This is a genomic window from Pseudomonas gregormendelii, assembly GCF_017114825.1.
In the GTDB taxonomy this organism is placed as follows: Bacteria; Pseudomonadota; Gammaproteobacteria; order Pseudomonadales; family Pseudomonadaceae; genus Aquipseudomonas; species Aquipseudomonas gregormendelii.
In genome coordinates this window covers 1-56,679 of record NZ_JADEVO010000022.1, presented here as the reverse complement: position 1 = coordinate 56,679, position 56,679 = coordinate 1, and the positions used below count along the sequence as shown (strand labels likewise).

At 60.4% G+C, this 56,679-nt stretch carries 53 protein-coding genes (1 of these 53 only partly in view); 19 read left to right on the top strand and 34 right to left on the bottom strand.

What is annotated here, in order from left to right; all coding sequences use genetic code 11:
• The 16 genes from dnaE to rpsB all read right to left on the bottom strand — a co-directional run.
• Positions 1–456, bottom strand: partial view of a DNA polymerase III subunit alpha gene (dnaE, locus tag IMW75_RS16275; RefSeq protein ID WP_045060139.1) — the beginning only. The gene continues 3,066 nt to the left of window position 1, outside the view; the window shows 456 of its 3,522 coding nt (coding positions 1–456); the start codon lies at positions 454–456; the stop codon falls past the left edge of the window.
• A 76-nt stretch (positions 457–532) separates the two neighbouring features.
• Complete coding sequence (rnhB, locus tag IMW75_RS16270; RefSeq protein WP_045060138.1) at positions 533–1,159, bottom strand: ribonuclease HII; 627 nt, start codon at positions 1,157–1,159, stop codon at positions 533–535.
• A gap of 11 nt (positions 1,160–1,170) precedes the next feature.
• Entirely contained in the window at positions 1,171–2,301 is a 1,131-nt protein-coding gene (gene lpxB, locus IMW75_RS16265) for a lipid-A-disaccharide synthase (protein WP_045060137.1), read from the bottom strand.
• A gap of 2 nt (positions 2,302–2,303) precedes the next feature.
• Positions 2,304–3,080 carry an acyl-ACP--UDP-N-acetylglucosamine O-acyltransferase gene (gene lpxA, locus IMW75_RS16260; RefSeq protein WP_045060136.1) on the bottom strand — a complete coding sequence of 259 codons (777 nt, stop codon included), beginning with the start codon at positions 3,078–3,080 and terminating at the stop codon, positions 2,304–2,306.
• A complete protein-coding gene (fabZ, locus tag IMW75_RS16255) occupies positions 3,077–3,517 on the bottom strand; it encodes a 3-hydroxyacyl-ACP dehydratase FabZ (RefSeq protein ID WP_007907157.1) in 441 nt (146 codons plus the stop codon). The genes lpxA and fabZ overlap by 4 nt, the downstream gene beginning before the upstream one ends.
• Positions 3,518–3,626: 109 nt before the next feature.
• On the bottom strand, positions 3,627–4,682 hold the full coding sequence (gene lpxD, locus IMW75_RS16250) for a UDP-3-O-(3-hydroxymyristoyl)glucosamine N-acyltransferase (protein WP_122837696.1): 1,056 nt from the start codon (positions 4,680–4,682) through the stop codon (positions 3,627–3,629).
• Positions 4,683–4,685: 3 nt separating this feature from the next.
• Positions 4,686–5,189, bottom strand: a complete 504-nt coding sequence (locus IMW75_RS16245; protein ID WP_010462812.1) for an OmpH/Skp family outer membrane protein — start codon at positions 5,187–5,189, stop codon at positions 4,686–4,688.
• Between the two features lie 45 nt (positions 5,190–5,234).
• Positions 5,235–7,610: an outer membrane protein assembly factor BamA gene (gene bamA / locus IMW75_RS16240; protein ID WP_205893170.1), complete on the bottom strand. Its 2,376-nt coding sequence runs from the start codon at positions 7,608–7,610 to the stop codon at positions 5,235–5,237.
• Between the two features lie 74 nt (positions 7,611–7,684).
• The gene (gene rseP, locus IMW75_RS16235; RefSeq protein ID WP_122837694.1) at positions 7,685–9,037 is read right to left on the bottom strand and encodes a sigma E protease regulator RseP; all 1,353 of its coding nucleotides are present in this window, start codon (positions 9,035–9,037) and stop codon (positions 7,685–7,687) included.
• A gap of 56 nt (positions 9,038–9,093) precedes the next feature.
• Positions 9,094–10,284, bottom strand: coding sequence for a 1-deoxy-D-xylulose-5-phosphate reductoisomerase (gene ispC / locus IMW75_RS16230; RefSeq protein ID WP_045060153.1), 1,191 nt, complete (start codon positions 10,282–10,284; stop codon positions 9,094–9,096).
• On the bottom strand, positions 10,281–11,087 hold the full coding sequence (locus IMW75_RS16225) for a phosphatidate cytidylyltransferase (protein ID WP_205893169.1): 807 nt from the start codon (positions 11,085–11,087) through the stop codon (positions 10,281–10,283). The genes ispC and IMW75_RS16225 overlap by 4 nt, the downstream gene beginning before the upstream one ends.
• Positions 11,087–11,842: a polyprenyl diphosphate synthase gene (uppS, locus tag IMW75_RS16220; RefSeq protein ID WP_045060131.1), complete on the bottom strand. Its 756-nt coding sequence runs from the start codon at positions 11,840–11,842 to the stop codon at positions 11,087–11,089. The genes IMW75_RS16225 and uppS overlap by 1 nt, the downstream gene beginning before the upstream one ends.
• A 13-nt stretch (positions 11,843–11,855) precedes the next feature.
• A complete protein-coding gene (gene frr, locus IMW75_RS16215; protein ID WP_045060130.1) occupies positions 11,856–12,413 on the bottom strand; it encodes a ribosome recycling factor in 558 nt (185 codons plus the stop codon).
• Positions 12,410–13,153, bottom strand: coding sequence for a UMP kinase (pyrH, locus tag IMW75_RS16210; RefSeq protein WP_003172271.1), 744 nt, complete (start codon positions 13,151–13,153; stop codon positions 12,410–12,412). The genes frr and pyrH overlap by 4 nt, the downstream gene beginning before the upstream one ends.
• A gap of 210 nt (positions 13,154–13,363) precedes the next feature.
• Positions 13,364–14,227 (bottom strand): translation elongation factor Ts, encoded by an 864-nt coding sequence (tsf, locus tag IMW75_RS16205; protein WP_028622556.1) that lies wholly within the window; start codon positions 14,225–14,227, stop codon positions 13,364–13,366.
• A gap of 191 nt (positions 14,228–14,418) precedes the next feature.
• Positions 14,419–15,156, bottom strand: coding sequence for a 30S ribosomal protein S2 (gene rpsB, locus IMW75_RS16200; protein WP_205893168.1), 738 nt, complete (start codon positions 15,154–15,156; stop codon positions 14,419–14,421).
• Between the two features lie 374 nt (positions 15,157–15,530).
• On the opposite strand from rpsB, the gene map reads away from it, so the two are divergent.
• The 3 genes from map (at position 15,531) to dapC (ending at position 20,377) form a co-directional block, all read left to right on the top strand.
• Positions 15,531–16,313 (top strand): type I methionyl aminopeptidase, encoded by a 783-nt coding sequence (gene map / locus IMW75_RS16195; RefSeq protein ID WP_045060129.1) that lies wholly within the window; start codon positions 15,531–15,533, stop codon positions 16,311–16,313.
• A 44-nt stretch (positions 16,314–16,357) separates the two neighbouring features.
• Positions 16,358–19,060, top strand: coding sequence for a [protein-PII] uridylyltransferase (locus IMW75_RS16190; protein WP_205893167.1), 2,703 nt, complete (start codon positions 16,358–16,360; stop codon positions 19,058–19,060).
• A gap of 117 nt (positions 19,061–19,177) precedes the next feature.
• A complete protein-coding gene (gene dapC, locus IMW75_RS16185) occupies positions 19,178–20,377 on the top strand; it encodes a succinyldiaminopimelate transaminase (RefSeq protein ID WP_205893166.1) in 1,200 nt (399 codons plus the stop codon).
• A gap of 111 nt (positions 20,378–20,488) precedes the next feature.
• Here the strand turns inward: dapC and IMW75_RS16180 are convergent, their stop codons facing one another.
• Complete coding sequence (locus IMW75_RS16180) at positions 20,489–22,120, bottom strand: Na+/H+ antiporter (protein WP_205893165.1); 1,632 nt, start codon at positions 22,118–22,120, stop codon at positions 20,489–20,491.
• Positions 22,121–22,310: 190 nt separating this feature from the next.
• On the opposite strand from IMW75_RS16180, the gene IMW75_RS16175 reads away from it, so the two are divergent.
• The 4 genes from IMW75_RS16175 to IMW75_RS16160 all read left to right on the top strand — a co-directional run bounded on the left by IMW75_RS16175 (position 22,311) and on the right by IMW75_RS16160 (position 25,742).
• Complete coding sequence (locus IMW75_RS16175; RefSeq protein WP_045060125.1) at positions 22,311–22,673, top strand: ArsC family reductase; 363 nt, start codon at positions 22,311–22,313, stop codon at positions 22,671–22,673.
• A gap of 33 nt (positions 22,674–22,706) precedes the next feature.
• Positions 22,707–23,741, top strand: coding sequence for a 2,3,4,5-tetrahydropyridine-2,6-dicarboxylate N-succinyltransferase (gene dapD / locus IMW75_RS16170; protein WP_045060124.1), 1,035 nt, complete (start codon positions 22,707–22,709; stop codon positions 23,739–23,741).
• 394 nt (positions 23,742–24,135) lie between these two features.
• The gene (locus IMW75_RS16165; protein ID WP_205893164.1) at positions 24,136–25,341 is read left to right on the top strand and encodes an aminotransferase class V-fold PLP-dependent enzyme; all 1,206 of its coding nucleotides are present in this window, start codon (positions 24,136–24,138) and stop codon (positions 25,339–25,341) included.
• On the top strand, positions 25,338–25,742 hold the full coding sequence (locus tag IMW75_RS16160) for a SufE family protein (RefSeq protein ID WP_205893163.1): 405 nt from the start codon (positions 25,338–25,340) through the stop codon (positions 25,740–25,742). The genes IMW75_RS16165 and IMW75_RS16160 overlap by 4 nt, the downstream gene beginning before the upstream one ends.
• Positions 25,743–25,890: 148 nt before the next feature.
• Here IMW75_RS16160 and tcdA read toward each other — a convergent pair whose 3' ends face one another.
• Positions 25,891–26,703: a tRNA cyclic N6-threonylcarbamoyladenosine(37) synthase TcdA gene (gene tcdA / locus IMW75_RS16155; protein ID WP_205893162.1), complete on the bottom strand. Its 813-nt coding sequence runs from the start codon at positions 26,701–26,703 to the stop codon at positions 25,891–25,893.
• A gap of 223 nt (positions 26,704–26,926) precedes the next feature.
• Between tcdA and IMW75_RS16150 the strand changes: the two genes are divergently transcribed.
• From IMW75_RS16150 to IMW75_RS16135, 4 genes are all read left to right on the top strand, one after another.
• Positions 26,927–29,515: a glycosyltransferase gene (locus tag IMW75_RS16150; protein WP_205893161.1), complete on the top strand. Its 2,589-nt coding sequence runs from the start codon at positions 26,927–26,929 to the stop codon at positions 29,513–29,515.
• Between the two features lie 103 nt (positions 29,516–29,618).
• Complete coding sequence (gene dapE, locus IMW75_RS16145; RefSeq protein ID WP_045060119.1) at positions 29,619–30,770, top strand: succinyl-diaminopimelate desuccinylase; 1,152 nt, start codon at positions 29,619–29,621, stop codon at positions 30,768–30,770.
• Complete coding sequence (locus IMW75_RS16140; protein ID WP_045060118.1) at positions 30,770–31,579, top strand: putative RNA methyltransferase; 810 nt, start codon at positions 30,770–30,772, stop codon at positions 31,577–31,579. The genes dapE and IMW75_RS16140 overlap by 1 nt, the downstream gene beginning before the upstream one ends.
• A gap of 75 nt (positions 31,580–31,654) precedes the next feature.
• Positions 31,655–32,032: a hypothetical protein gene (locus IMW75_RS16135; protein ID WP_045060117.1), complete on the top strand. Its 378-nt coding sequence runs from the start codon at positions 31,655–31,657 to the stop codon at positions 32,030–32,032.
• 120 nt (positions 32,033–32,152) lie between these two features.
• On the opposite strand, the gene IMW75_RS16130 is transcribed toward IMW75_RS16135, so the two are convergent.
• Positions 32,153–32,362, bottom strand: coding sequence for a cold-shock protein (locus IMW75_RS16130; protein ID WP_010462862.1), 210 nt, complete (start codon positions 32,360–32,362; stop codon positions 32,153–32,155).
• Between the two features lie 164 nt (positions 32,363–32,526).
• On the opposite strand from IMW75_RS16130, the gene plsB reads away from it, so the two are divergent.
• The 3 genes from plsB to IMW75_RS16115 all read left to right on the top strand — a co-directional run bounded on the left by plsB (position 32,527) and on the right by IMW75_RS16115 (position 36,273).
• Positions 32,527–35,031 carry a glycerol-3-phosphate 1-O-acyltransferase PlsB gene (gene plsB, locus IMW75_RS16125; protein WP_205893160.1) on the top strand — a complete coding sequence of 835 codons (2,505 nt, stop codon included), beginning with the start codon at positions 32,527–32,529 and terminating at the stop codon, positions 35,029–35,031.
• Between the two features lie 127 nt (positions 35,032–35,158).
• Entirely contained in the window at positions 35,159–35,557 is a 399-nt protein-coding gene (locus tag IMW75_RS16120) for a YbaY family lipoprotein (RefSeq protein ID WP_045060115.1), read from the top strand.
• Positions 35,558–35,592: 35 nt separating this feature from the next.
• On the top strand, positions 35,593–36,273 hold the full coding sequence (locus IMW75_RS16115) for a DUF4197 domain-containing protein (protein WP_414704649.1): 681 nt from the start codon (positions 35,593–35,595) through the stop codon (positions 36,271–36,273).
• Between the two features lie 113 nt (positions 36,274–36,386).
• On the opposite strand, the gene IMW75_RS16110 is transcribed toward IMW75_RS16115, so the two are convergent.
• Together IMW75_RS16110 and IMW75_RS16105 are read right to left on the bottom strand one after the other, a co-directional pair.
• Positions 36,387–39,452, bottom strand: a complete 3,066-nt coding sequence (locus tag IMW75_RS16110) for an efflux RND transporter permease subunit (RefSeq protein WP_045060113.1) — start codon at positions 39,450–39,452, stop codon at positions 36,387–36,389.
• 6 nt (positions 39,453–39,458) lie between these two features.
• A complete protein-coding gene (locus IMW75_RS16105; protein ID WP_045060112.1) occupies positions 39,459–40,559 on the bottom strand; it encodes an efflux RND transporter periplasmic adaptor subunit in 1,101 nt (366 codons plus the stop codon).
• 93 nt (positions 40,560–40,652) lie between these two features.
• Here IMW75_RS16105 and IMW75_RS16100 point away from each other — a divergent pair, with 93 nt between their 5' ends.
• Positions 40,653–41,297 carry a TetR/AcrR family transcriptional regulator gene (locus IMW75_RS16100; protein WP_205893158.1) on the top strand — a complete coding sequence of 215 codons (645 nt, stop codon included), beginning with the start codon at positions 40,653–40,655 and terminating at the stop codon, positions 41,295–41,297.
• Positions 41,298–41,412: 115 nt separating this feature from the next.
• Here IMW75_RS16100 and IMW75_RS16095 read toward each other — a convergent pair whose 3' ends face one another.
• On the bottom strand, positions 41,413–42,195 hold the full coding sequence (locus IMW75_RS16095) for a class I SAM-dependent methyltransferase (protein WP_209012834.1): 783 nt from the start codon (positions 42,193–42,195) through the stop codon (positions 41,413–41,415).
• A 92-nt stretch (positions 42,196–42,287) separates the two neighbouring features.
• On the opposite strand from IMW75_RS16095, the gene IMW75_RS16090 reads away from it, so the two are divergent.
• On the top strand, positions 42,288–42,911 hold the full coding sequence (locus tag IMW75_RS16090) for a hypothetical protein (protein ID WP_045060109.1): 624 nt from the start codon (positions 42,288–42,290) through the stop codon (positions 42,909–42,911).
• Between the two features lie 3 nt (positions 42,912–42,914).
• Here IMW75_RS16090 and IMW75_RS16085 read toward each other — a convergent pair whose 3' ends face one another.
• From IMW75_RS16085 to ppc, 7 genes are all read right to left on the bottom strand, one after another.
• Entirely contained in the window at positions 42,915–43,610 is a 696-nt protein-coding gene (locus tag IMW75_RS16085; protein WP_205893157.1) for an extensin-like domain-containing protein, read from the bottom strand.
• A 2-nt stretch (positions 43,611–43,612) separates the two neighbouring features.
• Positions 43,613–44,434, bottom strand: a complete 822-nt coding sequence (locus IMW75_RS16080; protein WP_045060107.1) for an isocitrate lyase/PEP mutase family protein — start codon at positions 44,432–44,434, stop codon at positions 43,613–43,615.
• A 31-nt stretch (positions 44,435–44,465) separates the two neighbouring features.
• Positions 44,466–45,326 carry a DUF72 domain-containing protein gene (locus tag IMW75_RS16075; RefSeq protein ID WP_045060106.1) on the bottom strand — a complete coding sequence of 287 codons (861 nt, stop codon included), beginning with the start codon at positions 45,324–45,326 and terminating at the stop codon, positions 44,466–44,468.
• Entirely contained in the window at positions 45,326–45,631 is a 306-nt protein-coding gene (locus IMW75_RS16070; protein ID WP_045060105.1) for a hypothetical protein, read from the bottom strand. The genes IMW75_RS16075 and IMW75_RS16070 overlap by 1 nt, the downstream gene beginning before the upstream one ends.
• A 254-nt stretch (positions 45,632–45,885) precedes the next feature.
• A complete protein-coding gene (gene tsaB / locus IMW75_RS16065) occupies positions 45,886–46,560 on the bottom strand; it encodes a tRNA (adenosine(37)-N6)-threonylcarbamoyltransferase complex dimerization subunit type 1 TsaB (RefSeq protein WP_045060104.1) in 675 nt (224 codons plus the stop codon).
• Positions 46,561–46,645: 85 nt separating this feature from the next.
• Positions 46,646–47,296, bottom strand: a complete 651-nt coding sequence (gene adk, locus IMW75_RS16060) for an adenylate kinase (protein ID WP_045060103.1) — start codon at positions 47,294–47,296, stop codon at positions 46,646–46,648.
• A gap of 287 nt (positions 47,297–47,583) precedes the next feature.
• Positions 47,584–50,214 (bottom strand): phosphoenolpyruvate carboxylase, encoded by a 2,631-nt coding sequence (gene ppc, locus IMW75_RS16055; protein WP_205893156.1) that lies wholly within the window; start codon positions 50,212–50,214, stop codon positions 47,584–47,586.
• A gap of 201 nt (positions 50,215–50,415) precedes the next feature.
• On the opposite strand from ppc, the gene IMW75_RS16050 reads away from it, so the two are divergent.
• From IMW75_RS16050 to lptF, 3 genes are all read left to right on the top strand, one after another.
• Positions 50,416–50,760 (top strand): pilin assembly protein, encoded by a 345-nt coding sequence (locus tag IMW75_RS16050; protein ID WP_205893155.1) that lies wholly within the window; start codon positions 50,416–50,418, stop codon positions 50,758–50,760.
• Between the two features lie 286 nt (positions 50,761–51,046).
• Positions 51,047–51,460: a DUF4398 domain-containing protein gene (locus tag IMW75_RS16045; protein WP_045060761.1), complete on the top strand. Its 414-nt coding sequence runs from the start codon at positions 51,047–51,049 to the stop codon at positions 51,458–51,460.
• Positions 51,461–51,515: 55 nt separating this feature from the next.
• Positions 51,516–52,304: a lipotoxin F family OmpA-related lipoprotein LptF gene (lptF, locus tag IMW75_RS16040; RefSeq protein ID WP_045060762.1), complete on the top strand. Its 789-nt coding sequence runs from the start codon at positions 51,516–51,518 to the stop codon at positions 52,302–52,304.
• Positions 52,305–52,429: 125 nt separating this feature from the next.
• Here the strand turns inward: lptF and IMW75_RS16035 are convergent, their stop codons facing one another.
• From IMW75_RS16035 to IMW75_RS16015, 5 genes are all read right to left on the bottom strand, one after another.
• A complete protein-coding gene (locus IMW75_RS16035; protein WP_045060763.1) occupies positions 52,430–52,759 on the bottom strand; it encodes a PA3694 family proteiin in 330 nt (109 codons plus the stop codon).
• Positions 52,759–53,670 (bottom strand): alpha/beta hydrolase, encoded by a 912-nt coding sequence (locus IMW75_RS16030; RefSeq protein WP_205893154.1) that lies wholly within the window; start codon positions 53,668–53,670, stop codon positions 52,759–52,761. The genes IMW75_RS16035 and IMW75_RS16030 overlap by 1 nt, the downstream gene beginning before the upstream one ends.
• A gap of 156 nt (positions 53,671–53,826) precedes the next feature.
• Complete coding sequence (locus IMW75_RS16025; RefSeq protein WP_045060765.1) at positions 53,827–55,104, bottom strand: flavohemoglobin expression-modulating QEGLA motif protein; 1,278 nt, start codon at positions 55,102–55,104, stop codon at positions 53,827–53,829.
• Positions 55,105–55,139: 35 nt separating this feature from the next.
• Complete coding sequence (locus tag IMW75_RS16020; protein WP_045060766.1) at positions 55,140–55,694, bottom strand: hypothetical protein; 555 nt, start codon at positions 55,692–55,694, stop codon at positions 55,140–55,142.
• A gap of 46 nt (positions 55,695–55,740) precedes the next feature.
• Entirely contained in the window at positions 55,741–56,457 is a 717-nt protein-coding gene (locus IMW75_RS16015; RefSeq protein ID WP_205893153.1) for a TetR/AcrR family transcriptional regulator, read from the bottom strand.
• Positions 56,458–56,679 lie beyond the last annotated feature (222 nt).

Below are 56,679 nucleotides of genomic sequence, written 5' to 3'. Positions count from 1 at the left end.
GGTTTCCGCTTCCGCCGGATTGCCACTGAGCATGGCCAGGCCGATTTCGCCTTCCTTGGCCGCCGACAACATGATCAGGCCTTCGCTGGCCTCGGCCACCCACTCGCGCTCGATGATGATCGAACCATTGCGCTGGCCGTCGATGAAGCCCCGGGAGATCAGTTCAGTCAGGTTGCGATAACCCACGGCGTTCATCGCCAGCAGGCTGATCCTGCTCAAGGCATTGTCCGGGTCCTTGTTGGACAGCCACAGGTCGGCGCCGCAGATCGGCTTGATGCCTGCGCCCATGGCTGCTTTATAGAATTTGACCAGAGAGCACATGTTGTTCTGGTCGGTGACCGCCACGGCAGGCATGTTCATGCCGACCAGGGTCTTGACCAGCGGTTTGATCCGCACCAGACCGTCGACCAGGGAGTATTCAGTGTGCAGGCGTAGATGAACGAATGAAGCCGGCATAGTGATCCTGTCTGTGAGCTCGAAAACAACAAGGCCCGGATTGTACCGGGCCTTGGCGAAAACATCAGCCTTGCGACTAACTCTCGATCAGGCTCTCCCGAGCCTCATACGCCAAGCGTACCGGGGCAAACGAGCGCCGGTGAATCGGCGTCGGTCCCAGGCGGGCCAGGGCTTCCAGATGAACGGGAGTCGGGTAGCCTTTGTGGCCGCCGATGCCGTAGCCCGGGTAGATCAATTCGAAAGCAGCCATTTCACGGTCACGGCTGACCTTGGCCAGAATCGAGGCAGCCGCAATGGCCGGCACCTTGCCGTCGCCCTGCACCACGGCTTCGGCGCGCATGGACAATTTCGGGCAGCGATTGCCATCGATCATCGCCAGCTTGGGCTGGATGTGCAGGCCCTCGATGGCGCGCTGCATTGCCAGCATGGTGGCGTGAAGAATGTTCAGCTCGTCGATTTCCTCGACTTCGGCCCGGGCGATGCACCAGCTCAGAGCCTTTTCGCAGATTTCATCGTAGAGTTTTTCGCGACGGGCCTCGGTGAGCTTCTTCGAGTCGTTAAGGCCGAGGATCGGACGGTTCGGATCGAGGATTACCGCAGCCGTCACCACGGCCCCGCAGAGCGGACCGCGACCGACTTCATCGACGCCGGCAACCAGTTCTTCGACTTCTGCGACCAAGGTGAAATCCAGTCCCATCTGCATGCTTGTCTTGCTCATTGTACTTGGCCAATCAGTTTCAGCACGGCATCTGCCGCCTGGTTGGAGGCGTCCAGACGCAAGGTCCGGTGAATTTCGTCGAAGCCGCGGGTTTGTTCTTCCCCGCCTTCGATCAGGGGGGACAAGGTCTGGGCCAGGGCTTCGACCGTCGCATCATCCTGAAGCAATTCCGGCACCAGCAGGCGCTGGGCCAGCAGGTTAGGCAAAGACACATAGGGGCTTTTGACCATGCGCTTGAGAATCCAGAACGTCAGCGGTGCCAGGCGATAGGCCACCACCATGGGCCGTTTGTACAACAACGCTTCGAGCGTAGCCGTTCCGGACGCGATCAACACCGCGTTGCAGGCGGCCAGTGCAAGATGGGATTGACCATCGAGCAGCGTCAGGGGCAGATCCCGCCCGGCCAGCATCGCTTCCAGCTGGGCCCGACGCTGCGGGCTGGCGCACGGCATGACAAATCGTACACCCGGACGCATGGCGCGCAGGCGCTGGGCAGTATCGAGGAACAGCTCGCCAAGACGCCCGACTTCACCGCCACGACTGCCCGGCATCAGCGCAACCAGAGGGCCGTCCGGCAAGCCGAGCTCGGCCCGCGCGGCGGCGCGATCGGCCTCAAGCGGAATCGCGTCGGCCAGGGAGTGCCCGACAAAACGCACCGGCACGCCCTTCTCTTCATAGAATTTGGCTTCGAACGGGAACAGCGTGAGCATCAGGTCACAGCCTTCGCGAATCTTTAGCACGCGCTTCTGGCGCCAGGCCCAGACCGAAGGGCTGACGTAGTGCACGGTCTTGATCCCGGCCTGACGCAGCTTGAGTTCGATATTGAGGTTGAAATCCGGGGCATCGATGCCGATGAACACATCCGGTTTTTCGGCGATGAGATCGCCGACCAGCTTCTTGCGCCGGGCCAGCAGCTCACGCAGACGGCCCAGCACTTCCACCAGGCCCATGACCGACAGGCGTTCCATGGGGAAGTAGGAAACGAGACCCTCGGCCTCCATCAACGGCCCGCCGACGCCAATGAACTCTACCGCCGGGTGCTGAACCTTGAGCGCGCGCATGAGACCCGCGCCCAGAATGTCACCGGAAGCCTCACCCGCTACCAGCGCAATACGCAAGTTAGCCATGATTAACGGGTTATGCCGCGGGTCGAAGACTGGATCGAGTCACGGAACACTGCGACTTCCGGGAACTGCGCCGAGGCCTCGCCCAGTTCGGTCAGTGCCTGCTCGACCGTCAGGCCCTGGCGGTACACGACCTTGTAGGCGCGACGCAGGGCATGAATGGCTTCTTCACTGAAACCGCGGCGGCGCATGCCTTCGAAGTTCATGCTGCGGGCTTCGGCCGGGTTGCCGAACACCGTGACGTACGCCGGGACGTCCTTGCCAATGGCGGTGCCCATGCCGGAAAAGCTGTGGGCGCCGATATGGCAATACTGATGCACCAGGGTGAAGCCGGACAGGATCGCCCAGTCCTCCACATGCACATGCCCCGCCAGCGCGGTGTTGTTGACCAGGATGCAGTGGTTGCCGATGACACTGTCGTGGCCGATATGGGCATAGGCCATGATCAGGTTGTGATCACCCAGGGTCGTTTCCGAACGGTCCTGAACAGTCCCACGGTGAATCGTCACGCCTTCGCGAATGACGTTGTGGTCGCCGATCACCAGGCGAGTTTCTTCGCCCTTGTATTTCAGGTCCGGCGTGTCCTCGCCTACCGAGGAAAACTGGTAGATGCGATTGTGTTTACCAATGCGGGTCGGGCCCTTGAGAATCACATGCGGCCCGATCACTGTCCCCTCGCCGATTTCCACACCAGCGCCGACGATCGACCAAGGGCCGACCTCGACGTCGTCGGCCAGTACGGCCGTCGGATCGATGATTGCGCGAGGGTCAATCAAACTCATAGTTTGCGTTCCGCGCAGATGATTTCAGCGGAGCACACTGGCTTGCCGTCCACCGAAGCCTGGCACTCGAACTTCCAGATCTGACGCTTGCAGCTCAGGAACTTGGCTTCAAGGATCAACTGATCGCCCGGCAGCACTGGCTGGCGGAAGCGCAGTTTGTCCGAACCGACGAAGTAGTAGAGGGTGCCGTCGGCTGGTTTCACGTCGAGCATTTTGAAACCAAGGATCCCGGCAGCCTGAGCCATTGCTTCAATGATCAGTACGCCCGGCATGATTGGGTGCGCCGGGAAGTGACCGTTGAAGAACGGTTCGTTGATGCTGACATTCTTGTAGGCGCGAATGCGCTTGCCTTCCACATCCAGATCCACGACCCGGTCCACCAGCAGGAACGGGTAACGGTGAGGCAGGTATTCGCGAATCTCGTTGATGTCCATCATTTCGGGGGGAAGCCTATGTAAAGATTGGGAGCGCGCGACTAAAAGCGCACCCCTCTAGCAAATCAAGGAGGCAGTCTAGCGGCTGTGCACACTTGATATGGAAATGGTATCAGCCATCTGATGAAGCATTACCGTCAGGGGTCACTTCCCCTGCACGCTTTTCCAGCTGACGCAAACGCCGCGCGATGTCATCGAGCTGACGGATGCGTGCCGCGCTTTTGCGCCACTCGGCTGCCGGCTGCATCGCCGTACCGGAAGAATAGGCACCCTTTTCGGTAATCGAATGGGTCACCATGGTCATCCCGGTGATGAAAACGTTGTCGCAAATTTCGATATGACCCACCAGCCCCACGCCACCGGCGAGCATGCAGTGCTTGCCGATCTTGGTGCTGCCGGAGATCCCCACGCACGCCGCCATGGCGGTGTGATCGCCAATCTGGACGTTGTGGGCGATCTGAATCTGGTTGTCGAGCTTCACGCCATTGCCAAGTACTGTATCGGCGAGCGCACCACGGTCGATCGCGGTATTGACCCCGATCTCGACGTCATCACCGACCAGCACACCGCCGATCTGGGCGATCTTCTGCCAAACGCCTTTCTCGTTGGCGAAACCAAAACCTTCGCCGCCCAGCACTGCGCCCGACTGAATCACGACCCGTTTGCCAATGCGAACGTCGTGGTACAGCGTCACTCGCGGTGCCAACCAGCCACCTTCGCCGATTTCGCTGCGCGCGCCGATGAAGCAATGTGCGCCAACTGTTACGCCGGCGGCAATACGCGCCGCACTTTCGATCACCGCGAATGCACCGATGCTCGCTGCCGGGTCAACCACAGCATCGGCAGCGATGACGGCGGTCGGATGAATGCCGGCAGGCGCCTTCGGCTTGGGATCGAACAGATGGGAAATCCGCGCGTAGGCCAGGTACGGATCCGGCACCACCAGTACGTTACCGGCAAACCCGTCCGCGTCTGCGGCTTTGAGCAACAACGCTGCAGCCCGGCAATCAGCCAGGTACTTGCGATACTGAGGGTTTGCCAGAAAGCTCAACTGAGCTGGGCCAGCCTCTTGCAAAGTGGCTAGCCCAGTAATTTCTTTCTCCGGGTCGCCACGCAGGGTGGCGCCGAGGAACTCGGCCAATTGGCCGAGCTTCATAGTCGCTGTCATGGATTACTTCAGCTGATTCATGCGCTCGATAACCTGGCGAGTGATGTCGTACTGAGGTTTGACATCGATCACTGCGCCACGCTCGAAGACCAGGTCAAAAGCACCTTTCTTGATGACTTCTTCCACAGCGCTGTCCAGTTTTGGCTTGAGCTGCTTCAGCATTTCACGGTCAGCAACGGCTTTGGCTTCGTTCAGCTCCTTGGACTGGAACTGGAAATCACGGGCCTTTTGCTTGAACTCAAGCTCCAGGCGCTCACGCTCGCCTTGCTGCATCTTGTCGCCACCGGCCATCAGGCGGTCCTGAATGCCCTTGGCACTGCTTTCCAGGGTCTTGAGCTTGGACAGCTGAGGACCGAACTTCTTCTCGGCATCCACGGCGTACTTCTTGGCCGCGTCGGATTCGAGCAAGGCCATCTGATAGTTCAAGACCGCGATTTTCATGTCGGCAAAAGCCGGACCTGCCACCAGTACGGTTGCCAGGAGAACCAATTGAGTCAACTTACGCACGATGCACTCCTACAAAATCCATTGTCGTTATCTTGGGTCAGACGCTTAGAACGTCTGGCCGAGGGAGAATTGGAACACTTGAGTCTCAGCATCATCCGGTTTCTTCACTGGCATGGCCAAAGCGAAGCTCAACGGACCCAGTGCGGTGACCCAGGTCACACCGACACCGACGGAACTGGCCATGTTGCTCAGGCTGATGTCGTTGCACTTGGTACGGGACTCCGAGCCGTCAGCATTGGTAGTGTCCTTGCACTGCGAGTCGAACACGTTACCCACGTCCCAGAAGACCGAAGTCCGCAGGGAGCGTTGATCCTTGACGAACGGCAGTGGGAACAGCAGTTCCACGCCGCCCTGGATCAGGACGTTACCACCGAACGGCAGTGGATCCTGGTCCGGATCTTCTGCGGTACCCGGGTTGGTGCCACGACTTGGCGTACTGCGAGGACCCAGGGTGCTGTCCTTGAAGCCACGAACCGAGTTGAAACCACCAGCATAGTAGTTTTCATAGAATGGCAAGCCATCGGTCGAACCGTAACCGTCGCCATAACCCAATTCAGTGTGCAGGCGCATGGTGTAGTTCTCGCTCAGCGGCTGGAACAACTGGCCACGGTAGTCGAGCTTGAAGAACGACAGGTCGCTGCCCGGCGTAGTGGTTTCCAGGGTCAGGCTCTGGGAACGACCACGGGTAGCCAGCACGCCCTTGTTCAGGGTCGACTCGGACCAGCCGGCCGACGCCTTGAAGTTCAGGTACTTGTCGCCTTCCTTGTTCACGAAGTCGAAAATTTCATCAACGGTGTAGACACCGGTCTTGATCGTGTCCTGCTGTGCGGTCAGGCCGAAGGTCAGGCGAGACGTCTCGCTAATCGGGTAACCCACGCTCACGCCGGCACCCAAGCTGTCTACCGCATAGCTGGCGATATCAGTTTCGAGATCGTCATAGTCGGTGGTGCGGTAGAAAGCGTTGTAACCCAGGCTCACGCCATCAGCAGTCCAGTACGGGTCGACATAACCGAAGTTATAGCGGCTCTGGTATTCACTGCGGGTCAGACCGATGCTGACCTTGTTACCGGTACCCAGGAAGTTGTTCTGGGTGATCGAGCCGCCGAGGATCAAACCGGCACTCTGGGCGAAACCGACACTGGCGGTGATGGAACCGGAGGCCTGCTCTTCCACGCTGTAGTTCACGTCCACCTGATCGTCGACGCCCGGTACTGCTGGCGTTTCAACGTTGACTTCCTTGAAGAAGCCCAGGCGTTCAAGACGGGTCTTGGACTGGTCGATCAGGTAGGTCGAAGCCCAGCCACCTTCCATCTGGCGCATTTCACGACGCAGCACTTCGTCTTCGGACTTGGTGTTGCCACGGAAGTTGATGCGGTTGACGTAGGCGCGCTTGCCCGGGTCCACGGCGAAGGTGATGTCGACCGTGTGGTCGTCATCGTGCGGCTGAGGCACACCGTTGACGTTGGCGAATGTGTAGCCTTCGTTACCCAGGCGGCGAGTGATCAGTTCCGACGTAGTGGTCATCAGCTTGCGCGAGAACACCTGGCCTTTCTGCACCAGCAGCAGGGATTTGACCTGGTCTTCAGGGACTTTCAGATCGCCGCTCAGCTTGACGTCACGAACGGTGTATTTCTCGCCTTCGTTGACGTTGACGGTGATGTAGACGTGCTTCTTGTCCGGGGTGATCGACACCTGGGTCGAAGCGATGTCCATGTTGATGTAGCCACGGTCCAGGTAGTAGGAACGCAGACGCTCCAGGTCACCGGACAGCTTTTCACGGGCGTACTTGTCATCGTTCTTGAAGAACGACAACCAGTTGGTGGTCTTGAGTTCGAACAGGTCGATCAGGTCTTCGTCAGGGAAGACGGTGTTACCCACCACGTTGATGTGCTGGATAGCAGCAACCGTGCCCTCGTTGATATTGACCTTCAGCGCGACGCGGTTGCGCGGCTGCGACACCACTTCGGTGTCGACGGTTGCGGAGTAGCGACCCTGAGCGACGTACTGGCGCTGCAGTTCGTTACGAACACCCTCAAGGGTGGCGCGCTGGAAGATTTCACCTTCGGCCAGACCGGACTGTTTAAGGCCCTTCATCAGGTCTTCAGTGGAAATCGCCTTGTTACCTTCGATTTCGATACTGGCGACCGACGGACGCTCGACTACCGTGATGACCAGGACGTTGCCATCGCGGCCCAGCTGGATATCTTGAAAGAAACCGGTTTTGAACAACGCACGAGTGGATTCCACCAGGCGACGATCGTCAGCCTGCTCGCCGACGTTCAACGGCAAGGCACCAAAGACACTACCCGCGGAGACCCGCTGGAGGCCATTGACGCGAATATCAGAGATAGTGAAGGACTCGGCGTGAACTTCGGCGATCATCAATACGGTGAGAACCGCAGTTAGCAGCAGACGTTTCATGAAGTCCTTTCTTATTCCAACTGGCAATAAACAAACTGCCGCAAAATGCGGCAGATTCGCAATTCAGCGAAGTGTTACAGACGGCCCAAATCATTGACCAGGGCAAGTAACATCACCCCGACCACCAAACTGATACCGATCTGTATCCCCCAACCCTGCACCCGATCCGACAAGGGGCGACCACGCACCCACTCGATCAGATAAAACAACAAATGCCCCCCATCCAGTACTGGAATGGGCAACAAATTCAGAACGCCCAGGCTAATACTCAGATAAGCAAGGAAATTCAGGAAATCAGCGACACCCGACTGGGCAGAAGCGCCCGCCACTTTAGCAATGGTTATCGGTCCACTCAAGTTTTTTACCGAGAGCTCGCCGAACAACATTTTCTTGAGCGAATCGAGGGTCAGAATGCTCATGGTCCAGGTACGTCGAGCCCCTTCCCCGATTGCCGCGACCGGACCGTAACTGATCTCGCGAATCATCTCTGGTGGCCAATCGACTGCTTTTACCCCGGCCCCCAGGTATCCGCTGGGCGCCTTGCTCTCGCCGCGAGCTGCCAGGGTCACTGGAACGTCGATTGGAGCCCCATCACGCTCGACCCGCAACACGATCTTGCTGTCAGGGCGCAGGCGAACCGTATCCACCACTTGTTGCCAGTCGTCGAGGGCCTTGCCATCGAGGGCCAGCAAACGGTCACCCGTCTTCAGGCCGGCAGCCTGTGCCGGGCCCTTCGGGTCGAGTTCGGCCAACACCGGCGGCAGAGCCGGGCGCCACGGTCGAATGCCCAGCGAACGAATCGGATCGGGCTCATCTGCGCCTTTGAGCCACTTATCCAGCACCAGCTCGCGCGGGGTATCGCTGGTGGAACCCGGATCCCGTACAACCAGCTGCAACGCTCCGCTTTCGCCCAACCTGCGAACCAGCTGCAGGTTAACCGCGGCCCAGCCGGATGTCGGCTCGCCATCTATTGCAACAATTTCCTGGCCCGCCGTCAGCCCGGCCTTGGCCGCGATGCTGGCGGGTTCGACACCACCGATGACCGGGCGCACCTGGTCGCTGCCCAGCATGGCGAGCACCCAGAAGAAAAACATCGCCAGCAGGAAGTTGGCGATCGGGCCCGCGGACACGATGGCGATACGCTGGCGTACGGACTTGCGATTGAAAGACTGATCTAGCTGATCGACCGGCACTTCGCCTTCGCGCTCGTCCAGCATCTTCACGTAGCCGCCCAACGGAATGGCGGCGACCACGAACTCGGTACCCTGCTTGTCGTGCCAACGCAGCAACGGCATGCCGAAGCCTACGGAGAAACGCAGCACTTTAACCCCACAGCGACGCGCGACCCAGAAATGGCCGAACTCGTGGAAGGTGACCAGCACGCCCAACGCAATCAGGGTGCCGACAATCATGTAAAGCGCGCTCATCTATTCTCTCCGCAATCCTATCCAGTGCTGCATGGGCTTGCGCATTGCAACACGTGTCAGCGCCCGTGGCGACTCAGCCATTGCCCGGCCAGTTCACGAGCCTTGGCGTCTGCCGTAAATACGGCATCGAGATCCTCCACCGCAACCACCGGCTCAAGATTCAACACTTGTTCGATAATACTCGCGATTTCCAGATAACGAATCCTTCCGTCGAGAAACGCGGCTACCGCCACCTCATTTGCTGCATTGAGCATGGCCGGTGCACTGTTGCCGGCCTCGGCCGCCTGACGCGCCAGGCGCAGGCAGGGGAAACGCTCCTCATCAGGCGCCTGGAAGTCCAGGCGAGCGATCGCGAACAGGTCCAGCGGCGCCACACCCGAGTCAATGCGCTCCGGCCAGGCCAGGGCGTTGGCGATCGGCGTACGCATATCGGGATTGCCCAACTGCGCCAACACCGAACCGTCTATGTAATCGACCAGGGAATGTATGACACTTTGCGAGTGGATCACCACCTCGACCTGGGACGGCTTGGCGTCGAACAGCCAGCAGGCTTCGATCAGCTCAAGCCCCTTGTTCATCATGCTGGCCGAATCGACCGAAATCTTGCGCCCCATGGACCAGTTAGGATGAGCGCAGGCCTGCTCTGGCGTCACGTGTTGAAGCTCAGCCAGCGGCGTCTGGCGGAACGGACCACCGGAGGCCGTGAGCAAAATACGACGAACCCCGACCGAACCCAGGCCCTGGGCGAAATCCCGCGGCATGCACTGGAAGATCGCATTGTGCTCACTGTCGATTGGCAACAGTACCGAGCCGCTCTTGCGCACCGCCTGCATGAACAAGGCGCCGGACATTACCAGCGCTTCCTTGTTGGCCAGCAGGATCTTTTTGCCGGCCTCGACCGCCGCCAGGGTCGGGCGCAAGCCTGCCGCTCCGACGATGGCCGCCATCACCGCATCCACTTGCGGATCGGCTGCGACCTGGCACAAGCCCTCTTCGCCCACCAATACCTGCGTCGACAGGCCGGCCGCGCGCAACTCTTCCTGCAGGCGTCGACCGGCGTTGACTTCAGGCACCACGGCAAACCGTGGCGCATGGCGCACACACAAGGCCAGCAGCTCGCTCAGACGAGTGAACCCGCTGAGGGCAAACACCTGGAAGCGATCCGGGTGCCGGGCAATGACGTCAAGGGTGCTCAGGCCAATCGAGCCCGTAGCCCCCAGCACGGTAATCTGCTGTGGGCGACTCACGGTGCCGCCATCCACAACAGCACCGCAAACACCGGGATGGCCGCGGTCAGGCTGTCGATCCGATCCAGCACCCCACCGTGACCTGGCAGCAGGTTACTGCTGTCCTTGATCCCGGACTGGCGCTTGAACATGCTCTCAGTGAGGTCACCCACCACCGAGATGAATACGATCACCGCCGCACCGATCAAGCCCTTGAGCAGTTCTGCAACCGTCCAGTCGCGAACCAGCCCGACGAAAAACGTAATGACCAGCGCCAGCGCCAGGCCGCCGTAGACCCCTTCCCAGCTCTTGCCAGGACTGACCTGCGGCGCCAACTTGCGCCTGCCAAAGGCTCGACCGGAGAAATAAGCCCCGATATCCGCGCCCCACACCAGCACCATCACCGCCATGATCAGCCAGTTGCCCAGAGGCTCCTGCTTGATCAGGATCAGGCCTTGCCAGGCCGGAAGGAGAACCAGCAGGCCGATCACCAGCTTGCAGGCGGCGCTCGACCAATGACCGCTCGAACGCGGGTACGTCAGCACCAAATAGGTTGCAACGCCCCACCACAGCACCGCAGCGCCCAGGACCCAAGGCGCGAGCCCGGGCAATATATGCATGAAAAACAGCATAACCGCGACGGCCAGCGCGTAGCCGACACGAACTGGCTGGGCGGTAAAGCCCGCCAGGCGAGCCCACTCCCATGCGCCCAGGGTTACGACCAGGCCAATGAACAGCGCAAAGCCGGAGCCTTCCAGCAGGAAAAAGCCGCAAAGGGCGATCGGCAGCAGGATCAGTGCAGTGATGATTCGTTGTTTAAGCATTAAGCCCGGGCTCCAGCTTCGACTTGCTCGCTCGTTTTACCGAAGCGGCGCTGGCGCGAAGCGAAATCGGCCAGCGCTTTGCGCATGGCGTCGTGTTTGAAGTCCGGCCAGAACAGGTCGGAGAAGTACAACTCGGCGTAAGCCAGCTGCCACAGCAGGAAGTTGCTGATGCGGTGCTCGCCACCGGTGCGGATGCACAGGTCCGGCAGAGGCAGGTCGCCCGTCGACAGACACGTCTGCAGCAGCTCCGGCGTGATGTCCTCCGGACGCAGATGTCCGGCCTGGACTTCACGAGCCAGGCGTTGCGCGGCTTGAGCGATGTCCCACTGACCACCGTAATTGGCGGCGATCTGCAAGACCAGGCGATTGGCGCCCACCGTCATGGCTTCAGCCTCGCGCATGGCGGCCTGGAGTTCGGGATGGAAGCGCGAACGGTCGCCTATGATGCGCAAACTGATGTTGTTGTCGTTCAGGCGCTTGGCCTCGCGACGCAGCGCCTTGAAGAACAACTCCATCAAGGCACTGACCTCATCGGCCGGGCGCTGCCAGTTTTCGCTGGAGAACGCGAACAGGGTCAATACCTCGACCCCGGCCTCGGCACACACCTCGATCACAGCACGCACCGCATCGACGCCGGCCTTATGACCGGCGACACCGGGCAAAAAGCGCTTTTTCGCCCAGCGGTTGTTACCATCCATGATAATCGCGACATGGCGCGGCACCGCGAAGGGCGCAGTCTGCTTAGTCTTTTCCATGAAAACGCGACCCTTATACGGCCATCAGGTCCGCTTCTTTCTGCTTGGTCGCAGCGTCGATATCCGCCTCAGCCTTGTCGGTGAGCTTCTGGATATCGGCAGCGGCACGACGTTCTTCGTCTTCGCTGATTTCCTTGTCCTTCACCAGCTTCTTCAGGTCGCCAAGCGCATCGCGACGAATGTTGCGCACGGCAACACGAGCGTCTTCCGCAGCACTGCGAGCCTGCTTGGTGAAGCCCTTGCGGGTTTCCTCGGTCAGTGCCGGCATGGAGATCAGCAGCAGCTCGCCCAGGTTGGTCGGATTGAGGTTCAAACCGGCGCTCTGGATGGCCTTGTCGACTGCGGCGAGCATGTTGCGCTCGAACGCCACGACCTGCAGGGTACGGGAGTCTTTGACGGTCACGTTGGCGACGCCGCTCAACGGGGTGTCGGTACCGTAGTAAGGCACCATCACGCTGCCCAGAATGCTCGGGTGAGCCTTGCCGGTACGAATCTGTCCAAACGCGTGGGACAGAGACTCCAGGGATTTCTGCATGCGCGCTTGAGCGTCTTTCTTGATTTCGTTGATCATTGTTGGCCTTCCTCGATCAGGGTCCCTTCAGCGCCGCCATGCACGATATTCAGCAGGGCGCCGGGCTTGTTCATGTTAAAGACGCGCAATGGCATCTTGTGGTCGCGGCACAGGCAAATGGCCGTCAGATCCATTACACCCAGCTTGCGATCCAGCACTTCATCGTAAGTCAGATGATCGAACTTCTCGGCATGCGGGTCTTTGAATGGGTCGGCAGTGTAGACGCCATCGACCTTGGTCGCCTTAAGCACGACATCGGCATCGATTTCGATAGCACGCAAGCATGCCGCCGAATCCGTGGTAAAGAACGGATTGCCGGTACCGGCCGCGAAAATCACCACTTCCTTGGCGTTCAGGTGGCGCATGGCCTTGCGACGATCATAATGATCAGTCACACCTACCATGGAAATAGCCGACATCACGATGGCCGAGATATTGGCACGTTCCAGCGCGTCGCGCATGGCCAAGGCGTTCATCACAGTGGCCAGCATGCCCATGTGGTCGCCAGTTACCCGATCCATGCCGGCTGCGCTCAGCGCTGCACCGCGGAACAGGTTGCCACCGCCGATCACCAGACCGACCTGCACACCGATGCCAACCAGCTGGCCGACTTCCAGTGCCATGCGATCCAGAACTTTCGGATCGATCCCGAACTCTTCCGAGCCCATCAGGGCCTCGCCGCTAAGCTTGAGTAGAATGCGTTTATAGCGAGCCTGATAACCACTGCCCTGCTGAGCCATTGCGAATCTCTCCTGCGGCGTATTTTAAAAATTCTTTGCGAGCTGTTTACAGCTGGCGTTCACTCTAGCTTGGCGCTGCTTCAGCGCCATCGGAACATGGCTTTGTAAGCCAGTTCCAAAGGGAAACCAATTAAAAATTTGGCCCCCCATCTGAAAAGAGGCTGCGCGCGTGAGCGGGCAGCCTCTTCAGGGCGACAGTTGAAAACTGTCTTATTGCTTGGCGGCGGCCAGCTGGGCAGCAACTTCTTCAGCGAAGTTGTCGACCGGCTTCTCGATGCCTTCGCCTACCTTGAAGTAGGTGAAGGAAACGATTTCAGCACCGGCTTTCTTGGCCAGTTCGCCAACCTTGATTTCAGGGTTCTTGACGAACGCCTGCTCAACCAGGCTCGCTTCAGCCAGGAACTTGCTGATACGGCCTTTGACCATGTTTTCAACAATGTTCTCCGGCTTGCCGGCGATCTTGTCAGCGTTCAGGGTCAGGAACACGCCCTTCTCACGCTCTACTGCTTCAGCCGAAACTTCCGATGGCAGCAGGAATTCAGGGTTGGTCGCAGCTACGTGCATCGCGATGTCTTTAGCCAGCTCAACGTCGCCGCCTTTCAGAACAACCGCAACACCGATTTTGTTGCCGTGCAGGTAGCCACCAACAACATCACCTTCAACGCGAGCCAGGCGACGGATGTTGACGTTTTCGCCAACCTTGCCGACCAGTACCAGGCGATCAGCTTCTTGAGCTTCGATCAGCGGAGCAACGTCAGTCAGTTTGTCAGCGAACGCTTTTTCAACGCTGGATGCGACAAATGCCTTGAAGTCGTCCTGCAAAGCCAGGAAGTCGGTCTGCGAGTTCACTTCCAGCAGAACGGCCGACTTACCGTCTTCTTTCAGAGCGATAGCGCCTTCAGCAGCTACGTTGCCTGCTTTCTTGGCAGCCTTGATGGCGCCCGAAGCACGCATGTCATCAATGGCTTTTTCGATGTCGCCGCCGGCCTTGGTCAAGGCCTTTTTGCAATCCATCATGCCTTCGCCGGTGCGCTCGCGCAGTTCTTTGACCAACGCTGCAGTAATCTCTGCCATTTCAAAATCCTCTTGGATAGGTTTTCAACCATTCCACCCGAGCAAACGGGCGTTCAATTCTTCCCGAAGCCTTATTTGATAGCGGCTGCACATTACAAGGCTGCAACTGCGCTGCACACAAATGGTTTTCGAGGTGGCAAAAAGGGGGCCAAGCCCCCTTTTTGCTTACTGAGTCAACGCCAAGGCGTCAATTACTCAGCTGCAGCTACCGGAGCTTCTTCAACGAACTGCTCGGTGCCACCAGCAACGTGGTTGCGGCCACGGATTACAGCGTCAGCCATCGAACCCATGTACAGCTGGATAGCGCGGATTGCGTCATCGTTGCCTGGGATGATGTAGTCAACGCCTTCCGGGCTGCTGTTGGTATCGACTACGCCGATAACCGGGATACCCAGCTTGTTGGCTTCGGTGATCGCGATGCGCTCGTGATCAACGTCGATAACGAACAGAGCGTCTGGCAGACCGCCCATGTCCTTGATACCACCCAGGGAACGATCGAGCTTCTCAAGATCGCGAGTGCGCATCAGCGCTTCTTTCTTGGTCAGCTTGGCGAAAGTACCGTCTTCGGCTTGCACTTCAAGGTCACGCAGACGCTTGATGGAAGCACGGATGGTTTTGAAGTTGGTCAGCATGCCGCCCAACCAGCGGTGATCGACGTACGGCGAACCGCAACGTGCTGCTTCTTCAGCAACGATCTTGCCAGCGGAACGCTTGGTGCCGACGAACAGAATCTTGTTTTTGCCCTGGGCCAGGCGCTCTACGAAAGTCAGAGCTTCGTTGAACATTGGCAGGGTTTTTTCAAGGTTGATAATGTGAATCTTGTTACGCGCGCCGAAAATGTACCTACCCATTTTCGGGTTCCAGTAACGGGTCTGGTGACCGAAGTGCACACCGGCCTTCAGCATATCGCGCATGTTGACTTGGGACATGATAGTTCCTTAATAAGTCGGGTTTGGCCTCCACGTATCCCAATGACCAACCAGCAGCATCAGCTGAAGGCACCCAGGTCATCGTGTCGACACGTGTGTGGATTTAAGCCTATCGGGGTATCCCCGGAAAGCGGCGCATTTTATACCATAAGACTCGCAAAAACGGAACCCGGATTCTCAATTCCTGACGCACGCCTTTATCCGCGCCCCTGGAATCCCCCTGGAATGCGCCCATCTATATGAAGAAGCAATGCACAGAGCCTCAGATTTGCCCTGATCGTCTGGTAGAATCGCGTTTTTCAGGGCGGCGAAGATCGTTTGCGCACCGCCCATCTTGACTTAGTGAAGCGCCATCGAGCGCAGAGAGAGCCTGTATGACCGTCAACCTCAAGACACCAGAGGACATCGCAAAAATGCGTGTCGCCGGCAAACTGGCCGCCGATGTGCTGGAAATGATCGCCGAACATGTCAAACCGGGCGTCACCACCGAAGAACTGGACCGCATTTGCCATGACTACATCGTCAATGTGCAACAGGCCATTCCTGCGCCGCTGAATTATAAAGGCTACCCGAAGTCAATCTGCACCTCGATCAACCATGTGGTCTGCCATGGCATTCCCAACGAGAAACCATTGAAGAATGGCGACACGTTGAACATCGACGTGACCGTGATCAAGGACGGCTATCACGGCGACACCAGCCGCATGTTCCACGTCGGCACCGTACCGGTCTGGGCCGAGCGTTTGTCCCAGGTCACCCAGGAATGCATGTACAAGGCTATCGAAATCGTCAAACCGGGCTGCCGCCTGGGCGACATTGGCGAAGTGATCCAGAAGCACGCTGAAAAGAACGGTTTTTCGGTGGTTCGCGAGTTCTGCGGCCACGGCATCGGCAAAGTGTTTCACGAAGAGCCGCAGATCCTGCACTACGGTCGTGCCGGCACCGGCATGGAGCTCAAGGCGGGCATGACCTTCACCATTGAGCCTATGATCAACCAGGGCAAGGCCGACACCAAGGTGCTGGGCGACGGCTGGACTGCCATTACCAAGGACCGCAAGCTCTCCGCGCAATGGGAACACACCCTGGTCGTGACCGAGACTGGCTACGAGATTTTCACCCTGCGCGCCGATGACACCATCCCTCGCGTTTCGGCCTGATTCAACCCGCGCAGCTCCCCGTCCATAGAAAGGAAAGCCAATCGATGCCGCAGGTGGATCCAGAACTCTTCGACCGCGGCCAGTTCCAGGCTGAACTGGCCCTGAAGGCGAGCCCCATTGCCGCCTTCAAGAAGGCCATTCGCCAGGCCCGCGAAGTGCTCGACGGGCGCTTTCGCAGCGGCCGCGACATTCGGCGCCTGATCGAGGATCGCGCCTGGTTCGTCGATAACATCCTGCAAAAGGCCTGGGAACAATTCGACTGGAGCGAAGACGCCGACATCGCACTGGTGGCGGTCGGCGGCTACGGTCGCGGCGAGCTGCACCCTTATTCCGACATCGACCTGCTGGTCCTGCTGGACAGCGCCGATCACGAAGTTTTCCGCGATTCCATCGAGCGCTTTCTTACGCTGTTGTGGGACATTGGCCTGGAAGTCGGCCAAAGCGTTCGCTCGGTGGACGAATGCGCCATTGAAGCCCGCGCCGATCTGACGGTTGTCACCAACCTGATGGAAAGCCGCACCATCAGTGGCCCCGAGCGTCTTCGCCAGCGCATGCTCGACGTCACCAGCACCGCGCACATGTGGCCCAGCAAAGACTTCTTCCTGGCCAAGCGCGCTGAACAGAAGGCCCGCCACCACAAGTACAACGACACTGAATACAACCTGGAACCCAACGTCAAAGGCTCGCCCGGCGGCCTGCGGGACATCCAGACGATTCTGTGGGTGGCCCGGCGCGAGTACGGCACCTTGAACCTGCGGGCGCTGGCAGGCGAAGGCTTCCTGGTTGAAAGCGAAAATGCCCTGCTGGCCTCGTCCCAGGAGTTCCTGTGGAAGGTGCGCTACGCCCTGCACATGCTCGCCGGTCGCTCCGAAGACCGCCTGCTGTTCGATCACCAGCGCACGATTGCCGGGCTGCTGGGTTTTGAAGGCGATGATGCCAAGCAAGCCATCGAAAACTTCATGCAGCAGTACTACCGGGTGGTCATGAGCATCGCCCAGCTCAGCGACCTGATCATCCAGCATTTCGAGGAAGTCATCCTCGCCCCGGAAGACGAAGCGCCGCCACAGCCGATCAACTCGCGGTTCCAGTTGCACGACGGCTACATCGAGGCGCGCAACGACAACGTGTTCCGCCGCACCCCGTTCGCCATGCTGGAAATCTTTGTTTTGATGGCCCAGCAGCCGGAAATCAAGGGCGTGCGCGCCGATACCATTCGCCTGCTGCGCGAGCACCGTCACCTGATCGACGATGAGTTTCGCAACGACATTCGCAACACCAGCCTGTTCATCGAGCTTTTCAAGTGCAAGATCGGCATTCATCGCAACCTGCGCCGAATGAACCGCTACGGCATCCTCGGGCGCTACCTGCCTGAGTTCGGCTTTATCGTCGGGCAAATGCAGCACGACCTGTTCCACATCTATACGGTCGACGCCCACACCCTGAATCTGATCAAGCACTTGCGTAAGCTGCAGTACACCCAGGTGTCGGAGAAATTCCCGCTGGCCAGCAAGCTCATGGCCAAGCTGCCCAAACCTGAATTGATCTACCTGGCCGGCCTGTATCACGATATCGGCAAAGGCCGGCACGGCGACCACTCGGAAATCGGCGCAGTCGATGCCGAGGCGTTCTGCCAGCGCCACCAGTTGCCGGTGTGGGACAGCCGCCTGATCGTCTGGCTGGTGCAGAATCACCTGGTGATGTCGACCACTGCCCAGCGCAAGGACCTGTCGGACCCGCAAGTGATCCATGACTTCGCGCAGATCATCGGAGACGAAACCCATCTCGACTATCTATACGTGCTGACCGTGGCGGACATCAACGCCACCAACCCGACGCTGTGGAACTCCTGGCGCGCCAGCCTGCTGCGCCAGCTCTACACCGAGACCAAGCGGGCCCTGCGCCGCGGCCTGGAAAACCCGGTGGACCGCGAGGAGCAGATTCGCCAGACCCAAAGTGCTGCCCTGGACATCCTGGTGCGCGGCGGGACCGATCCGGACGACGTCGAGCAGCTATGGGCGCAACTGGGGGATGACTACTTCCTGCGCCACACCGCTGGCGACGTGGCCTGGCACAGCGACGCGATCCTCCAGCAGCCGGCTGACGGCGGGCCACTGGTGCTGATCAAGGAAACCACACAGCGCGAATTCGAGGGCGGTACCCAGATCTTCATCTATGCCCCCGACCAGCACGACTTTTTTGCCGTGACCGTGGCGGCAATGGACCAGCTCAACCTGAACATCCACGACGCAAGGGTCATCACCTCGAGCAGCCAGTTCACCCTCGACACCTACATCGTGCTCGATACAGATGGCGACTCGATTGGCGACAACCCGACCCGGGTCAAGCAGATCCGCGAAGGCCTGACCGAGGCGCTGCGCAACCCGGACGACTACCCGACCATCATTCAGCGCCGGGTACCGCGCCAGCTCAAGCATTTCGCGTTCGCGCCCCAGGTGACGATCCACAACGACGCCCAGCGCCCGGTGACCGTGCTGGAACTCAGCGCCCCGGACCGCCCGGGCCTGCTGGCACGCATCGGGACCATCTTCCTTGAGTTCGACCTGTCATTGCAGAACGCGAAAATCGCCACCCTGGGCGAGCGCGTGGAAGACGTGTTCTTCATCACCGATGCGAACAATCAGCCTTTGTCCGACCCGTTGCTGTGCAGCCGCTTGCAGGATGCGATCGTCGAGCAATTGACCGTCAACCAGGAATCCGAAATAAAGCTGTCGCGACTCACTATCTGAATTATCCCCCCCTGTGGGAGCGAGCCCGCTCGCGATGGCGTCCGTCCATTCAACATCGCCAATGACTGACACAACGCTATCGCGAGCAGGCTCACTCCTACATTGAATGAGGCCCCCATGAACAACGCCCTGACCCAGTTGCAGCCCTACCCGTTCGAGAAGCTCCGCGCCCTGCTCGGCAGCGTCACGCCAAACCCGGACAAGCGCGCTATCGCCCTGTCCATCGGCGAGCCCAAGCACCGCTCGCCCGCCTTTGTTGCTCAAGCACTGGCAAGCAATCTGGATCAGATGGCCGTGTACCCGACCACCCTCGGCATTGCCGCATTGCGCGAAGCCATCGCTGCCTGGTGCGAACGACGCTTCAGCGTTCCGAACGGCTGGCTCGACCCGGCGCGCAACGTGCTGCCGGTCAACGGCACTCGAGAAGCGCTGTTCGCTTTCACCCAGACGGTGGTCAATCGTGCCGATGACGCGCTGGTGGTCAGCCCGAACCCGTTCTACCAGATCTACGAAGGTGCGGCGTTCCTGGCAGGCGCCAAGCCGCACTACCTGCCGTGCCTTGATGCCAATGGCTTCAATCCGGACTTCGACGCAGTTTCGCCAGATATCTGGAAACGCTGCCAGATCCTGTTCCTGTGCTCGCCGGGCAACCCCACTGGCGCACTGATTCCAGTCGAAACCCTGAAAAAGCTGATCGCCCTGGCCGACGAGTACGACTTCGTGATCGCCGCCGACGAGTGCTACAGCGAGCTGTACTTCGACGAACAGACCCCACCCGCCGGTTTGCTCAGCGCCTGCGTGGAACTGGGTCGCCAGGACTTCAAGCGCTGCGTGGTGTTTCACAGCCTGTCCAAGCGTTCCAACCTGCCAGGCCTGCGCTCGGGCTTCGTGGCCGGTGACGCCGACATCCTCAAGGGCTTTTTGCTGTATCGCACCTACCACGGCTGTGCGATGCCTGTGCAGACTCAGCTGGCCAGCGTAGCCGCATGGAATGACGAAGTGCACGTGCGCGCCAACCGCGACCTGTACCGCGAGAAATACGACGCCGTGCTGGCAATCCTCAGCCCGGGGCTGGACGTGCAGCGTCCGGACGGCGGTTTCTACCTGTGGCCGAACGTTGAAGGTGATGACGAGGCGTTTTGCCGCGACCTGTACGCGGAAGAACATGTGACGGTGGTGCCGGGCTCCTACCTGTCCCGCGAAGTCGACGGGTTCAACCCCGGGGCTGGGCGCGTGCGCCTGGCACTGGTTGCGCCGCTGGCCGAGTGCGTCGAGGCCGCTGAACGTATCCGCGCGTTCATCCAACGCCGCAGCTAAGCGCCGCCCCCCCGGTAGGAGCTGCCGAAGGCTGCGATCTTTTGGCGTCTTCAAGGACGCTGAAAGTCAAAAGATCGCAGCCTTCGGCAGCTCCTACCGGGCGGGTCACCATTACTTCACCTGCCCCAAATTGGCCTCGCTCAAATCCAGCTCCGCCAACACCTCACGCAGTACGTCATCGCCAATCTGGTGATGACGGCTGAGGCTATACAGTTCCAGTCGCTGCGCCCGCAATGCTTTCAAGCGCATGCGCCGCTCCAGCAAGTCCATCTGGAACGCCAGTGCCTGGGCTTCCGCCGAATCGTTGAACACCTCCAGCTGATGCCGGTATTCGGACATGATCCGCGCCTTGAGCTCGGCGGCGAGTGCTGCCTGCGCCGCGTCCTGCGGCTTGGCTTCTTCGGCTTCGAGCGCATGAATTGCCGCCTCGGCGGTCTTGCGCCAGGCCTCACGCACTTCATTGCGCCGCTTGTCGTCGGGGCTTTTTTCGATGCCACGCAGGAGCAACGGCAGCGCAATACACGCCGCAATCAGTGACAGCAGGATCACCCCGGCCGCGATGAATATCAGCAAGTCACGCTCGGGGAATGCCACGCCACCCATCAACATCGGCACCGACAACACACCCGCCAGCGTCACCGCCCCGCGTACGCCGCCAACGGTCAGTAACCAGCACGAGCGCGCAGTCGGAACCTGCGTCATTTCATCCTTGCCGCGCCAGCGGCGCAGCAGGCCCGACAAGCGCCAGATGCTTTGCACCCACACGAACCGCAACACCAACAGCACCAGAAAGATTGCCAGCACATCCAGGCAGCGGTAGAGCAAGGTCGGCCATAACGAGGTTTCATGACTGGCAACTGCCTTGATGATGTCCGGCAGCTGCAAGCCCAGCAGCAGGAAAATCAAACCGTTGAAAGCGAACTCCAGCAGCGACCAGACGCTGCGATTGAGCAGTCGGGTACTGGTCTGGCGCGGCAGCAGGTCGAGCCAACTCTGCATCATCCCTGCCGCCACCGCCGACAGGATGCCCGATGCTCCCAGGCGCTCGGCCAGTACGTAGGCGGCGAAGGGCAGCAACAGCATAAACACCACGTGGGTCGCGGGGTCATCCCAGCCGCGCGCGATCATCCAGGAGCGCAGGCGCCCGACCAGCCAGCTCAGCGCAACCCCGACCGCCAGCCCGCCGACCGCTACCAGGACGAATGTCAGGCTCGCATTGGCCAGGGAGAACACACCGGTGACAGCGGCAGCCAAGGCAAATTTGAACGTCACCAGGCCTGAGGCGTCGTTCATCAGTGCCTCGCCCTGCAACATGTGCATCAATGGCGTCGGCAGCCTGTTCTGCGAAATCGCCGACACCGCCACGGCATCTGTAGGCGACAAGACCGCCGCCAGCGCGAACGCCACCGGCAAGGGAATGCTTGGCAATAACCAATGAATGAAATAACCGGCGCCCACCACAGTGAACAACACCAGGCCCACTGCCAGCGTCAGGATCGGCCCCCGCAGGCGCCATAGCTCGCGCTTGGGCATCCGCCAGCCATCGGAAAACAACAAAGGCGGCAAAAACAGAAATAGAAACAATTCAGGGTCCAGTGCCACATGCAACCCCAGCGTCGGCCAGGCCAGCAGGGCTCCGGCGCAAATCTGCACCAGCGGCAATGGCAGCGGGATAACCCGCCCCACCAGACGGGAGACACTGACCAGCATGAGCAGGATCAGGACGGTGTAGGCGGTTTGCATAAAGCGTTTTCCCAGGCAATCGACAGCATTGAAGTGCCATATTAGCGGTTTAGACTGCGGGCTGGCCGTTACACCTATGTCGCATCGCGGGTATCAAACTGCCTCACTCCCACAGGTTTACGCGCTAACCGCAAGGTCATGGCATAATCCTTCACCTTTTTTTTCCAGCACCTGTAAAGGGGGCAATTCCTTGACCGTTTCAAGTAAAACCTTGCACCTTTTCGGCATCAAAGCTTGCGACACCATGAAAAAGGCGCGCACCTGGCTTGATGAACACGCTGTCAGCTACGACTTCCACGATTACAAAACGGCCGGAATTGACCGTGAACACCTGACCCAGTGGTGTAACGAGCATGGCTGGCAAGTGGTGTTGAACCGCGCAGGCACGACCTTTCGCAAACTCGAAGACGAACGCAAAGCCGATCTCGACCAATCGAAAGCCATCGAATTGATGCTCGCGCAACCCTCGATGATCAAGCGCCCTGTGCTCGATCTCGGTGACCGAACCCTGATTGGCTTCAAGCCAGATATTTACGCGGCAGCGCTCAAGTAAGCCAGCCCGTTCAATTTTGTTAGAGGTATTTACATGTCCAATTCCCTGTTCAGCATCGCTTTCGGCGTCGGCACCCAGAATCGTCAAGGCGCATGGCTGGAAGTGTTTTACCCTCAGCCGCTGTTGAATCCGTCGGCCGAACTGGTGGCTGCCGTCGCGCCAATTCTCGCTTATAGCGAAGGCAACCAGGCCATCACCTTCACCACCGCGCAGGCTGCGCAACTGGCTGAAGCCGTGAAGGGCATCGACGCGGTACAAGGCAAGTTGCTGACCCGACTGGCCGAAAGCCACAAGCCGCTGGTCGCCACCCTGCTGGCCGAAGACGCGCAACTGACTTCTACCCCAGAGGCGTACCTCAAGCTGCATCTGTTGTCCCATCGTTTGGTCAAGCCCCATGGCCTGAACCTGGCCGGGATCTTCCCGCTGCTGCCGAACGTAGCCTGGACGAGCCAGGGCGCAATCGACCTGAGTGAGCTGGCCGAACTGCAACTCGAAGCCCGTCTGCGCGGCGAGCTGCTGGAAGTGTTCTCGGTAGACAAATTCCCGAAGATGACCGACTACGTCGTACCGGCTGGCGTGCGTATCGCCGATGCGGCCCGCCTGCGCCTGGGCGCTTATGTCGGTGAAGGCACCACTGTGATGCACGAAGGTTTTGTCAACTTCAACGCCGGCACCGAAGGCCCGGGCATGATCGAAGGTCGTGTCTCGGCAGGCGTATTCGTTGGCAAGGGCTCGGACCTGGGCGGCGGCTGCTCCACCATGGGCACCCTGTCGGGCGGCGGCAACATCGTGATCAAGGTAGGCGAAGGCTGCCTGATCGGCGCCAACGCCGGTATCGGCATTCCACTGGGCGATCGCAACACCGTTGAGTCTGGCCTGTACGTGACCGCTGGCACCAAGGTTGCGCTGCTGGACGAGAAAAACCAGCTGGTGAAAGTGGTCAAGGCCCGTGAACTGGCCGGTCAATCCGACCTGCTGTTCCGTCGCAACTCGGAAACCGGTGCCGTGGAATGCAAGACCCACAAATCGGCCATCGAACTGAACGAAGCGCTGCACGCTCACAACTAAACTGCGCCATTAACCTGTAGGAGCGAGCTCGCTCGCGAAAATCGCTACGACAACGCGGTTATTCAAGTAGCCAGAGTTATCGTTGACGTCCATCGCGAGCAAGCTCGCTCCTACAGGTGCACAGTCAATTCTGTAGGAGCGGGCTCGCTCGCGAAAAATCGCTACGACAATGCGGCTATTCAGGTAGCCAGAGTTATCGTTGACGTCCATCGCGAGCAAGCTCGCTCCTACAGGTGCACAGTCAATTCTGTAGGAGCGAGCTCGCTCGCGAAAAACGCTAGGGCAACGCGGTTATTAAAGTAGCCCGAGTTATCGTTGACGTCCCATCGCGAGCAAGCTCGCTCCTACAACGGGTTTGGCATTTTCCCGCCCATGTTTTGCAGGGCCCATTTGCATGATGATCCCCTCCCCGTGGCGCGCCGACTTCCCGGCCATCGCCGCACTGCAACGACAAGACCAGACTTATCTGGACAACGCCGCCACCACGCAAAAACCCCAAGCCCTGCTGGATGCTCTGGCGCACTACTACGCCAACGGCGCCGCCAACGTGCATCGGGCACAACACCTGCCCGGCGCCCACGCGACCCAGGCATTCGAGGACAGCCGCCGCAAAGCCGGACAATGGCTGAATGCCGGCGATAGCGGGCAGATCATCTTCACCCACGGCGCCACCTCCGCGTTGAATCTCCTGGCCTATGGCCTGGAACACTCATTCCAGCCGGGCGACGAGATCGTTATCAGCGCCCTGGAGCATCACGCCAACCTGCTGCCATGGCAGCAATTGGCCAATCGACACAAGCTGAAGCTGGTGATCCTGCCACTGGACACCGACGGCCTCATCGACCTGGACGCCGCCGCCCTGCTCATCGGCCCGAGCACTCGCCTGCTGGCTGTCAGCCAGCTCTCCAACGTGCTGGGAGCCTGGCAACCGTTACCCGCCCTGTTGGCCCTGGCACGGAGCCACGGCGCCATCACCGTAGTCGATGGCGCCCAAGGGATCGTTCACGGTCGCCACGACGTGCAGGCCCTGGGTTGCGACTTCTATGTGTTTTCCAGCCACAAGCTGTACGGACCGGATGGCCTCGGTGTGCTGTTTGGCCGGCATGAAGCACTGGCACACCTGCGCCACTGGCAATACGGCGGCGAGATGGTGCTCGATGCCAATTATCACGACGCTCGTTTTCGTCCCGCGCCCCTGGGTTTCGAAGCCGGCACACCGCCGATCGCCAGCGTCATCGGGCTCGGCGCCACCCTGGATTATCTGGCAGGTCTGGATCAGGACGCCGTGTCGGCCCATGAAGCCGCCCTGCACGATTATTTGCTCAAGGGCCTGCAAGCCCGCAACGGCATTCGCCTGCTGGGCAACCCGCAACTGGCCCTGGCCAGCTTTGTGGTCGAGGGTGTGCATAACTCGGATCTGGCGCACCTGCTGACTGAACAGGGGATTGCCGTGCGCGCTGGTCATCACTGCGCCATGCCGTTGCTGAAGAGTCTTGAACTGGCCGGCGCGATCCGGGTGTCGTTGGCGCTGTACAACGACTCCGATGATCTGGAGCGGTTCTTTGAAGCGCTGGACCAGGCGCTGGAGCTACTGCGATGACCCTGCCAGCGGACGCCGTCACGGCGCTGGCCACCTTCCAGGAAGCCGCAGGCTGGGAACAACGCGCGCGGCTGTTGATGCAGTGGGGCGACCGCCTGCCTGCACTCGGTGATGAGGACAAAGTCGACGCCAACCGCGTGCATGGCTGTGAAAGCCAGGTGTGGTTGGTGGGCTCGCTGCAGGACGGCCACTGGCAGTTTGCCGCGAGCAGTGATGCGCGGTTGATTCGCGGGTTGGTGGCGTTGCTGCTGGCGCGGGTCAATGGCCTGTCGGCCAGCGAATTGAAGCAGGTCGATTTGCCGCAATGGTTCAATCAACTGGGACTGGGCCGGCAGCTCTCCCCCTCGCGCAGCAATGGCCTCAATGCAGTACTGCAGCGCATGCAAGAACTCGCCCCGTAGGAGCCGACTTGCTGGCAATGCGGTCGACGCGCTCTGTTGTACCCGTAGGAGCTGCCGAAGGCTGCGATCTTTTGATCTTCGGCGCCCACTTCGACGCTAAAGATCAAAAGATCAAAAGATCGCAGCCTTCGGCAGCTCCTACAAGTATCTATGCCTGGGGTTTGATGCGATCCGCCGGGCGCCGCACTCCCGCCACGATCTTGTCCACAGCCTTGGTCGCCGCGACCATGCCGAACGTCGCCGTCACCATCATCACCGCGCCAAACCCGCCGGCGCAGTCCAGCTTCACCCCATCGCCCACGAAACTCTTCTGCAGGCAAATGCTGCCATCGGGTTTCGGGTAGCGCAGTTGTTCGGTGGAAAACACGCAAGGCACGCTGTAATGCCGGGTCACGGTGCGCGAGAAGTTGTAATCGCGGCGTAGCGTGGAACGCACTTTCGAAGCCAGCGGGTCGTTGAACGTACGGTTCAGGTCACAGACCTGAATCAGCGTCGGATCAATCTGCCCGCCCGCGCCCCCGGTGGTGATGATCTGAATCTTGCGGCGCTTGCACCAGGCAATCAGTGCCGCCTTCGCGTTGACGCTGTCGATGCAATCGATCACGCAGTCGATATTCGGCGTGATGTATTCGGCCATGGTCTCGCGGGTAACGAAATCCGCCACCGCGTGCACGGTGCAAGCCGGGTTGATCCCTCGCAAGCGCTCGGCCATCACCTCGACCTTGGGCTTGCCCACGGTGCTGTCCAGCGCATGCAACTGGCGGTTGGCGTTGCTGACGCAGACGTCATCCAGGTCGAACAGCGAAATCTCTCCCACACCGCAGCGCGCGATCGCTTCCGCTGCCCAGGAACCGACGCCACCGACGCCGACGATTGCCACATGCGCCGCGCGCAGGCGCTCAAGGCCCTCGATGCCATACAAGCGGGCGATGCCGGCAAACCGTGGATCTTCTGTACTCATGACCATTACCCCAAAAACCGGCGCGCAGTATAGGGCCATCGCGAGACAAGTTTAAGCGTCGGCGACAAGTGTAAGAACTTATGTGAAATCGGAGTGCCCAATGTAGGACATTTCCCTGCCAGCTGTAGGATCTGAGATCCTACAGTGTAGGATGCACCCCTACCCTTGTCAGTCAGTCGCCAACCGCCCCTTCGTTCCACAGCCTCTGGAACCCGAAAAAGCTATGTCATCGCGTAAATTTGGACTCAACCTGGTCGTGGTGCTCGCCATCGCAGCCTTGTTTACCGGCTTCTGGGCGCTGATCAATCGCCCGGTCACCGCTCCCAACTGGCCTGAACAGATCTCCGGCTTCTCCTATTCGCCGTTCCAGCAAGGCCAGTACCCGCAAAAAGATCAATATCCAAACGACGATGAAATGCGCCGTGACCTGGAGATCATGAGCAAGCTGACGGACAACATCCGCACTTATTCGGTCGATGGCACGCTGGGGAATATTCCCAAGCTCGCGGAAGAGTTCGGCTTGCGTGTAACCCTGGGCATCTGGATCAGCCCGGACGAGGAGCGCAATGAGCGGGAAATCCTGCGCGCCATTGAAATCGCCAACACTTCGCGCAGCGTGGTGCGGGTAGTTGTAGGAAACGAGGCAATCTTCCGTAAGGAAATTACCGCTGCGGAACTGGGCATGATTCTCGATCGCGTACGCGCGGCGGTGAAAGTGCCCGTGACCACGTCCGAACAATGGCACGTCTGGGAAGAACACCCGGAGCTGGCCAAGCACGTCGACCTGATCGCCGCTCACGTACTGCCCTACTGGGAGTTCATCCCGGTGGACAAGGCCGGGCAATTTGTTTTGGACCGCGCCCGTGACCTGAAGAAAATGTTCCCAAAAAAACCCCTGCTGCTTTCGGAGGTTGGCTGGCCGAGCAACGGCCGCATGCGCGGTGGCGCCGATGCGTCGCCGGCAGACCAGGCGATCTACTTGCGCACGCTGGTCAACAAGCTCAACCGCCAGGGCTTCAACTACTTCGTGATCGAAGCCTTCGACCAACCGTGGAAGGCCAGTGACGAAGGTTCGGTGGGCGCCTATTGGGGTGTGTTCAATGCCGCGCGCCAGCAGAAATTCAACTTTGAAGGCCCGGTAGTCGCAATTCCGCAATGGCGCGTGCTGGCGGTCGGCTCGGTGGTACTGGCCCTGCTGTCCCTGACGCTGCTGATGATCGACGGCTCGGCGCTGCGCCAGCGTGGTCGCACTTTCCTGACCTTCATCGCATTCCTTTGCGGTTCGGTACTGGTGTGGATCGGTTATGACTACAGCCTGCAATACAGCACCTGGTTCAGCCTGACAGTAGGTATCCTGCTCGCCCTCGGTGCGTTCGGCGTGTTCATCGTGCTGCTGACCGAGGCCCATGAACTGGCCGAAGCGGTATGGACCCACAAACGTCGGCGCGAATTCCTGCCGGTGGTGGGCGACTCGAACTATCGGCCAAAAGTCTCGATCCACGTGCCTTGCTATAACGAGCCACCGGAGATGGTCAAACAGGCCCTCAACGCCCTCGCCAACCTCGACTATCCGGACTTCGAAGTCCTGATCATCGACAACAACACCAAAGACCCGGCCGTCTGGGAACCGGTGCAGGCGTACTGCGAAACCCTGGGGCCGCGCTTCAAGTTCTTCCACGTTGCCCCCCTGGCCGGCTTCAAGGGCGGTGCGCTGAACTACCTGATCCCACACACCGCCAAGGATGCCGAAGTCATTGCAGTGATCGACTCCGACTACTGCGTCGACCCGAACTGGCTCAAACACATGGTGCCGCACTTCGCCGACCCGAAAATCGCCGTGGTGCAGTCGCCGCAGGATTATCGCGACCAGAACGAAAGTACCTTCAAAAAGCTCTGCTATGCGGAATACAAAGGTTTCTTCCATATCGGCATGGTGACCCGCAACGACCGTGACGCGATCATCCAGCACGGCACCATGACCATGACCCGTCGCTCGGTGCTCGAGGAGTTGGGCTGGGCTGACTGGTGCATCTGCGAAGACGCCGAGCTGGGCCTGCGGGTGTTCGAAAAAGGCCTGTCGGCAGCGTACTACCACACCAGCTACGGCAAGGGCCTGATGCCCGATACCTTTATCGACTTCAAGAAGCAGCGGTTCCGCTGGGCCTATGGGGCGATTCAGATTATCAAGCGGCACACCGCGAGCCTGTTGCGTGGCAAGGACACTGAACTGACCCGCGGCCAGCGTTACCACTTCCTCGCGGGCTGGCTGCCGTGGGTGGCGGACGGCATGAATATCTTCTTCACGGTCGGCGCCCTGCTCTGGTCGGCGGCGATGATCATCGTGCCGCAGCGGGTCGATCCACCGTTGCTGATTTTCGCGATTCCGCCCCTGGCACTGTTCGTGTTCAAGGTCGGCAAGATCATCTTCCTGTACCGCCGCGCGGTCGGGGTGAACCTCAAGGATGCCTTCTGTGCGGCACTGGCAGGGCTGGCGTTGTCGCACACCATCGCCAAAGCGGTGCTGTACGGGTTCTTCACCAGCAGCATTCCGTTCTTCCGTACGCCGAAAAATGCCGACAACCACGGCTTCTGGGTGGCGATTTCGGAGGCGCGCGAAGAAGTGTTCATCATGTTGCTGTTGTGGGGCGCGGCATTGGGGATCTTCCTGGTGAACGGCTTGCCAAGTAATGACATGCGCTTCTGGGTCACCATGTTGCTGGTGCAATCGCTGCCTTACCTGGCGGCATTGATCATGGCGTTCCTGTCCTCGTTGCCCAAACCTTCGTTGGAAGCCGAACCGGCAACGGCATAATCCGTTATGGGATAACGTCAAACGGCGGCCTTCGGGTCGCCGTTTTGCTTTAGAATGATCGCCCTTTTGCACAGGTTTACCGTGCGCACCTCGGAGCTTCTACATGACGGCCCACGCCGACCTTTCGCCGACCCTTCAACTCGCCATCGACCTCATCCGCCGTCCATCCGTGACGCCGCTCGACGCCGATTGCCAGAAGCAGATGATGCAGCGCCTGGGCGATGCCGGTTTCACGCTGGAACCGATGCGCATCGAGGATGTGGATAACTTCTGGGCCACCCACGGCCAGGACGCGGGCCCGGTACTGTGTTTTGCCGGCCACACCGACGTCGTGCCAACCGGCCCGGTGGCCGCCTGGCAAATCGACCCGTTCAACGCGCTGATCGATGAACACGGCATGCTCTGCGGCCGCGGCGCGGCGGACATGAAAGGCAGCCTGGCGTCGATGACCGTGGCCGCCGAGCGCTTCGTCACCGACTACCCGAACCACAAGGGCAAGGTCGCATTCCTGATCACCAGCGACGAAGAAGGCCCCGCCCATCACGGGACCAAGGCCGTGGTCGAGCGTCTGGCTGCACGCAAGGAGCGCCTGGACTGGTGCATCGTCGGCGAACCGTCGAGCACCACACTGGTGGGCGATGTGGTGAAGAACGGTCGCCGTGGCTCCCTGGGTGCCAAATTGACCGTGCGCGGCGTGCAAGGTCACGTTGCTTACCCGCACCTTGCCAAGAACCCGATCCACCTGGCTGCCCCGGCGCTGGCCGAACTGGCGGTCGAGCACTGGGACAACGGCAACGACTTCTTCCCGCCTACCAGCTTCCAGATTTCCAACGTGAATTCCGGAACCGGCGCAACCAACGTGATTCCGGGCGACCTGGTGGCGGTGTTCAACTTCCGTTTCTCCACTGAGTCCACGGTTGAAGGCCTGCAGAAACGCGTTGCCGACATCCTCGACCGGCATGGCCTGGACTGGCATATCGACTGGGCGCTGTCCGGCCTGCCGTTCCTGACCGAGCCAGGCGCTTTGCTGGATGCGGTTGCATCGAGCATCAAGGACATCACCGGTCGCGACACCAAGGCGTCCACCAGCGGTGGCACCTCTGACGGACGTTTCATCGCCACCATGGGCACCCAGGTCGTCGAACTGGGGCCGGTCAACGCGACCATCCACCAGGTCAACGAGCGAGTGCTGGCCGCCGATCTCGACGTGCTGACCGAAATCTACTACCAGACCCTGATCAAGTTGCTCGCCTGATGCTCGCCTGCCCGATCTGCAGCGAACCGCTGAACGACGTGGACAACGGCGTGGCCTGCCCCGCGGGACACCGGTTCGACCGCGCACGCCAGGGTTACCTCAACCTGCTGCCGGTACAGCACAAGAACAGTCGCGACCCTGGGGATAACCTGGCGATGGTCGAGGCTCGCCGTGACTTCCTCAACGCCGGTCATTATGCCCCGGTGGCCCGGCGCCTGGCCGAACTGGCGGCGCAGTACGCGCCGCAACGCTGGCTGGACATCGGTTGTGGCGAAGGCTATTACACCGCGCAAATCGCCCAGGCACTGCCCAATGCCGACGGCTACGCGCTGGATATTTCCCGGGAAGCGGTCAAACGCGCCTGCAAGCGCAACCCGCAACTAACCTGGCTGATCGCCAGTATGGCGCGGGTGCCGCTGGCTTCCGGCAGTTGCCAGTTTTTGGCCAGCGTGTTCAGTCCCCTGGACTGGGAAGAAGCCAAGCGCCTGCTCAGCTCCGGTGGCGGCCTGATGAAGGTCGGACCGACCAGCGGCCACCTGATGGAATTACGCGAGCGCCTGTACGATGAAGTCCGTGAATACACCGACGACAAGCATCTGGCCCTGGTACCGCAGGGCATGGTGCTGGCGCACAGTGAAACCCTGGAGTTTCGCCTGAGCCTGGCAAGCGGCCTGGACCGTGCCAACCTGTTGGCCATGACGCCCCATGGCTGGCGCGCCAGTGCCGAACGCCGGGCTGCGGTGATCGAGCAGGTTGAACCGTTCGAGGTCACCGTTTCAATGCGTTACGATTACTTCGTACTTCAATAATTTTGGTCTTTAGTTAACAACTTGAGGCCGGCTAAATCCGCGAATGGATTTTTCAGACCCGCAGTGAGGACATCCATGCGCCAACCCGATATCGAGATTTACCTGAAAGACGCTGACGTTGACTACAAGGCGGTCGCCACCTGGCTCGGCGAAGCCTTGGGGCCGTGCACCGACTGGGTCCAGAAGGGCCAGACCTACAAGTGCAAGGCCGGCAATGTCCCGGTGACCTGGTTGCCGAAGGCTGTAGGAAAATGGAACAGCCTGTACCTGGAAAGTGACCAGACCCCGTGGGAAGACGACATCGCCTGCGCCCGCGCTGCATTTGCCGCACTGAACGTCGAAGTACGCTGCGCGCCAGGTACTTGGGTCGAGGAAGAAGGTGAAGAGACCGCGGATCGCTGGATGCGCATCAGCGCTGATGGTGAAGAAGAGATCACCTGGAAGACCGCATAAAAGCGAATAGATCGTCCGAACGCGGCCCGAACCTTCGGCAGCTCCTACAGGGTCATGTGTACACCTGTAGGAGCTGCCGAAGGCTCGGGCCGCGTTCGGGCGATCTTTTGATCTTAAAATTTACAACCCCACCACATCCTCAGCCTGCAATCCCTTCTCGCCCGTCACCACGGCATATTCGACCTGCTGACCTTCCGCCAACGAACGATGCCCCTCGCCGCGGATCGCGCGGTAGTGCACGAACACGTCCACCCCGTCCTCGCGCTGAATGAAGCCATAACCCTTGGCGTCGTTGAACCACTTCACATTGCCAGTCTCGCGCGTTGCCATGAATCGCACCTCTTCTTTTTATTGTTGAGGCGCGAGTATAGGACAGCCCGAAAAACTCTCAACTGAACTTTACTTAGCCGCTTTTTTGCCGATTTTCGATGAATCCGGCACACTATCGACCGCCCGAGCAAATGCTCGGTCTCATTCACTCACGCAGAAGCCGTATGACCCGCTCCCCGTTCCGCCGTCTAGTGTTTGGCACCTTGCGCCGACTGCTGTACCTCTGGGTTCGCTCGGAGACGATCAACCAGTCGTCGTTCACCCTCAACCTCGACCGCAGCCGGCCGGTGTTCTACGTCCTGCAAAATCCTTCGCTGACCGACCTTGCCGTGGTCGATACCGAATGCACCAAGGCCGGTCTGCCGCGCCCGGTCCTGCCGGTGTCGGTGGGCAACCTGCTGGAGCCGGCGGCGTTTTTCTACCTGACGCCCGACCCCGACTGGCTCGGCCGCCAGGACAAGCGTGGCGCACCGCCGACCCTGACCCGGCTGGTCAGTGCCCTGAGCCAGAATGCCGCCGAAGACGCGCAGATCATTCCCGTCAGCGTGTTCTGGGGCCAGTCGCCAGACAGCGAATCGAGCCCGTGGAAACTGCTGTTCGCCGACAGCTGGGCAGTCACCGGCCGCCTGCGCAGGTTGCTGAGCATCATCGTGCTGGGCCGCAAGACCCGGGTACAGTTTTCCGCGCCGATTCACCTGCGTGAGCTCATCGATCACAACAAGGGCCATGAGCGCACAGTGCGCATGGCCCAGCGCATCCTGCGGGTGCACTTTCGCAACCTGAAAGCCGCCGTGATCGGGCCGGACATTTCCCACCGTCGCAACTTGGTCAAGGGCTTGCTCAACCAGCCGCTGGTCAAGCAGGCGATCCTCGAGGAGGCCGAGCGCGAGAACATCTCCCCGGAAAAAGCCAAGGCCCAGGCCCTGCGCTATGGCAACGAGATCGCGTCGGACTACACCTATACCGCGATCCGTTTCCTCGAAGTCGTGCTGAGCTGGTTCTGGAACAAGATCTACGACGGGATCAAGGTCAACCACATCGAAGGCGTGCAAAAGGTCGCCCAGGGTCACGAAGTCATCTACGTGCCGTGCCATCGCAGCCATATCGATTACCTGCTGCTGTCCTACCTGCTGTTCCGCAACGGCCTGACTCCGCCGCACATCGCCGCCGGGATCAACCTCAACATGCCGGTGATCGGCAGCCTGCTGCGCCGCGGCGGCGCGTTTTTCATGCGCCGCACGTTCAAGGGCAACCCGTTGTACACCTCAGTGTTCAATGAATACCTGCACACCCTGTTCACCAAAGGCTTTCCGGTCGAATACTTCGTCGAAGGTGGCCGCTCGCGCACCGGGCGCATGCTGCAACCAAAAACCGGGATGCTGGCGATCACGTTGCGCAGCTTCCTGCGGTCCTCGCGGATGCCTATCGTCTTCGTGCCGGTGTACATCGGTTACGAGCGAGTGCTGGAAGGTCGTACCTATCTGGGCGAGCTACGAGGGGCCACGAAGAAGAAGGAATCGATCTTCGACATCTTCAAAGTCATCGGCGCCCTCAAGCAACGCTTCGGCCAGGTGGCCGTCAACTTCGGCGAGCCGATCAAACTGGCGGAGTTCCTCGACAGCGAGCAGCCCGACTGGCGCCAGCAGGAACTCGGCCCGCAGTTCAAGCCGGCGTGGCTCAACGAAACCACCCATCGCCTGGGCGAAAAAGTCGCGCAGCACCTGAACGAAGCGGCAGCCATCAACCCGGTCAACCTGGTCGCACTCGCCCTGCTCTCCACCAGCCGCCTGGCCCTGGACGATCGCGCGATGGCGCGGGTGCTCGACCTGTACCTGGCGCTGCTGCGCAAAGTACCTTACTCGCCGCACACCACCCTGCCGGAAGGCGATGGTCGGGCGCTGATCGAGCACGTGAAGGACATGGACCTGCTCTCCGAGCAGAGCGATGCCCTGGGCAAGATCCTGTACCTGGACGAGCAGAACGCCGTCCTGATGACCTACTACCGCAACAACGTGCTGCATATCTTCGCGCTGCCCGCGCTGCTGGCGAGTTTCTTCCAGAGCGCCTCGCGCATGAGCCGGGAGCAGATCCTGCGCTACACCCGCGCGCTGTACCCGTACCTGCAGTCGGAGCTGTTCATTCGCTGGTCCCTTGATGAACTCGATGCGGTGGTCGATCAATGGCTGGAGGCATTCGTCGAGCAAGGCCTGTTGCGATTCGAAAACAATGTGTACCTGCGCCCGGCGCCGAGCTCGCGACACTTCGTGCTGCTGACCCTGTTGTCCAAGAGCATCGCCCAGACCTTGCAGCGCTTCTACATGACCGTGTCCTTGCTGCTCAACAGCGGCCAGCACAGCGTCAGCGCCGAAGAACTGGAAGACCTGTGTACCGTCATGGCCCAGCGCCTGTCGATCCTGCACGGCTTGAACGCTCCGGAATTCTTTGACAAGAGCCTGTTCAGGCACTTCATCCAGACCATGCTCGACCTTGACGTGTTGCGCCGTGACGAAGCCGGCAAGCTGAGCTATCACGAGCTGCTGGGCGAACTGGCTGAAGGCGCGGCGAAGCGGGTGTTGCCGGCGGAGATTCGCCTGTCGATCCGCCAGGTGGCCTTGCACCGCAGCGAAGATGCAGCGGATCAGCCACCCGCACCAACCGAAATTTCATGAAGTCCTTGTGGCAATGAATTCCCCTGCAGGAGCCATGCTTGCTCGCGATGGCGGTGTATCAGACAGCAAATATGTCGAATGCCGCCCGGAGCAGCCTCGCGCCCACATTCAGAACGGAGACACCCCTATGAAAAAACTCTCTCTCCTGGCCGCAGCCACCCTGCTCAGCGCCTGCCAATCCATGCAACCTGCAGCAAAAACCAGCCTCGACGGCGAAGTGTTCTACCTGCAACGCATCGCCTTGCCGCCGACCGCCACCCTGAGCGTCAGCTTGCAGGACGTCTCCCTGGCCGACGCACCAGCGGTCGTCCTCGACGAACACAAAGGCCCGGTCAAAGGCCAGGTGCCACTGCCCTTTCACCTGAGCTACGACCCGGCGCAGGTCAAGCCCGGCCACCGTTACTCGGTCAGCGCACGCATCGAAGCGGATGGCCAGTTGCTGTTCATCACCACCGAAAATCACGCCGTGCAGCTGGATGGCAGTGATCCGCAGCCACTGAAGATTCGCGTGAACGCCGCTCGCTAAAGCCCTTTTACCCTAAGGAAGCCGCCATGCCCCCCATGAACCTCCGCTTCACCGGCCTCTGTGCAGGCTTGCTGATGTGCGCCAACGCCATGGCGCTGTCGCTCAATGACCTGTCACAAAAAGACGCTACCGGGGGTCTCAAGGACGCCCTGACCCAAGGCGCACAGCTCGCCGTCAAACAACTGGGCGCTCCAGGCGGCTTCAGTAACAACCCTGAAGTGAAAATCGAGCTGCCGGGCAAACTGGGCAAGGTCGCCAGCAAGATGAAACAGTTCGGCATGGGGGCCCAGGTCGATCAACTGGAGACCAGCATGAACAAGGCCGCTGAAACGGCCGTGGTCCAGGCCCAGCCGATTCTTGTGGATGCGGTGAAGAAGATGACGGTCGACGATGCCAAGGGCATCCTGGGCGGCGGCAATGACTCGGCCACGCAGTACCTGAGCAAAACCAGTCGCGAACAGATCCGCGTCAAGTTCCTGCCCATCGTCAAGCAAGCCACCGACCAGGTCGGCCTGGCCAAGCAATACAACGCCTTCGCCGGTCAGGCGGCTACCCTGGGTGTATTGGATGCCAAGAACGCCAACATCGAAGGCTATGTGACCGAGCAAGCGCTGAACGGCCTGTTCGAGATGATCGGCAAACAGGAAGAAACCATCCGCAACAACCCGGCCGCTGCGGCGACCAGTTTGGCGAAGAAGGTGTTTGGCAGCCTGTAAACAGTGGGAGCAAAGCTTGCTGCGGGAAGCGTTGCGACGATAGCCCTGAGGCGATCTGCGAGTGAAATCGCGTAGCATCGATCGCGAGCAAGCTTTGCTCCCACAGGGGAGGATCAGGCCGGGTCCTTCCTGATGCGGAACCATGCCGCATACAAGGCCGGCAGAAACAACAGCGTCAACGCTGTGGCCACAATCAGCCCGCCCATGATGGCAACCGCCATCGGCCCGAAGAACACGCTGCGTGACAGCGGGATCATCGCCAGCACTGCCGCCAGCGCCGTCAGCACGATTGGCCGGAAGCGTCGGACCGTGGCTTCGATGATCGCTTGCCAAGGCGTGAGCCCGGCGGCGATGTCCTGCTCGATCTGGTCCACCAGGATCACCGAGTTGCGCATGATCATCCCCGACAGGGCGATGGTCCCCAGCATCGCGACGAAGCCGAACGGCTGCCGGAATACCAACAGGAACAGCGTCACGCCGATGAGCCCCAGCGGCGCGGTCAGGAACACCATCACCGTGCGCGAGAAGCTGCGCAGTTGCAGCATCAGCAAGGTCAGCACCACCACGATAAACAAGGGTACGCCAGCCTTCACCGAGTTCTGCCCACGGGCCGAATCTTCGACGGTGCCGCCGACATCCAGCAGGTAGCCGTCCGGCAGCTCGGCGCGAATCGGATCGAGGGTCGGCATGATCTGCGCCACCAGGGTCGCCGGTTGTTCCTTGCCGTAGATATCGGCCCGAACGGTGACGTTGGGCAGGCGATTACGGTGCCAGATGATGCCCTCTTCAAAGCCGTATTCCAGCGTCGCGATCTGTGACAGCGCCACGCTGCGCCCGTTGTCGGTCGGCACGGCGAGGCTCGGCAGCAAAGACAGCTCGGTACGCTCGTGCAGGGTGCCGCGCAGCAGGATCTCGATCAATTCGTTGTCTTCGCGGTACTGGCTGACGCTGGAACCGGTCAGGGAACTCTGGAGGAATTTTGCCAGGCTCGCGGTGCTCACCCCAAGCGCCCGGGCACGGTCCTGATCGACGTTGAGGTACACCACCTTGCTCGGCTCTTCCCAGTCCAGGTGCACGTTGACCACATGCGGGTTCTCGCGCACTTTCGCCGCGACCTTGCGCGCCAGGGCACGCACCTCCTCGATGTGTTCACCGGTCACCCGGAACTGCACCGGATATCCCACGGGCGGGCCGTTTTCCAGGCGCGTCACCCGCGAGCGCAAGGCCGGAAACTGCTCGTTGAGGGTCTCGATCAGCCAGGTGCGCAGGGGTTCGCGGTCTTCGATGGTCTTGGCCAGCACCACAAACTGGGCAAAGCTGGCGGCTGGCAGTTGCTGATCCAGCGGCAGGTAAAAGCGCGGTGACCCGGTGCCCACGTAAGCCACGTAACTATCGATACCGGCGTGATCCTTAAGCAGCACTTCGAGACGTTTGACCTCTTCGGCGGTGTTGCTCAGGGACGCGCCCTCGGCCAGCTTCAGGTCGACCATCAGTTCAAGGCGGCCGGACGCCGGGAAAAATTGCTGCGGCACAAACCGGAACAGCGCAATAGAGGCAATGAACAACACCACGGTTAACACGATCACGGTCTTGCGCCACCGTACGCACCACTCCACCAGGCGCCGCACGCGCTGATAGAACGGAGTGCCGTAAGGATCAGGCTGACCACTGCCGTGTTTGGCTGCGTGAATTTTCGCCAGATCAGGCAGGAGTTTTTCCCCCAGATACGGCACGAAGACCACGGCGGCGACCCAGGACGCCAGCAGTGCGATGGTCACTACCTGGAAGATCGAGCGGGTGTACTCGCCAGTGCCCGATTGCGCCGTGGCAATCGGCAGAAAGCCGGCGGCGGTGATCAGCGTGCCGGTGAGCATCGGGAACGCGGTGCTGGTCCAGGCGTAGCTGGCCGCCTTGACCCGGTCGAAGCCCTGCTCCATTTTGATCGCCATCATTTCCACGGCGATGATCGCATCGTCCACCAGCAAGCCCAGCGCCAGCACCAGGGCTCCGAGGGAGATTTTGTGCAGGCCGATGCCCAGGTAATACATGCAGGCGAATGTCATCGCCAGCACCAGGGGAATCGCCAACGCCACGACCATGCCGGTGCGCACGCCAAGGGAGAAGAAACTTACCAGCAATACGATCGCCAGGGCCTCCACCAGCACCTGGATGAATTCGCCAACGCCGGTTTTTACTGCAGCGGGCTGGTCCGAGACCTTGCGCAACTGCATCCCGGCCGGAAGATTCTTCTGGATGCGGTCGAATTCGACTTCCAGCGCCTTGCCCAGCACCAGGATGTCGCCACCGTCCTTCATCGCAACCGCCAGGCCGATGGCGTCCTGCGCCATGAAGCGCATACGCGGCGCCGGCGGGTCGTTAAAACCACGCCGTACGTCAGCCACATCGGAAATGCGGAACGTACGCTCGCCCACCCGGATTGGAAAGTTCTTTATCTCATCGACTGTCTGAAAATTCCCCGACACTCGCAGCTGCAAACGTTCACTGCTGGTTTCGAAGAACCCCGCCGTAGACACCGCATTCTGCTCTTCCAACGCTTGCTGGACTGCGGCCAGGGGCAAACCCAGGGTGGCGAGCTTGACGTTGGACAGCTCGATCCAGATCTTCTCGTCCTGCAGCCCAAGCAGCTCGACCTTGCCGACATCCTTGACCCGTTGCAGCTGGATCTGGATGCGATCGGCGTAGTCCTTGAGCACCGCGTAATCGAACCCATCGCCGGTCAGGGCGTAGATATTGCCGAAGGTGGTGCCGAATTCATCGTTGAAAAACGGCCCCTGGATACCCGGGGGCAAGGTGTGGCGAATGTCGCTGATCTTCTTGCGCACCTGATACCACAGCTCGGGAATCTGCACCGAGTGCATGGAATCCCGGGCGATAAACGTCACCTGGGATTCTCCTGGACGAGAGAACGACACGATGCGTTCGTACTCCCCGGTTTCCATCAGCTTCTTTTCGATGCGTTCGGTAACCTGCCGCGAGACTTCCTCGGCCGTTGCGCCCGGCCAATTGGTGCGAATTACCATGGCCTTGAAAGTGAACGGCGGGTCTTCGCTCTGGCCGAGCTTGGTATAGGAAAGCGCTCCAACCACGGCCAGCAGCAGCATCAGGAACAGTACGATCTGGCGGTTACGCAACGCCCACTCGGAAAGATTGAAGCCCATCGGGGATTACTCCTTGTCCGCCAGATTGATCACGCGGTTGGAGCGGTCCACCGGGCGCACCTGCTGCCCGTCATGCAGCACATGAACACCGGCGGCGACTACCCAATCAGTGGCGTTCAGGCCTTCCAGCACCGGCACGGTCTTCTCGCCGAAGGCGCCGACACGCACCGGGGCTTTTTTCAGGGTGTTGTTGGCGCCGAGTACCCAGACGTAGGTGGCGCCGTTTTCTGCGGTGACTGCCGAGAGCGGCACTGACAGCGATACGACGTCAGCGGCCTGGATAAACACCCGGGCGCTCTGACCGAGTTCGGCCGGTACTTTGCCGGCGGTGAAGGCAATACGCGCGGCGAACGTGCGCGACTTCGGATCGGCCGCCGGCGAGAGTTCGCGGATCCGCCCGGCAAAGCGCTGGTCAGGTTGGGTCCAGAGCTCCACGGACACCGGCTGGCCCACCTTGAACCGGCCAAAACTCTGCTCCGGAAGGCTGATCAGCACTTCCCGCTCACCATCAGTGGCCAGGGTAAACACGGTTTGCCCGGCGGCTACCACCTGCCCGACTTCCACCGCCCGCTTGGCCACCACACCGTCCTGGGGCGCCCGCAGAACGGCATAGCTGGCCTGGTTGGTCGATACGTTGAATTCGGCTTTGATTTGCTTGAGGCGCGCTTCACCGGATCGGTAAAGATTTTCGGAATTGTCGTACGCCGAACGGCTGACCATCTGACGGTCCATCAAGGTCTTGTAGCGATCACGCTCGGCACGCACCAGATTGAGATTGGCTTCGGCCGCCGCGACCTGGGCGCGGGTGGCCTCCAGTTGCAGGCGTACGTCCTGGGGATCAAGCTCCGCCAGCGGCTGATCAGCCTTGACCCGCTGCCCCTCCTCGACCAGTCGTCGAATCACCTTGCCGCCAATCCGGAAAGCCAGGTCCGGCTCGAAACGCGCCCGCACTTCACCGGGGAAACTTTCCATGGCCTGCGCCGAAGGCTCTGGCTGCACCATCATGGCCGGTCGCACCGTGACCTGAGGCGCCTCCTCATGACCGCACGCGGACAATAAAAAAGCCAGACCGACTGGCAACGCGAGGGGCAAGGCATAGCGGAACATGGTGAAGGACCTTTCGCTAATGGTGCTTGGAATAATTATACTGGCCAGTATGTTATTAATAGCAAACTCACCAGTCCAGTATTAAAGCGAAGAATGCCCAACAATCTTTCAGCCCCCAACGGCCCTGGCCGTCCCAAGGATCTGGCCAAGCGCCAGGCGATCCTCGACGCGGCGAAAAGCCTGTTCCTGAGCAACGGCTACGCGAACACCAGCATGGACGCAGTGGCGACCGAGGCCGGCGTGTCAAAGCTCACGGTGTACAGCCACTTCAACGACAAGGAAACGCTGTTTTCCGCGGCCGTCGTGGCCAAATGTGAAGAACAACTGCCGCCGCTGTTTTTCGAGTTGCCCGACGGCATCGCAGTGGAGACCGTGCTGCTGAACATTGCCCATGGTTTTCACCAACTGATCAACAGCGATGAATCGGTGAACCTGCACCGCCTGATGATGACCCTGGGCAGCCAGGATCCGAAGCTCTCGCTGATCTTCTTCGAAGCCGGCCCCGAGCGCATGCTGCATGGCATGGAACGGTTGCTGGTAAGGATCGACCAAAGCGGCGCGCTGAGCATCGATAAACCGCGCAACGCGGCCGAGCATTTCTTTTGCCTGCTCAAGGGCGCAGGGAATTTTCGCCTGCTGTATGGCTGCGGCGCGCCGCTGGCCGGGGAGGCCGCGGAAAGCCATGTGCGGGAGGTGGTGGGGTTGTTTATGCGGGCTTATCGGCCGGATTCAGTCTGAGTTATGTGCAGCAAGGACCGGCCCCATCGCAGGCAAGCCCGCTCCCACAGGAGGTCTGTGATTTAACACGAATCCCTGCGGGAGCGGGCTTGCCCGCGAAAGGCGCAACCCGGTCTCAGGACTTGAGCGCCTTCTTCGGATAAATATCATACCGACTCGATTTCCCGTCCAGCGCATGGCTGGGCTTGGGCCCCTCAATGCACGGTGCCTTGCGCGGGCGCTTGACCACCACGCGATGGCTGGCAAGGGCTAACGCCGCTGCGAGCAAGGCCGGCGCATCCAGGTCATCGCCCACCAGTGGCCGGAACAGGCGCATCTCCTTCTTCACCAGCGCGGTTTTCTCACGATGCGGGAACATCGGGTCCAGGTAGATCACCTGCGGTGGCTCCCCCTCCCAGTTGCGCATCACCTCGATCGAGTTGCCCTTGAGCAAACGCATGCGCGCCACGATCGGCGCCACGTCGAAATCCTCCGCTGCACGCAGCAGGCCATCTTCGAGCAAGGCGCCAATCAAAGGCTGGCGTTCGATCAGGCTCATCTCGCAACCCAGACTCGCCAGGACAAACGCATCCTTGCCCAGCCCCGCCGTGGCATCCAGCACCCGCGGCCGCACGCCTTGGCCGATACCCACCGCCTTGGCGATCATCTGCCCGGTGCCACCGCCAAACAGGCGCCTGTGGGCCGCACCGCCTTCGACAAAATCCACCCGCACCGGCCCCGGCGCATCGGCCCCGAGCTGTTGCAGTTGCAAACCCTGCTCGCCTACCTGCAGCGCGAACTCGGCATCGGCCACCTGCAACGGCAAACCCAGGCGCTCGGCCCATTGTTCGGCCTCTGGCTGGAAGGTCGTGCCCAGGGCTTCGACATGGATGCGGCAGGCCGACGGTTGCTCAATCATGGAAAACACACTCAAAAAATTAATGATCGGCAAAAACGGCCGATAACAAAACTATCGAGCATTTTGCCAGAGCTGAGCGTCGACCGAGAAAAATGTCAGACATTCAACCCATCATCACAGGCTTTATCTCGCCCTACGGCGATTACAGCCTGCGAAACTCCCAAGCACTGAGCGGCGTCAGTCATCTGTGGCAGGATTTTTTTGCCCGGGCCCTGGCTGATCAGTCGAAGGAAGAGGTGCTCCCCGCTTCGCTGGATTTCCCGGCGGTCGACCTCGACAGCCCGGTCGAACCCACCGTGGGTAGCGACCTGCTCGCGCATATCGTTTCGCAGCGCGAATGTAACGTGCAGGACCACGTAGTACGCCCGCCCGAACCACTGTTCCTGCCAATTGCCGAGTTCGAGCTGGACCTGGTCGACAAGCCCTTCCCACCGTTCCCGGAAGAAGAAATCGTCGCCCAACAGAAACAGCAGGATTTCGAAAGCGCCTGGGTTCGCCCGATCGTGCTCAATGCTGGCCAACCGTTGGCAGACGTTGGCCCGGCGCCACAACCGCGCCTGCTGCACCTGCCCATCGCCGAATTCGAACTTGATCTGCTGGACAAGCCGTTCCCGCCTTTCTCGCCCGAAGAACTGGTGGATCAGCAGAAAAACTTCGACTTCGACATCGGCTGGGCTCGCCCGATCGTCCTGCACAACCTGCGCATCGCCGCCTGACCGTCAGCGGCACACCGACCACGGCCCGACATCCACATGAAAGTGATTGTGATGGGCGGCATTGTAATCCGGACTCAAGACCACACTGAACAGCCCACAGCCGCCATCGCGAACCTGCCGTAAAAACTGCGCGTCGCGATTATCCCCTGGCCAATCCTTGAGCACACTGATCGTTCGCCCATCTGCCAGGCGAAAACCGGCGATGTCCAGCGCATCGGCGGACGCATGCTGGCTGCGCCTCGCATTCTCGCGCCCGTAGACGTTGCGACAGGCGAAGCTGCCCAGATGATCGACCCGCGCCACCGCCTGCCCATAGATCGCCTGAGCTGCAGGCTGAAGGGCATGGCGCTCGAAAAGTGCGAAGGTCACGGCCAATGGGCAACTGGCGAGGAAACTGCTGCTCAACGCGACCTCGCCGCCCTGTATGCGCAAGGTATTAAGCAGCGGGCAGGTCGCGTCGGGGCTATCGGCCTGGCGGTTCACGCGCAAGCCGGAAGTGGCCAGGGCCTGGTCACACAGCTGGGCATCGGCGCGCAAGCGCATGAGTTTGTAGCGCGTGAGGACATTCGGCGCAGCGGCAACGTCCAGCGGCGCCCAGGGGTTCCACTGCGGCGGTACCGCGATCCAGCCACGCCACACGCCCGCAGCGGTTGAGCCGATGATCAGCAGCAGGAACAACAGCCACCAGCGCAACCGCATCGTCAGCCCTTGAACAATTGATTGGCCTGGGCGTACGGCATGGACCTTGAGGTGAAGTCAAACGTGCCGGCCTCCTTTATCTCCCGCGCCGCACGGAAAAACTCGCCATAGGCCGCCAGAGCCAGCGCCGAACCGACGCTGATGCGCCTGACGCCCATGTCGTTCAATTGCGCGACCGTCAATTTGAGGCCACCGGACATCAGCACATTGACCGGCTTGGGCGCGACCGCACGAACCACCGCCAAGACCTCCTCGGCACTGCGCAGCCCGGGTGCATACAGCACGTCGGCGCCCGCTTCAGAAAACGCCTGCAGACGGTGGATCGTGTCCGCCAGGTCCGGATTGCCGTGCAGGAAGTTTTCCGCCCGGGCCGTCAGCGTGAAGGCAAAGGGCAAGCTGCGAGCGGCTGATACTGCCGCTTCGATCCGCGCCACGGCATGTTCGAAACAATAGATCGGCGCGTCATCGCGGCCCGTCGCGTCTTCGATCGAGCCGCCAACAGCCCCGGCCTCTGCCGCACGCAGAATACTTTGCGCACAGGCGGCGGGATCATCGGCAAAGCCGTTCTCCAGATCGACCGCCACTGGCAGGTCCGAGGCCGCGACGATCGCCCGGACATTGGCCAGGGTGTCATCCAGGCTCAGTCCGCCGTCCGGGCGAGCATTGGAGAAGGCATAACCGGCGCTGGTGGTGGCCAGGGCCTGGAACCCCAGGCTGGCGAGCATTTTCGCCGAACCGGCGTCCCACGGATTGGGAATCACGAAAGCCTTGTCGCGTTCATGCAGCGCTTTGAACGCCTGGGCTCGAAGGGTTTGCGCATCCATTGGCAGGCTCCTGGAAAAGACGACTCACGCCTCAGAGCAAACCAAGTTGTTCGGCGGCGGGCTCTCTGTATAGCTCAGGCAGCGCCGGCAGACCAGGTAAACGCAGCATCAGTTGAGTGTGGAAACGTTGCGCGAGTTTCGCCGCCAGCAGGTTGTCGGCGGTGTGCAGGAAGATATAAGGCGTGCGGCCCTCCTCGATCCACTGCGCAATTTTTTCCACCCAGGGCACCAGGAACGGATCATTCGCTTCCAGCTGTGGATGACCAATGAAGCGCACCTGTGGGCACTGTGTGAACGCCGCCGGGCGAGTCGCCACGTTGGGCTTCTTAGCCTGGGCGTCGAGCACGGCAGGATCGGTCGAGGTGCAACTGAACAGTGCCCGTGGATCGAGGCAGATACGTTCGATGCCACGATCGCGCAACAATCGATTGAGAATGCGTTCGCTGTCGCCCTTGGCGAAGAACTCCCGATGGCGCACCTCCACCGCCAGTGGCCGCTCCAACGCATCAATGAAACCCGCCAGTTCGGGCAGGCGCTGCGGTGTGAAGCTTTTCGGCAGTTGCAGCCACAGTGGCGAGACTCGTTCACCCAAGGGGCTGAGCAGTTGCAGGAAAGTCTCGGCCGCAGTCAGCTGTTCACGCAGGTCGCCGCTGTGGCTGATGTCGCCGGGGAATTTGGCAGTAAAGCGAAAGTGCTCGGGCATGGTGTCGGCCCAGCGCTGCACAGTACTGGCAGCCGGACTCGCGTAGAAGGTTGTATTGCCTTCAACCGCATTGAACACCTGGGAATAAAGCGACAGGAACTCGGCAGGCCGGGCATCTTGCGGATAGAAGTAATCGCGCCAGGCGTTTTCACTCCAGGACGGGCAACCGAGGTAATACGGCAGCCGCATCAGATGTACAGGTCGAGGCCCAGCACGTCTGCATCCCAATCGACGAAACCGGCAGTGCTGAGGTAGCTGGCAAGGGCCATTGCGACGCTCTTGCTCATGGCGCGATGGTAGATCATGTCCTGCTGACGCGCCGGAAGATTACCCAGGCGTTGCGCGCCAGCTTTGGCGGCGCGGGCGGCCATTTGCTCTTCGGATGGATATTCCAGCTCACCGTCGATATCGACCGGCTCGTCCTGCACCACAGTGCTCTTACGCTGTTGGCGCTTGATGGGGTAGGACTGAGAGGAAAAGCCGTCTATACGCATAAAGTCATGCTCGGTATCGATGATGGCAGTTTAGTGGCGCGCAGGGCTCTTCGCAAACTGCCGAATGATAACTAGAACACAAAAAAGGCAAAAGGTTTAAACATGGAAGATGGAAACTGACGATTGGCTGTGTCTGCAAGGCCGTCTTCGCGGGCAAGCCCGCTCCCACAGGAGGCATGTCGCACACAAGTTCAGTGACAACTCGCAATCTGTGGGAGCGGGCTTGCTCGCGGAGAAACCACCGCGATTCAAGCTTATCTTGCTTTGGGCGTCGCCACTTTATCGCGCAAATAAACCGGCTGCGCCTCATCCGCCACGATGGCTTCACCGCGCGCCCAGGCAAATCTGGCCAGCGTCAGCAGGTCTTCAGCGTGGGGCAACATGCCCGCATCCTGCCCGCTCGGATTGACGGCTATGCGCTCGGCATAGCCCCAACCTGTACCCGCACCGAACCACTCGCCGCTGGCATCGGCAGGCAACGCTGCCGCTTCCGGCGCCAGCACCGCTTCGGCACCGACCAGGCGCATCTCCCCCGCTGTCTCGCGGTAGCAACCCCAATACACTTCATCCATGCGCGCGTCGATAGCCGCGGCCACCTGGCTCACGCCATGCTCGCGCAAGGCCCGCTGCGCCAGCACTGCCAGGTTGGATACCGGCAGTACCGGGCGATCCAGGGCAAAGGCCAGGCCCTGGACCACGCCGATGGCGATCCGCACGCCGGTAAATGCTCCCGGCCCCCGGCCAAATGCGATGGCGTCGACCGCCTGCAGCGTGGTCCCGGCGTCTGCCAGCAACTGCTGAATCATCGGCAACAGCTTTTGCGCGTGCAGGCGCGGGATCACCTCGTAATGGCTCGTGACCTTGCCGTCATGCAGCAAGGCAACAGAGCAGGCTTCAGTCGCGGTGTCCAGGGCCAGCAAGGTGCTCATCGATGTTTCCGTAAGAGAGTCAGAAAAAGTGCGCCAGTATAAACAACTACGGCCCGCAAGCGGGCCGTAGAAGATCAAACGCAGATCAGCTCAGGGCTTCAAGCACCTTGCCGGTGATCGCTTCGACGGAGCCGACGCCAGCAATGTGGCTGTACTTCGGCTTGCCATCGGTTTCAGCCGACAGCTTCTGGTAGAAAGCCACCAGCGGTTTGGTCTGGGAATGGTAGACCGACAGGCGATGACGAACGGTTTCTTCAGTGTCGTCCTTGCGCTGCACCAGGTCTTCACCGGTGATGTCGTCTTTACCGGCAACTTTCGGCGGATTGTAGACGGTGTGGTAGACGCGGCCGCTGGCCTCGTGAACACGGCGACCGGCGATGCGCTGAACGATTTCTTCGTCGTCAACGGCGATCTCGACCACGTGATCCAGCTCCACGCCGGCTTTGACCAGCGCTTCAGCCTGAGGAATGGTGCGCGGGAAACCGTCGAACAGGAATCCGTTGGTGCAGTCAGCCTGGCTGATGCGTTCCTTGACCAGGTTGATGATCAGGTCGTCGGAGACCAGACCGCCGCTGTCCATGACGCTCTTGGCGATCAGGCCCAGCTCGGTGCCAGCCTTGACCGCTGCACGCAGCATGTCGCCAGTGGAGATTTGCGGAATGCCGAATTTCTCGGTGATGAACTTCGCCTGAGTACCTTTACCGGCCCCGGGAGCTCCCAGCAGAATGACGCGCATCGATGTGCTCCTCAATTTTTTATATGGATAACGTCAGATTCGCCTCATGGGGCCAATCTCAAAAATAGGGGCGTGACCGCCCAAACGGCCAAAGGCTGCTCAAGATACACAGCAGTTCCTGCCCACACAAGCCGCCGAAAGTCGGAGAAACCCACGCCTTGCGTGACTTTGCGACGGGGTACCCCAAGTCGCAACCCCATCACTAACTGTCGCCTGACAGCACTTTCGCGCGACTCGGCGGCAGGCATCCGCCACCCGCTGCAGGTGCCGGACGCCACCGCAAAATGTTAGCCGGTGTTACGCAAACCAGCGGCAATCCCCGCCACAGACACCAGCAGCGCCTGTTCTACCGGGCTGCCTTGAGTGACTTCCTGCTGCCGGGAGCGCGCCAGCAACTCCGCCTGTAATAGATGAAGCGGGTCGAGGTAGGTGTTGCGCAAGCGGATGAATTCGAGGGTGGCCGGGCTATGCGCCAGCAGTTGGGACTGACCGGTCAGCCCCAGTACCACCGCGCAGGCCTGCGACAATAGGTCGCGTAAATGCGCACCTAGTGGCAGCAGATCCGGCTCCACCAGACGCTCGTCGTAAGACCGGGCGATGTCCGCATCGGCCTTGGCCAGGACCATCTCCAGCATATCGATGCGCGTGCGGAAGAACGGCCACTGCTCGCGCATCTGCCCCAGCAACTCACCTTCGCCGCGCTCCAGCGCCTTGCTCAGTGCCGCTTCCCAGCCAAGCCAGGCTGGCAACATCAGTCGGGTCTGGGTCCAGCCGAAGATCCACGGAATGGCCCGCAGGCTTTCAATACCACCCGCGCGTCGCTTGGCCGGGCGACTGCCCAACGGCAGGCGACCGAGCTCCTGCTCCGGGGTGGACTGGCGGAAATACTCGACGAACTGCGGATTTTCCCGCACCACTGCGCGATAGGCTTTCACGCCATCAGCGGCCAGTTCGTCCATCAGATCGCGCCAGGCCGGCTCCGGCGGTGGCGGTGGCAACAACGTTGCCTCCAGCACGGCCGCCAGGTAGAGGTTGAGGTTCTGTTCGGCGATATCCGGCAGGCCGAATTTGAAGCGGATCATTTCCCCCTGCTCGGTGGTGCGGAACCGCCCCGCGACCGAACCCGGCGGCTGCGACAGAATGGCTGCGTGAGCAGGACCGCCGCCACGTCCAACGGTGCCACCGCGGCCGTGGAACAACAGCAGCTCCACCTGCTGCTCGCGGCAAATATCGACCAGGCGTTCCTGCGCGCGATACTGCGCCCAGGCTGCCGCCGTGGTACCGGCATCCTTGGCCGAGTCGGAGTAGCCAATCATGACTTCCTGCGGGCCGTGCAGGCGTGAACGATAGCCTGGCAGGAGCAACAGTTTTTCGATCACCGGGCCGGCGTTATCCAGGTCGGCGAGCGTCTCGAACAGCGGCACTACACGCATCGGCCGCAATACCCCGGCCTCCTTGAGCAGCAGCTGCACGGCCAGCACGTCCGAGGCGGCGCCGGCCATGGAGATCACATACGAGCCCAGCGAAGCGCCCGGCGCGGCGGCGATTTCCCGGCACGTGGCCAGTACTTCGGCGGTGTCGGCCGATGGCTTGAAGTACGCCGGCAACAATGGTCGACGGTTGCCCAGCTCGCGCATCAGGAAGTCGATGCGCTCTTCTTCAGTCCAGTCCTCGTAGCGCCCCAGGCCCAGGTAATCGGTGATTTCGGTCATGGCCGACGAATGCCGCGAGGAGTCCTGGCGTACATCCAGGCGTACCAGGAACAGCCCGAACGTCACCGCTCGGCGTAGACAATCGAGGAGCGGTCCATCGGCAATCACGCCCATGCCGCACTCGTGCAGCGACTGATAACACAGCTGCAGCGGACCTAGCAGGTCGCGGTTGTCCTGCAGCACATCAGCCGTTGCCGGTGTGCTGGCTGTCAGGGATGCATGCGCCCAGTTACGCGTTGCCCGCAGACGTTCACGCAGTTGCTTGAGCACCGCGCGGTAAGGTTCGGCGCTGTCGCCGGCCTTTGCCTTGAGCGCATCGCTGGCCTGCTGCATCGACAGCTCCGCTGCCAGTTGATCGATGTCACGAACGTACAGATCCGCCGCCATCCAGCGCGCCAGCAGCAGCACTTCGCGGGTGACCGCCGCCGTGACATTCGGGTTGCCGTCGCGATCGCCGCCCATCCAGGAAGCAAAGCGAATCGGCGCAGCTTCCAGCGCAAGGTGCAGGCCGGTGGCGTCGTGCAGGGCCTTGTCGGCCTTGCGCAGATAATTGGGAATGGCTTGCCACAGCGAGTGCTCGATGACCGCAAAACCCCATTTCGCTTCGTCCACCGGGGTCGGGCGGGTGCGGCGGATTTCCTCGGTGTGCCAGGCTTCGGCGATCAGGCGTTGCAATTTGACCTGGATCTGCTCGCGCTCGGCGCTGGTCAGGTCGCGATGGTCCTGAGCCGCCAACTGCTCGGCGATGGCGTCGTATTTCTGGATCAGGGTACGGCGTGCCACCTCCGTCGGGTGCGCGGTCAGCACCAGCTCGATCTCCAGCCGCCCCAACTGCCGCGCCAGCGCTTCGGCACCATGACCTTCGGCCCGTAAGCGAGCGAGCAACTCCGGCAATACCCGGGCCTCGAAAGGTGCCGGTTGGGATTCCTCGCGTCGGTGGATCAGTTGGTACTGCTCGGCGATATTGGCCAGGTTGAGAAACTGGTTGAACGCCCGCGCAACCGGGAGCAATTCATTTTCGCTCAACTGGTTGAGGCTGGCGCTCAGCTCGGCGTCCATCGAACCGCGCCGGTCGGCCTTGGCCCCCTTGCGAATCTGCTCGATCTTGTCGAGGAAGCCGTCGCCATACTGCTCGCGAATGGTGTTGCCCAACAGCTCACCCAGCAGGTGAACATCCTCGCGCAAGCGTGCATCAATATCGGTCATCAGCAGTTCTCCAGCAAAAAATCCGGGCGGCCAGGAACCTCAAGAGTGCCGCTCCAGACTGTTTCTGACAAGCAGACGACGAAGGGACTGTAAACCTTTGGGGTTGAAGCTAGTCTGAAGAGTAAGCCGTACAACGGCTTGCCGCCCCTCACCGGCGGATACTCTCCGGCCTGCCACGAGCAGGCGCGCAATGAGGTTGTCATGAAAATTCGCGAGCTCGCCCAGCATTGGGAAGAAAATGCCAAAGGTCGCCTGACCGACACCGGTTACAAGATTCACCTGGACGTGGAAGCGGCCGCGAGACTGGCGGCCATCACCGAAATGTACCCCAAGCGCCAGCCCGAAGTACTGCTCGGGGAGCTGATCGGCGCCGCGCTGGAGGAGCTTGAGAAAAGCTTCCCGTATGTGAAGGGATCGACCGTCGTGGCAACCGACGAAGAAGGCGATCCATTGTACGAAGACGTCGGCCCGACCCCACGTTTCCTGGCGCTGTCGCGCAGGTATTTGCATGATCTGGCGAGCGGTGGCGACGAGCCCAAACACTGATCATCGTTCCCGAGAATGCAGGTGATCCCTGTGGAAGCGGGCTTGCTCGCTCCCACATTAGCCCGAGAATACCTCTGCGCCCCCCACAAAGTTCCACCTCCAAAACCATGACCAATCGGTCAGGTATTTTTTCCGGCGATTGGCCATCTCTTCTGAACTTTTGAAAAAGCGCTCGGGTCGTACCCAGTAACCACGCCTGGGACGGCCGTTTCAAAACGCCTCTTAACATCGACGGTACGGCTCCATGCCCAGGATGGATTTTTCAAGTTTTTCAGGAGCATTTCCAATGGAGTTGAAGACCATGAAGACCAGCATCGCCAAATCCTCGTCTACTCACCTGCGCGGTCTGAAAATGGCTGCACTGGCAATCGGCACCAGCTTCGTTCTGGCCGGTTGCGCAGGCAATCCGCCGACCGAGCAGTTCGCCGTGACTGAATCGGCCGTCAATAGCGCCGTCAGCGCCGGCGGTACCGAATTCGCAGCCGTGGAAATGAAATCGGCTCAGGACAAACTCAAGCAGGCCGAGCTGGCCATGCATGACAAGAAGTACGCCGAAGCCAAGGTTCTGGCTGAACAAGCCGAGTGGGACGCCCGTGTAGCGGAACGCAAAGCGCAGGCAATGAAGGCCGAACAGGCAGTCAAGGACTCTCAGAAAGGTGTTCAGGAATTGCGTCAGGAAAGCCAGCGCACCGTGCAGTAAGCGCGCATCCAGACCCCAGACCTGAAGCTCTAATCGATAGAAAGGACGACTTATTATGCGTAAACAATTGATGATCCCCGCTCTCCTGGCCGCAAGCGTTGCACTGGCAGCCTGCTCCACTCCGCCTAACGCGAACCTGGAAAACGCCCGCACCAACTACACCGGCCTGCAAACCAACCCGCAGGCCAGTAAAGTAGCGGCGCTGGAAACCAAGGAAGCCAGTGACTACCTGGACAAGGCAGACAAGGCTTACCTGAACAAGGAAGACGAGTCGAAAGTCGATCAGCTGGCTTACCTGACCAACCAGCGCGTCGAAGTGGCGAAGCAGACCATCGCCCTGCGCACCGCCGAAGCCAACTTGAAAAACGCTTCGGCCCAACGTGCCCAGGCTCGTCTGGATGCCCGTGACGCGCAGATCAAGCAGCTGCAGGACAGCCTGAACGCCAAGCAGACCGATCGCGGTACGCTGGTGACCTTCGGTGACGTGCTGTTCGCCACCGACCGTGCCGACCTGAAATCCAGCGGCCTGGTCAACATCAACAAACTGGCTCAGTTCCTCCAGGAAAACCCGGACCGTAAAGTGATCGTCGAAGGCTACACCGACAGCACCGGTACCGCGTCGCATAACCAGTCGCTGTCCGAGCGCCGTGCGGCTTCCGTGCGCACTGCCCTGGTGAAAATGGGCGTTGATCCAGCGCGCATCGTTGCTCAGGGTTATGGCAAGGAATACCCGGTTGCCGAAAACGGCAACGCTTCGGGCCGTGCCATGAACCGTCGTGTTGAAGTGACCATTTCCAATGACAACCAGCCGGTCATGCCGCGCTCGGCCGTCAGCGCTAACTAAGCTTTACGCAGTGACACAAAAGCCCCGCCTGATCTGATCAGGCGGGGCTTTTTGTTGAAGATCAAAAGACCAAAAGATCGCAGCCTGCGGCAGCTTCTACGGGGTTGTTGCAGCTGGCGAGGGCGTCAGGGTTCGAGCTTTTGCGGAGTTTCCCCGCCCACACAACGCACTGCCTTCTTCTTGTTGTCTACCAGCACGCCGGTCAGGCCTTTCTGCTCGGTGTCGAACATGACCAGCACGCCATCGATGCACTGGGCCACTTGCGCGGCCGGCTGCAGGGAAATCTTGTAGTCTTCGCCGGGCACGGTCTTGAGCATGGTGAACTCGCTCAGCAGCAGTGCATCCTCGGGTTTGGCAAAGTGCAGGTAGCCGTACCACCACAGGGCACCCACAGTGCCGAGGATGCTGCAGATACCGGTGATGATCAGCGGGATGGCGTTACGTTCTTCACTCATTACGGACTCTCTGGTGGTTCATCTTCAGAATTCGGGGGCGCCGGGTAATTCGGGATTTCGCCCAAGCGGCGCAGGCCGTCGAAATGTTGCGGATCGTCAAGGTAGCGCAGCATCACCTTGCGCCAGACCGGGTCGGCAAAGGTCTGCACATGCCCACCCCGGGTCAGTTGCAGCACCCGCGGCGGCGGCGCAGCTTGATACAGACGGATGCCGTTGGAAAGAGGCACGATCGGATCGTCGATGCTGTGGTAAATCAATTTGGGCACGCCATCGAGCTGCGCCATGGAGTTGATCGCGCTGTCGCCGTCTGGCACCAGCCAGGACAACGGCACCTGCAAGGGCCAGGTCAGCCAGGAACTGCTCAGGGCAAAACGCCCGACGCTGCGGTAGCTGGCCGGCACACCGTCGAGCACAAACGCCTTGAGCTGCTTCTGGCGCTCCGGGTGCTGGACCAGGTAATGCACCGCCATTGAACCACCGAGGCTCTGCCCTAAAAGGATCAACGGCTTACCCTGGACCTCAGGCGCCTGGTCAAGCCATTTGAAGGCGGCGTCGATGTCCTGGTAGATCGCCGGCAGGCTCGGTTCGCCTTCGGAAAGGCCATAGCCGCGATAGTCCAGCAGCAATACCTGGTACCCCTCTTGCGGTAACCACCAGCTGCCTCCGAGGTGCATGGGCAAATTGCCGCCATTGCCGTGCAGATGGAGCACCGTGCCCTTGACCTCGACGCCTTGCTTCGTCGGAAGCCACCAGGCATTCAACTTGAGGCCATCGGCAGTGACCAGGGTGACTTCACGGTAGTCGAGCTTGGCTTTTGCCGGGGTGAACAGTTGACCGGGCTCAGGGTAGAACAGTAGCGAGCTGCAACCGCCGAGGCTCAGGAGAAGGCAGAGGATGCCGAGGATTCTCATCCGTTGAAGTCCCGCGTAACAAAGAAGTGTGGAATTCATCACCGACCTTGTGGGAGCAAGGCTTGCCCGCGATAGCGTTGTGTCAGTAGACCACAGCGCTGAATGTCAGATGGTCATCGCGGGCAAGCCTTGCTCCCACAGGAGCGAGTGGTGTTCTCAGAGAATGTTGGAATAATCCGCTTCAATCCGGTCCAGGCTCAAGTGATTGAGGAAGTTGGAGAAGCACATCCAGGCAGACAACGCGTTCATGTCACGGAACTGTTCCGGCAGATATTTGGGCGGCACCACCAGCCCTTCATCCACCAGCTGACGCAACGTGCGCATGTCTTCCAGGGTGGTCTTGCCGCAGAACAGCAGCGGCACCTGCTCAAGCTTGCCTTTACGCACGGCCAACTGAATGTAGTTGTAAACCATGATAAAGCCCTTGAGATAGGACAAGTCTTTGGTGAATGGCAGGCCGGTCGGCACCGAGCCGCGGAAGACCCGGCTGGCGTTGCCGTAGCTTTCGGCCATTTCGAAGCCTTGCTCGCGGAAAAACTCGAATACCTGCAGGAAGTCGGCACCCTCCTCCACCATGTGGATGGCACGAGTGCGGTTGGTCAGTTTGCGCAGGCGACTCGGGTAGGAGGCGAAGGTGATGATCTCCATCAGAATCGCCAGGCCTTCCTGGGTCACGGTCGATGACGGCGGGCCCTTGGAGAGGAAGGTGCAGATCGGCTGGTTCAGGCCATTGAGGGTGGTGCCGACATGCACCAGCCCTTCATGGACTTCCAGCGCGCGCACGTCGCGCTCGTTGAACATCGCATCGGTGCGGATCTTAATGTAATCCGCGCCGGCCGCCGCGTCCGCGACAATGCCATCGGACTCGAACACCCTGATGGTTTCCTCGGCCTCGCCGAACACTTTGCTCAGGCGGGTTTGCAGCAGGTTCACAGCGTCCTTGGCGGTTAGGATTTTAGGCTCGTCCTTGAGATCGCCACGACCGTCGATGTTGTTCAGGTAGTCCGACAGCATCAAGCCAAGGTCGGACAAGGTCGGGTCGCCGGCGTGAAACGCATCGGAGGCAGCGCCATAGAGCTCCTGGGAAATTAACCCGAAGTCCTCGGTACCGCGGGCTTCCAGCATGCGCACCACCATGCGGTATTCCTTGCACATGCGCCGCATGATCTGGCCGACCGGGTTGAACTGGCCCAGCTGCCGGGTGATGTCGCGTTCGATGTTCTGGAATTCCAGTTTCACTTTGCTGGAGTCGAAAGACAGCGGCCGATTGAGGTAGTAATCACGGTCTACCGCCGGCATCTCCTTGCCCTTGGCCTTGAGGAAACCCTTGCGGATGCCCTCGTCCCACTTCACCGCGTCGAGGACGCGAATCGGTGTCTGCGCCAGCACAATTCGATCGGACAAAATGCGTATCGTCTGCTGGTAATCGTCCACCCGAAACTCCTGTAGTAAAACCGTTAGTGCTGGGTTTATTTAGCGTTGGCCAAGCGCTGGTAGCGCACGGCTTCGACAAACACGTCGGAGTTGGCCGGGTTGTCGAGGTAGGCAAACACCTCGGGCATGCTGTTGTTGATTAGTACGCCATCACCATCATCCGTCTGGAAGCCCTGGCCGTTGAGGGTTTTCTGCCCCATGGCCTGGCTTATCTGATCCAGGTCGAGGTTGTAGACCACCAGTTCGCGCTCCTCGTTGAGTTCAAAGCCGGCGATGAGGAAGTGGCCGCCAAATTGTGCCGGCACCTTCGCCGACAGGTACCAGCGATCGCCATGGCGGGACACTGTAAACGGATAGGCCTCGCGCGCCTTGGGCCTGGCCTTGAAGTAGCTGACCGCCTGGTAACGATTGTTGCCGATGCGCGTCAGCTCCAGGTTCATGGGTTCGCCCCAGGCATTGGTGCTGGTCCATTTGCCCAACAGCCCCTTGGGCGCGGGATCACTCTGGGGCAAAGGCTCCTTGAAGGACACCAGGCAGCCACTGAGCAACAGAAACGACAAGGCGATCACAACGACACGCCAGGTTTTCATTCAATACTCCCTATGAAATCACACCACCGAGCCCCGGGGGCGCGCGTTACACCGACGCCAACACCAGGTGCATGTAACGGTTGAGGATACCGAGCATTTCAGCCTCTGCGTCAGGCTCGGCATCGTTCAGCAGGCCCTGATATTCCATCCGTCCGATAATCGCCGTCAACACCTTGGCGTCCTGTTGTGGCTCGCGGGACCCCAATACCTGAAACAGCTGACAGCTGCCCTGCAGCAGAATCTGCTGATGCGAGCGCACCAGTTCCGCCAGCCGCGGGTTCAGCAGTGCCTCTTGGCGGAACGCCTGTTCGGCCATCAGGTGCTCGCGACGATTGACCAGTTGGCGATGCACATAGTCTGCCATCAGGCGCGCAATATCGTCGGCCAGTTGCGAGCGCGACTCCGGGCTGCCGTCGCCACTGACCACCATCTCGCGCAGCAGCCCCTCGTTGTTCACCCACAGCTTGCCCATGAAAGCCGCGCTGCGTTCCACGTACTGGGCGAAGGTATCGGTGAGCAGGTCATCGATGTCCTTGAAATAGTAGGTCGTCGCCGACAATGGCACGGCCGCTTCGGCAGCCACTGCGCGATGACGCACGGCCCGCACGCCATCACGCACCACAATGCGCATCGCTGCATCGAGAATGTCCTGTCGACGCTGTTCGCTGCCCTGTCGGCTGGCCTTGCGACCCTGGTACTGAACGCTTTCAGCAACCGCAGTGGCGATACCCGCTGCACCTTCTTGAGCCATTGCACGATTCACGACAGGTCTTTCCTCTCAGATGAAAGCAATAAATTGATACGTTTGTACCAGACAGGCAATAAAAAGCCGCCCTGGTAGGCGGCTTTTTGATTAAAACTGTCTCGTCCTGAATAAGGTTTACACCTTCTGGCTTCTTATCAGGAAGGTGCAATGAACACGGGCGAAAAACGTAGCCAGAGAGATTACACGCTGACTTTTAAATTGTCGGTTGTCGACCAAGTC

What these genes read in the sequence shown, in the direction of transcription:
- IMW75_RS16120 (WP_045060115.1), top strand. Translation starts at nt 35,159, where the DNA reads ATGAAAAAACTCTCTCTCCTGGCCGCAGCCACCCTGCTCAGCGCCTGC.
- IMW75_RS16045 (WP_045060761.1), top strand. Translation starts at nt 51,047, where the DNA reads ATGGAGTTGAAGACCATGAAGACCAGCATCGCCAAATCCTCGTCTACT.
- bamA (WP_205893170.1), bottom strand. Translation starts at nt 7,610, where the DNA reads ATGAAACGTCTGCTGCTAACTGCGGTTCTCACCGTATTGATGATCGCC.
- IMW75_RS16035 (WP_045060763.1), bottom strand. Translation starts at nt 52,759, where the DNA reads ATGAGTGAAGAACGTAACGCCATCCCGCTGATCATCACCGGTATCTGC.
- IMW75_RS16190 (WP_205893167.1), top strand. Translation starts at nt 16,358, where the DNA reads ATGCCGCAGGTGGATCCAGAACTCTTCGACCGCGGCCAGTTCCAGGCT.
- IMW75_RS16050 (WP_205893155.1), top strand. Translation starts at nt 50,416, where the DNA reads ATGAAAATTCGCGAGCTCGCCCAGCATTGGGAAGAAAATGCCAAAGGT.
- IMW75_RS16165 (WP_205893164.1), top strand. Translation starts at nt 24,136, where the DNA reads ATGATGATCCCCTCCCCGTGGCGCGCCGACTTCCCGGCCATCGCCGCA.
- dapC (WP_205893166.1), top strand. Translation starts at nt 19,178, where the DNA reads ATGAACAACGCCCTGACCCAGTTGCAGCCCTACCCGTTCGAGAAGCTC.
- IMW75_RS16140 (WP_045060118.1), top strand. Translation starts at nt 30,770, where the DNA reads ATGCTCGCCTGCCCGATCTGCAGCGAACCGCTGAACGACGTGGACAAC.
- plsB (WP_205893160.1), top strand. Translation starts at nt 32,527, where the DNA reads ATGACCCGCTCCCCGTTCCGCCGTCTAGTGTTTGGCACCTTGCGCCGA.
- lpxD (WP_122837696.1), bottom strand. Translation starts at nt 4,682, where the DNA reads ATGACAGCGACTATGAAGCTCGGCCAATTGGCCGAGTTCCTCGGCGCC.
- IMW75_RS16115 (WP_414704649.1), top strand. Translation starts at nt 35,593, where the DNA reads ATGAACCTCCGCTTCACCGGCCTCTGTGCAGGCTTGCTGATGTGCGCC.
- IMW75_RS16225 (WP_205893169.1), bottom strand. Translation starts at nt 11,087, where the DNA reads ATGCTTAAACAACGAATCATCACTGCACTGATCCTGCTGCCGATCGCC.
- uppS (WP_045060131.1), bottom strand. Translation starts at nt 11,842, where the DNA reads ATGGAAAAGACTAAGCAGACTGCGCCCTTCGCGGTGCCGCGCCATGTC.
- IMW75_RS16105 (WP_045060112.1), bottom strand. Translation starts at nt 40,559, where the DNA reads ATGTTCCGCTATGCCTTGCCCCTCGCGTTGCCAGTCGGTCTGGCTTTT.
- adk (WP_045060103.1), bottom strand. Translation starts at nt 47,296, where the DNA reads ATGCGCGTCATTCTGCTGGGAGCTCCCGGGGCCGGTAAAGGTACTCAG.
- IMW75_RS16075 (WP_045060106.1), bottom strand. Translation starts at nt 45,326, where the DNA reads ATGCGGCTGCCGTATTACCTCGGTTGCCCGTCCTGGAGTGAAAACGCC.
- IMW75_RS16150 (WP_205893161.1), top strand. Translation starts at nt 26,927, where the DNA reads ATGTCATCGCGTAAATTTGGACTCAACCTGGTCGTGGTGCTCGCCATC.
- IMW75_RS16020 (WP_045060766.1), bottom strand. Translation starts at nt 55,694, where the DNA reads ATGAAAACCTGGCGTGTCGTTGTGATCGCCTTGTCGTTTCTGTTGCTC.
- pyrH (WP_003172271.1), bottom strand. Translation starts at nt 13,153, where the DNA reads ATGGCTCAGCAGGGCAGTGGTTATCAGGCTCGCTATAAACGCATTCTA.
- lpxB (WP_045060137.1), bottom strand. Translation starts at nt 2,301, where the DNA reads ATGGCTAACTTGCGTATTGCGCTGGTAGCGGGTGAGGCTTCCGGTGAC.
- dapE (WP_045060119.1), top strand. Translation starts at nt 29,619, where the DNA reads ATGACGGCCCACGCCGACCTTTCGCCGACCCTTCAACTCGCCATCGAC.
- IMW75_RS16085 (WP_205893157.1), bottom strand. Translation starts at nt 43,610, where the DNA reads ATGCGGTTGCGCTGGTGGCTGTTGTTCCTGCTGCTGATCATCGGCTCA.
- IMW75_RS16030 (WP_205893154.1), bottom strand. Translation starts at nt 53,670, where the DNA reads ATGAGAATCCTCGGCATCCTCTGCCTTCTCCTGAGCCTCGGCGGTTGC.
- IMW75_RS16160 (WP_205893163.1), top strand. Translation starts at nt 25,338, where the DNA reads ATGACCCTGCCAGCGGACGCCGTCACGGCGCTGGCCACCTTCCAGGAA.
- frr (WP_045060130.1), bottom strand. Translation starts at nt 12,413, where the DNA reads ATGATCAACGAAATCAAGAAAGACGCTCAAGCGCGCATGCAGAAATCC.
- rnhB (WP_045060138.1), bottom strand. Translation starts at nt 1,159, where the DNA reads ATGCAGATGGGACTGGATTTCACCTTGGTCGCAGAAGTCGAAGAACTG.
- ppc (WP_205893156.1), bottom strand. Translation starts at nt 50,214, where the DNA reads ATGACCGATATTGATGCACGCTTGCGCGAGGATGTTCACCTGCTGGGT.
- IMW75_RS16180 (WP_205893165.1), bottom strand. Translation starts at nt 22,120, where the DNA reads ATGCAAACCGCCTACACCGTCCTGATCCTGCTCATGCTGGTCAGTGTC.
- tsf (WP_028622556.1), bottom strand. Translation starts at nt 14,227, where the DNA reads ATGGCAGAGATTACTGCAGCGTTGGTCAAAGAACTGCGCGAGCGCACC.
- IMW75_RS16095 (WP_209012834.1), bottom strand. Translation starts at nt 42,195, where the DNA reads ATGATTGAGCAACCGTCGGCCTGCCGCATCCATGTCGAAGCCCTGGGC.
- IMW75_RS16070 (WP_045060105.1), bottom strand. Translation starts at nt 45,631, where the DNA reads ATGCGTATAGACGGCTTTTCCTCTCAGTCCTACCCCATCAAGCGCCAA.
- lpxA (WP_045060136.1), bottom strand. Translation starts at nt 3,080, where the DNA reads ATGAGTTTGATTGACCCTCGCGCAATCATCGATCCGACGGCCGTACTG.
- dapD (WP_045060124.1), top strand. Translation starts at nt 22,707, where the DNA reads ATGTCCAATTCCCTGTTCAGCATCGCTTTCGGCGTCGGCACCCAGAAT.
- IMW75_RS16135 (WP_045060117.1), top strand. Translation starts at nt 31,655, where the DNA reads ATGCGCCAACCCGATATCGAGATTTACCTGAAAGACGCTGACGTTGAC.
- IMW75_RS16090 (WP_045060109.1), top strand. Translation starts at nt 42,288, where the DNA reads ATGTCAGACATTCAACCCATCATCACAGGCTTTATCTCGCCCTACGGC.
- rseP (WP_122837694.1), bottom strand. Translation starts at nt 9,037, where the DNA reads ATGAGCGCGCTTTACATGATTGTCGGCACCCTGATTGCGTTGGGCGTG.
- lptF (WP_045060762.1), top strand. Translation starts at nt 51,516, where the DNA reads ATGCGTAAACAATTGATGATCCCCGCTCTCCTGGCCGCAAGCGTTGCA.
- tsaB (WP_045060104.1), bottom strand. Translation starts at nt 46,560, where the DNA reads ATGAGCACCTTGCTGGCCCTGGACACCGCGACTGAAGCCTGCTCTGTT.
- IMW75_RS16100 (WP_205893158.1), top strand. Translation starts at nt 40,653, where the DNA reads ATGCCCAACAATCTTTCAGCCCCCAACGGCCCTGGCCGTCCCAAGGAT.
- rpsB (WP_205893168.1), bottom strand. Translation starts at nt 15,156, where the DNA reads ATGTCCCAAGTCAACATGCGCGATATGCTGAAGGCCGGTGTGCACTTC.
- IMW75_RS16080 (WP_045060107.1), bottom strand. Translation starts at nt 44,434, where the DNA reads ATGGATGCGCAAACCCTTCGAGCCCAGGCGTTCAAAGCGCTGCATGAA.
- IMW75_RS16130 (WP_010462862.1), bottom strand. Translation starts at nt 32,362, where the DNA reads ATGGCAACGCGCGAGACTGGCAATGTGAAGTGGTTCAACGACGCCAAG.
- tcdA (WP_205893162.1), bottom strand. Translation starts at nt 26,703, where the DNA reads ATGAGTACAGAAGATCCACGGTTTGCCGGCATCGCCCGCTTGTATGGC.
- fabZ (WP_007907157.1), bottom strand. Translation starts at nt 3,517, where the DNA reads ATGATGGACATCAACGAGATTCGCGAATACCTGCCTCACCGTTACCCG.
- map (WP_045060129.1), top strand. Translation starts at nt 15,531, where the DNA reads ATGACCGTCAACCTCAAGACACCAGAGGACATCGCAAAAATGCGTGTC.
- IMW75_RS16110 (WP_045060113.1), bottom strand. Translation starts at nt 39,452, where the DNA reads ATGGGCTTCAATCTTTCCGAGTGGGCGTTGCGTAACCGCCAGATCGTA.